The sequence below is a fragment of the Alteromonas sp. ALT199 genome (assembly GCF_018619335.1).
Classification (GTDB): Bacteria; Pseudomonadota; Gammaproteobacteria; order Enterobacterales; family Alteromonadaceae; genus Alteromonas.
In genome coordinates this window covers 1-49,031 of sequence record NZ_JAHHDX010000091.1, presented here as the reverse complement: position 1 = coordinate 49,031, position 49,031 = coordinate 1, and the positions used below count along the sequence as shown (strand labels likewise).

The 49,031-nt window shown below is 44.5% G+C and carries 42 protein-coding genes; 9 read left to right on the top strand and 33 right to left on the bottom strand.

Annotated features, from left to right (window positions below):
• Positions 1–171 precede the first annotated feature (171 nt).
• Both KL866_RS10085 and mutY read right to left on the bottom strand, forming a co-directional pair.
• Positions 172–444 carry an oxidative damage protection protein gene (locus KL866_RS10085; RefSeq protein WP_025256893.1) on the bottom strand — a complete coding sequence of 91 codons (273 nt, stop codon included), beginning with the start codon at positions 442–444 and terminating at the stop codon, positions 172–174.
• A gap of 58 nt (positions 445–502) precedes the next feature.
• Positions 503–1,570: an A/G-specific adenine glycosylase gene (mutY, locus tag KL866_RS10080; protein ID WP_214994892.1), complete on the bottom strand. Its 1,068-nt coding sequence runs from the start codon at positions 1,568–1,570 to the stop codon at positions 503–505.
• A 133-nt stretch (positions 1,571–1,703) separates the two neighbouring features.
• On the opposite strand from mutY, the gene KL866_RS10075 reads away from it, so the two are divergent.
• The 6 genes from KL866_RS10075 to arcA all read left to right on the top strand — a co-directional run bounded on the left by KL866_RS10075 (position 1,704) and on the right by arcA (position 8,604).
• Positions 1,704–2,408 (top strand): alpha/beta fold hydrolase, encoded by a 705-nt coding sequence (locus tag KL866_RS10075; RefSeq protein ID WP_214994890.1) that lies wholly within the window; start codon positions 1,704–1,706, stop codon positions 2,406–2,408.
• A gap of 91 nt (positions 2,409–2,499) precedes the next feature.
• Positions 2,500–3,219, top strand: coding sequence for a tRNA (guanosine(46)-N7)-methyltransferase TrmB (trmB, locus tag KL866_RS10070; protein ID WP_025256896.1), 720 nt, complete (start codon positions 2,500–2,502; stop codon positions 3,217–3,219).
• Complete coding sequence (locus KL866_RS10065) at positions 3,219–4,301, top strand: methyltransferase (protein ID WP_214994888.1); 1,083 nt, start codon at positions 3,219–3,221, stop codon at positions 4,299–4,301. The genes trmB and KL866_RS10065 overlap by 1 nt, the downstream gene beginning before the upstream one ends.
• Before the next feature lie 193 nt (positions 4,302–4,494).
• Positions 4,495–5,919, top strand: a complete 1,425-nt coding sequence (gene glgA, locus KL866_RS10060) for a glycogen synthase GlgA (RefSeq protein WP_214994886.1) — start codon at positions 4,495–4,497, stop codon at positions 5,917–5,919.
• A 176-nt stretch (positions 5,920–6,095) separates the two neighbouring features.
• The gene (locus tag KL866_RS10055; protein ID WP_025256899.1) at positions 6,096–7,742 is read left to right on the top strand and encodes a sensor histidine kinase; all 1,647 of its coding nucleotides are present in this window, start codon (positions 6,096–6,098) and stop codon (positions 7,740–7,742) included.
• 154 nt (positions 7,743–7,896) lie between these two features.
• Positions 7,897–8,604 carry a two-component system response regulator ArcA gene (arcA, locus tag KL866_RS10050; RefSeq protein ID WP_014947922.1) on the top strand — a complete coding sequence of 236 codons (708 nt, stop codon included), beginning with the start codon at positions 7,897–7,899 and terminating at the stop codon, positions 8,602–8,604.
• 81 nt (positions 8,605–8,685) lie between these two features.
• Here arcA and KL866_RS10045 read toward each other — a convergent pair whose 3' ends face one another.
• Positions 8,686–11,838 carry a beta-galactosidase gene (locus KL866_RS10045; protein WP_214994884.1) on the bottom strand — a complete coding sequence of 1,051 codons (3,153 nt, stop codon included), beginning with the start codon at positions 11,836–11,838 and terminating at the stop codon, positions 8,686–8,688.
• 104 nt (positions 11,839–11,942) lie between these two features.
• On the opposite strand from KL866_RS10045, the gene KL866_RS10040 reads away from it, so the two are divergent.
• The gene (locus KL866_RS10040; protein ID WP_214994882.1) at positions 11,943–12,797 is read left to right on the top strand and encodes an AraC family transcriptional regulator; all 855 of its coding nucleotides are present in this window, start codon (positions 11,943–11,945) and stop codon (positions 12,795–12,797) included.
• Here KL866_RS10040 and pmbA read toward each other — a convergent pair.
• A complete protein-coding gene (pmbA, locus tag KL866_RS10035) occupies positions 12,794–14,125 on the bottom strand; it encodes a metalloprotease PmbA (protein WP_214994880.1) in 1,332 nt (443 codons plus the stop codon). The genes KL866_RS10040 and pmbA overlap by 4 nt on opposite strands.
• 72 nt (positions 14,126–14,197) lie before the next feature.
• Here pmbA and yjgA point away from each other — a divergent pair, with 72 nt between their 5' ends.
• Positions 14,198–14,755, top strand: coding sequence for a ribosome biogenesis factor YjgA (gene yjgA, locus KL866_RS10030; protein WP_025256903.1), 558 nt, complete (start codon positions 14,198–14,200; stop codon positions 14,753–14,755).
• Positions 14,756–14,844: 89 nt separating this feature from the next.
• On the opposite strand, the gene tldD is transcribed toward yjgA, so the two are convergent.
• From tldD to KL866_RS09885, 29 genes are all read right to left on the bottom strand, one after another.
• Positions 14,845–16,278: a metalloprotease TldD gene (tldD, locus tag KL866_RS10025; protein ID WP_214994908.1), complete on the bottom strand. Its 1,434-nt coding sequence runs from the start codon at positions 16,276–16,278 to the stop codon at positions 14,845–14,847.
• Positions 16,279–17,097, bottom strand: a complete 819-nt coding sequence (locus KL866_RS10020) for a carbon-nitrogen hydrolase family protein (protein ID WP_214994878.1) — start codon at positions 17,095–17,097, stop codon at positions 16,279–16,281.
• A complete protein-coding gene (locus KL866_RS10015; RefSeq protein ID WP_214994876.1) occupies positions 17,090–21,106 on the bottom strand; it encodes a YhdP family protein in 4,017 nt (1,338 codons plus the stop codon). The genes KL866_RS10020 and KL866_RS10015 overlap by 8 nt, the downstream gene beginning before the upstream one ends.
• Before the next feature lie 26 nt (positions 21,107–21,132).
• Positions 21,133–22,599 (bottom strand): ribonuclease G, encoded by a 1,467-nt coding sequence (gene rng / locus KL866_RS10010; RefSeq protein ID WP_025256907.1) that lies wholly within the window; start codon positions 22,597–22,599, stop codon positions 21,133–21,135.
• Positions 22,596–23,186 (bottom strand): nucleoside triphosphate pyrophosphatase, encoded by a 591-nt coding sequence (locus KL866_RS10005; RefSeq protein WP_214994874.1) that lies wholly within the window; start codon positions 23,184–23,186, stop codon positions 22,596–22,598. The genes rng and KL866_RS10005 overlap by 4 nt, the downstream gene beginning before the upstream one ends.
• 36 nt (positions 23,187–23,222) lie before the next feature.
• Entirely contained in the window at positions 23,223–23,699 is a 477-nt protein-coding gene (mreD, locus tag KL866_RS10000; RefSeq protein ID WP_025256909.1) for a rod shape-determining protein MreD, read from the bottom strand.
• Positions 23,692–24,594, bottom strand: a complete 903-nt coding sequence (gene mreC, locus KL866_RS09995) for a rod shape-determining protein MreC (RefSeq protein ID WP_025256910.1) — start codon at positions 24,592–24,594, stop codon at positions 23,692–23,694. The genes mreD and mreC overlap by 8 nt, the downstream gene beginning before the upstream one ends.
• 37 nt (positions 24,595–24,631) lie before the next feature.
• Positions 24,632–25,675 (bottom strand): rod shape-determining protein, encoded by a 1,044-nt coding sequence (locus KL866_RS09990; protein ID WP_012516782.1) that lies wholly within the window; start codon positions 25,673–25,675, stop codon positions 24,632–24,634.
• A 333-nt stretch (positions 25,676–26,008) separates the two neighbouring features.
• Positions 26,009–29,758: an H-type lectin domain-containing protein gene (locus tag KL866_RS09985; protein WP_214994872.1), complete on the bottom strand. Its 3,750-nt coding sequence runs from the start codon at positions 29,756–29,758 to the stop codon at positions 26,009–26,011.
• The gene (locus tag KL866_RS09980) at positions 29,758–30,099 is read right to left on the bottom strand and encodes an agglutinin biogenesis protein MshP (RefSeq protein WP_251139950.1); all 342 of its coding nucleotides are present in this window, start codon (positions 30,097–30,099) and stop codon (positions 29,758–29,760) included. Before KL866_RS09980 ends, KL866_RS09985 begins: the two co-directional genes overlap by 1 nt.
• Before the next feature lie 136 nt (positions 30,100–30,235).
• Positions 30,236–30,979, bottom strand: a complete 744-nt coding sequence (locus tag KL866_RS09975) for a type II secretion system protein J (RefSeq protein ID WP_214994870.1) — start codon at positions 30,977–30,979, stop codon at positions 30,236–30,238.
• A complete protein-coding gene (locus KL866_RS09970) occupies positions 30,979–31,500 on the bottom strand; it encodes a prepilin-type N-terminal cleavage/methylation domain-containing protein (RefSeq protein WP_025256914.1) in 522 nt (173 codons plus the stop codon). The genes KL866_RS09975 and KL866_RS09970 overlap by 1 nt, the downstream gene beginning before the upstream one ends.
• The gene (locus KL866_RS20475; RefSeq protein WP_214994868.1) at positions 31,490–31,951 is read right to left on the bottom strand and encodes a type II secretion system protein; all 462 of its coding nucleotides are present in this window, start codon (positions 31,949–31,951) and stop codon (positions 31,490–31,492) included. Before KL866_RS20475 ends, KL866_RS09970 begins: the two co-directional genes overlap by 11 nt.
• 1 nt (position 31,952) lies before the next feature.
• Complete coding sequence (locus tag KL866_RS09960; RefSeq protein WP_025256916.1) at positions 31,953–32,450, bottom strand: type II secretion system protein; 498 nt, start codon at positions 32,448–32,450, stop codon at positions 31,953–31,955.
• A gap of 22 nt (positions 32,451–32,472) precedes the next feature.
• A complete protein-coding gene (locus tag KL866_RS09955) occupies positions 32,473–33,060 on the bottom strand; it encodes a prepilin-type N-terminal cleavage/methylation domain-containing protein (RefSeq protein ID WP_025256917.1) in 588 nt (195 codons plus the stop codon).
• 45 nt (positions 33,061–33,105) lie between these two features.
• A complete protein-coding gene (locus KL866_RS09950) occupies positions 33,106–33,606 on the bottom strand; it encodes a hypothetical protein (RefSeq protein ID WP_025256918.1) in 501 nt (166 codons plus the stop codon).
• Positions 33,607–33,634: 28 nt separating this feature from the next.
• Positions 33,635–34,864 carry a type II secretion system F family protein gene (locus KL866_RS09945; RefSeq protein WP_025256919.1) on the bottom strand — a complete coding sequence of 410 codons (1,230 nt, stop codon included), beginning with the start codon at positions 34,862–34,864 and terminating at the stop codon, positions 33,635–33,637.
• A complete protein-coding gene (locus KL866_RS09940; RefSeq protein ID WP_025256920.1) occupies positions 34,864–36,576 on the bottom strand; it encodes a GspE/PulE family protein in 1,713 nt (570 codons plus the stop codon). Before KL866_RS09940 ends, KL866_RS09945 begins: the two co-directional genes overlap by 1 nt.
• The gene (locus KL866_RS09935) at positions 36,576–37,904 is read right to left on the bottom strand and encodes a lipopolysaccharide assembly protein LapB (RefSeq protein ID WP_214994866.1); all 1,329 of its coding nucleotides are present in this window, start codon (positions 37,902–37,904) and stop codon (positions 36,576–36,578) included. The genes KL866_RS09940 and KL866_RS09935 overlap by 1 nt, the downstream gene beginning before the upstream one ends.
• Positions 37,901–38,803, bottom strand: coding sequence for an ExeA family protein (locus tag KL866_RS09930; protein ID WP_025256922.1), 903 nt, complete (start codon positions 38,801–38,803; stop codon positions 37,901–37,903). Before KL866_RS09930 ends, KL866_RS09935 begins: the two co-directional genes overlap by 4 nt.
• Before the next feature lie 2 nt (positions 38,804–38,805).
• A complete protein-coding gene (mshL, locus tag KL866_RS09925) occupies positions 38,806–40,554 on the bottom strand; it encodes a pilus (MSHA type) biogenesis protein MshL (protein ID WP_025256923.1) in 1,749 nt (582 codons plus the stop codon).
• Positions 40,538–40,864 (bottom strand): hypothetical protein, encoded by a 327-nt coding sequence (locus KL866_RS09920; protein ID WP_025256924.1) that lies wholly within the window; start codon positions 40,862–40,864, stop codon positions 40,538–40,540. Before KL866_RS09920 ends, mshL begins: the two co-directional genes overlap by 17 nt.
• Positions 40,865–40,873: 9 nt before the next feature.
• Complete coding sequence (locus KL866_RS09915; RefSeq protein WP_025256925.1) at positions 40,874–41,521, bottom strand: type II secretion system protein M; 648 nt, start codon at positions 41,519–41,521, stop codon at positions 40,874–40,876.
• On the bottom strand, positions 41,496–42,122 hold the full coding sequence (locus KL866_RS20570; RefSeq protein WP_214994864.1) for a PilN domain-containing protein: 627 nt from the start codon (positions 42,120–42,122) through the stop codon (positions 41,496–41,498). The genes KL866_RS09915 and KL866_RS20570 overlap by 26 nt, the downstream gene beginning before the upstream one ends.
• Complete coding sequence (locus tag KL866_RS09905; protein ID WP_214994862.1) at positions 42,119–43,033, bottom strand: agglutinin biogenesis protein MshI; 915 nt, start codon at positions 43,031–43,033, stop codon at positions 42,119–42,121. Before KL866_RS09905 ends, KL866_RS20570 begins: the two co-directional genes overlap by 4 nt.
• Before the next feature lie 166 nt (positions 43,034–43,199).
• Positions 43,200–43,703 (bottom strand): hypothetical protein, encoded by a 504-nt coding sequence (locus tag KL866_RS09900; RefSeq protein WP_214994860.1) that lies wholly within the window; start codon positions 43,701–43,703, stop codon positions 43,200–43,202.
• Between the two features lie 216 nt (positions 43,704–43,919).
• Entirely contained in the window at positions 43,920–44,501 is a 582-nt protein-coding gene (locus KL866_RS09895; protein ID WP_214994858.1) for a phosphoglycerate mutase family protein, read from the bottom strand.
• Positions 44,502–44,643: 142 nt separating this feature from the next.
• Positions 44,644–46,191, bottom strand: coding sequence for a glycerol-3-phosphate dehydrogenase (gene glpD, locus KL866_RS09890; RefSeq protein ID WP_214994856.1), 1,548 nt, complete (start codon positions 46,189–46,191; stop codon positions 44,644–44,646).
• A 317-nt stretch (positions 46,192–46,508) separates the two neighbouring features.
• The gene (locus KL866_RS09885; RefSeq protein ID WP_025256931.1) at positions 46,509–47,267 is read right to left on the bottom strand and encodes a DeoR/GlpR family transcriptional regulator; all 759 of its coding nucleotides are present in this window, start codon (positions 47,265–47,267) and stop codon (positions 46,509–46,511) included.
• Between the two features lie 159 nt (positions 47,268–47,426).
• Here KL866_RS09885 and glpK point away from each other — a divergent pair, with 159 nt between their 5' ends.
• Positions 47,427–48,911, top strand: a complete 1,485-nt coding sequence (glpK, locus tag KL866_RS09880) for a glycerol kinase GlpK (protein ID WP_025256932.1) — start codon at positions 47,427–47,429, stop codon at positions 48,909–48,911.
• Positions 48,912–49,031 lie beyond the last annotated feature (120 nt).

Here is a 49,031-nt window from a genome sequence, read left to right as displayed (position 1 = left end):
ACCAACTGAGCTATCGAGGCTGAAACTTGTTAGCGTTCTAGGCGTTTGCTGCCTGTCCTGCTGTGGGTGCGTATTAAACGGTTTTCGCCTTCACAAGTCAACCGTTTTTCTCGCTTTTTTTGCGCTTTTATTACTGTTTGCGCATTGTTTGCTCAAAAAACGCTTTTTTGCTTATTTTTCAGGCGGAACATAGCCTTCAATCGTAGGCTCTACGTCGTCAAACAAGTAGGCCGACATTTTTTCTTCCAAAAATGAACGGGCATTCGGCTCCATCATATTTAACTTATGTTCGTTAATTAGCATGGTTTGTTTCTTTTGCCATTCGGCCCACGCTTCTTTAGAGATGTTGTCGAAAATACGCTTACCCAGTTCGCCCGGATAAAGTTGGAAATCTAAGCCGTCTGCTTCTTTTTGAAGCTTGCGACAAAATACCGTTCTTGCCATGTTATTTCCTTTCGTTCGCTATCTGCTTAGCAATTAATACAAGGCTATCTTTGCAAGCCTATCGCATTAACTGCTGAATTATCTTGGTTGTAGGTGCCGCTAAACCAACTTCAATAGGCTCGTTCAACGAAAACCAGCGATATGCCGTTTCAGCTACGCGCTTTGTTGGAGCAGAGTTTACCACGGCCACTACCGGGGTGATATCTAAATGAAAATGACTAAAGGTATGGCGGAAGCCTTCAAGCTCTCGGGTCTCTTCAACTGTGGCCCCCCGCTTGTTAAGCTGCTCAATACCCTCGTCTATTGAAGATACCTCAATAAAACCATACAAACCGCCCCACAGTCCTGTAGAGGGTCGCTGCTCTAAATATACTTGACCTTTGAACTGGGCCACCATCATAAAAGTAGATTTCTCGGGCAGCGTCTTTTTCGGCTTTTTGCCCGGGTACTCGGTTTGCGCGCCTTGGGCATAGGCTATACAGTCGGCCTGAAGTGGGCACTCATCACACTTGGGTTTGCTTCGCGTACAGATCATCGCGCCCAAGTCCATCATCACCTGGGTATAGTTGGCACATCGTCCGCCTTCTGGGTTGGTAGGCGTGTTTTTCTCGGCCACTTCCCAAAGTTGGTTTTCTACCTTTTTCTGCCCTGGCCACCCGCCTATTGCATAGTACCGCGCCAACACACGCTTCACATTACCATCTAAAATAGCAAAGCGCATATTGCGAGACAGTGACAAAATGGCACCGGCAGTTGAGCGCCCTATGCCGGGCAAATCCATCACTTCTTCAAGACTATAGGGAAACTCACCGTCATATTTATCTACCAGTGTATTGGCAGCCTTGTGCAAGTTTCTTGCTCTTGCGTAGTAACCAAGCCCTGTCCAATGATGAAGCACGTCGTCTTGAGATGCCTTAGCTAAATCATGCACCGTGGGGAACGACGCCATAAAACGCTCAAAGTAAGGAATTACCGTAGTAACTTGGGTTTGCTGGAGCATAATTTCCGAAACCCATACCTTATAGGGCGTTACCTCTTTCTGCCAAGGCAAATGCTTTCGCCCATGTTTGTCAAACCATGCAAGCACTCGCTCTGCAAAGCTTCCTGAATATTGTTGTTCTGTCATAATTATCTATATGGGTAATTGCTACTGCTTATTCTTTTACCAATAAAGCTTAATGCTTTCTGCCTAGCGACCATTCATTAACATGCGCGCTATGTTAGCATGTAACTAGCTAGTTTAATGTTAAGGAGCACACGTGTCTGTGCAGCACCCTGTTTTGTTTTTTCCCGGTACACTCTGCGACGAGCGCGTATTCCTGCCACTATGGCGCACGTTGAATATTTCACAGCGCAGGTATGTGCCGCTTCAATGGGCAGCATCACAAGAAGAAATGCTGGCATTAAGTGAAGACCGTATCCTCGATGACGAAAAAGTGCACCTTGTAGGTTACTCCATGGGCGGGTTTATTGCGGCACTAGTCGCACAGCGCAATCCTAACAATGTAGCCTCTGTTACGCTGATAGGCTACAACCCAGAAGGTTTGTCAAAAGAAGAAATTGCCAAGCGTAAGCAGCTGACTACTATACTTAAGCAAGGAAACTTTAAACCCGACAATGATGCCTATCTCTCACGATTTATTCACCCCACACGTTTGGACGATGAAAATGTGGCAGGCATTGTAAAATCAATGGCTCAGGATTTAGGTAAAACAACGCTTCTTAACCACACGCTCGCCACAACACCACGAGAGAGTACCGTAAAAGCACTGGCGAAGATCAATGCGCCTGTAACCTTAATAACCGCTCAACAAGACGCGATTGCTCCTGCAGAAGTGATACTGCAACTTAAAAGCGCGTTACCCAAAGCAGCTTTCCACACTGTTAATGATGCGGGGCATATGTTGGTACTTGAGCAAACTGACGCCGTAGCGTCTATTATTGCTAAACAAATTAGCGTATAAAATTACAGCATTTTTACCACTATAGCGTTGCATAAGCCGTGGGTAAGTGGATAATGCGCCACCAGAAAATTGGGTTAGAAAGGCATTGCAAATGAGGCAATTCAAAAGTCAGGCGGAAGCAGAAGCCGCTGGAGTATATGTAAGTAAAGTAAAGAGCTTCGTTAAACGCGAAGGCAGACTTACAAAAGCACAAGAAAAAGCGCTGGCTGATTACTGGCCAACCAAAGGTATCGACTATGTTGACGCGCCCTTGTCGTTGCAAGAGTTGTTTGGCCGAGACGCAGATGTGGTTGTGGAAATTGGCTTTGGCATGGGTAAGTCTCTAGTTGAGATGGCCGCGAACGCGCCTGAAAAGAACTTTATTGGCATTGAAGTACACCGACCTGGAGTAGGCGCATGCTTGGCAGACGCCAGTGAACAAGGCGTTGAGAACTTGCGTGTAATGGAGCATGACGCGGTTGAAGTGCTGAAAAATATGATACCTGACGGTTCATTGTCTCGCCTTCAGTTGTTTTTCCCAGATCCATGGCACAAGAAGCGTCACCACAAGCGTCGTATCGTACAGCCCGAATTTGTTGAATTAGTTCGCACCAAGTTAGCTGTTGGCGGTTGCTTTCATATGGCAACCGACTGGGAGCAATACGCTGAGCATATGTTAGATGTTATGATTAATGCCGACGGTTACACCAATACTGCAACGGATGGCGATTATGTACCTCGTCCCGACTACCGCCCAATCACTAAGTTTGAAACACGCGGTCAAAAACTCGGCCATGGTGTATGGGATCTAATTTTCGAGCGTACTAAGTAATGATTTTATCTCCTCAAAGCCAGCTGTTAGAACGTAATATTGCGCTTTTCGATGAAGGCCAGTGGGCATTTATTAACCCCGCTGACGCATATTTCCTAGACGGCCTCAAGTCGCACAACGTAACGGTTCTTCATCAGTATTTCGATATTTTTTCGGAGTGCGTGCGCGTCATACCCTCTGTATCGTTTGATAGCAGAGATATTACACGCACAGGCTTTGAGGTGACGCAAAAGGTTGGTAATCATACGCATATCTTTGCGCCTTTCTTGGCTTTAGAAAACACCCACACTGACGTAATGGTTTTTTTACCTAAAGCAAAAACCCATTTTCAAATGTTACTTCGAATGGCCGCGAGTATGGTTGGCCAAAATGGCCGTATTCACGTTGTAGGTGAAAACAAAGGCGGTATTAAAAGTGCCGCTAAGTTAATGCAACAATATGGCCCTACGCATAAAGTTGACTCTGCTCGCCACTGCAGCCTTATTACCGTTATTGTTGAAGAGCCTCACTTAGCCTTCGAACCTGACGCATGGATTGATATCAACACGTACGCAGTTGAAGAGACATCTTGGCAAGTAGCCTCTATACCAGGTGTGTTCAGTTATAAAGAACTGGACACTGGCACGGAACTTCTATTAAAAAAGCTCTCTACATCGCTAAGCGGAGATGTTCTTGATTTCGCCTGCGGCTCTGGGGTGATTGCCAGTTATATTATGCTGAAATACCCACATTTGAAGTTGCACCTTACCGATGTCAGCGCACTTGCAGTTTACTGTAGCGCACTAACTCTTGCTGAAAATCGACTATCAGCAACCTTATATGCAGCGGACGGTTTACACGGCTTCACTCAAAAAGTTCAGCATATTGTCACGAACCCGCCGTTTCACACGGGCATTAAAACCGACTACACCATTACAAAGCGCTTTATATCAGATGCAAAAGCGAGCTTGAGCCGAAGCGGTACTATGCAAATGGTAGCAAATCGATTCTTACCTTACCCCGGTTTATTATCTGAACATTTCCAAACGGTATACACCACTGCACAAACTTCACAATTTTCTGTCTACCAAGCTGCTTTATAATTAAAAAAGCAATAAGCTTGTGCTAGGTTAGATTTCTACCAAATGCTTTGGGCATGTATTTTAAGCTGGCAATGCCCCAAAGCATTATTCTTGACTTATTAGGTATATAAAGTGCACCGCATAAAAATATGATGAGTGCACTGCGCACAAGTATAATAAGTGCGCCGCACTTTTCGCATTTTGGGAGACACCTTTGAACATTGTATTTGCTATTTCAGAAGTAGAAGAATTGGTAAAAACCGGCGGTCTTGCAGATGTAGGAAAAGCACTTCCCTTGGCGCTAAGTGCACTAGGGGACGATGTTGCTATTGTAATGCCTTATTATAAGGTGCTTGCTGAAAAGCTTGCTGCTGAAAAAGTAACAGAGCAACAAACCTTGTTTACTGAAGGCCAAGTCTATCATTTTGATATACGCCACATACAATGGCACGGCATTACCGTTTATTTTGTAGATTCACCCGAGTACTTCATGCGCGAGGGGCTTTATGCTTCGGCCTTTGAGGGGTACGAAGACAATGGCGAACGCTTTAGCTTTTTCAGCGGAGCAGTACTTCAAACACTAAAAGCTGTTGATAAAAAGCCCGATGTTATTCACTGTCATGATTGGCATACCGCAATGTTGCCTTTCTTACTGACTCATGAGCAATCTGGATTTTTCGACAACACTAAAACCGTATTCACTATCCATAATGCCGCTTTTCAAGGTGTTAATAAGCTTGAGGCTATACCCTATCTTCGCCATCACCCTAACATTTTAGGACAGGTACATGGCGGCTATATCAACATGCTACAAAGCGGTATCGAGTTTGCCACTAAAGTGACCACAGTAAGTCCCAATTATGCCCAAGAGCTACTCACTGACTTAGGAAGTCATGGGCTTCATGAGCGATTAGTTAAGCGCCACGCAGATTTAAGCGGCATACTTAATGGTTGCGACTACACACAGTGGAACCCAGCAACTGACGCGTTCCTACCAGAAAACTACAGCGTTGATAACCTTCATCCGAAGACTGCGTGCAAGCAAATATTGCAAGAAAAATCAGGGTTACCTGAACACAGTAATATTCCACTTATTGGGATGGTATGTCGCCTTACGGAACAAAAAGGCTTTGGATATATACTGCCAATTTTGGACGAGCTAGTTAAACACAATATTCAAATGGTCATAGTAGGCACTGGCGATCCTAAAGTTTGTATGGACCTTGGCGAGTTTGCGCAACAGCATCCCGAGCAATTTGCATTTATCAATGGATTTAGCTCCGAGCACGCACATTTAGTTGAAGCGGGCGCCGACTTTTTCCTTATGCCTTCTCAATTTGAGCCTTGCGGATTAAATCAAATGTACAGCTTGGCGTACGGCACTATTCCTATTGTGCGCTCAGTAGGCGGGCTCAAAGACACTGTCATCGATTATAGCAATGATAACGAAGGTACAGGGTTTGTGTTTGATGAGCCTACGCCGCATGCGTTGCTTTCATGTATTCGACGGGCATTGCTGGCTTATTATGAAGATACCGGCAAGTTCAGAGCGATGCAGCAAAGGGGAATGTATACCAGATTTACGTGGGAAACCGCCGCGAAAAGTTATCAGCAACTTTATATATCAATAGTTAACTAGCCCATATTTTTAGACGAACTGTGCAGTAATTATGTGTTCAAAGATCTATGCCAAACCTTGAAAGTATCAGCCGCAAGGCGCGCATTAATTATTGTTTATGAACGCCTTTCTTTTTGCCTATTTTTGCGCCACTATTAAAAAACGGAAGAGGTAAATGGACAGTACGCAAGGCGGGTATGACGGATAAGGCAGTTAAGCTTTCTATAAAGAGCCTATTTCTTTGGGTGGTAATGTCTATTGCTACCTTTTCCCTTGCGGTGTTATCTAGTCTTTCCGTTTACACACAAATACAAACCTATCGGCATGAGCTTGAGAATAATGCGCTCATGCTTACCAAACTAGTGGCGAGAAGTTCAGCTAGATACCTTTACGATGAAACACCTGAGCGTATCGAATATGCGTTAAATAACCTTATTGCGGCTGACCAAGTTCTTAATGCCCACGTTTACAAAACCCAAAATAGTTCGCTAAAACCAGAGATTTTCGCTTCGTATAATAAAGAGGGGCAACTTTTATTAGGTGGTAAGGAAAATCAGTTGGCTAATATGGTTATGAACCCACAACTAGCAGATAACGGACAATACCTTGAACTAAGCTCAAAAGTATTCGACTCAGAAGCTAATATACAGTTGGGTTGGGTATATTTAAGAATTTCATCGGAAAACTTTAATCAACTGGTTGGAAGCTCAATTTGGTTAAATTTGGCGGTAGCCTTAGCGCTATTGGTCATTAGCTTTTACTCTGCAATAAGAATGCAGCGCAATGTAACTGGTCCAGTGGAAGACATAGCTAACTTTTTACAACGCACGTCGCGACAGCGTGACTATTCAGCCCGCGCCAGTGGCTCTAGCATTAAAGAACTCGACATTTTAGCTGATGCGGTTAACGTAATGTTGCTGCGCATGCAAGAATACATGCAAAAACAGAGGCAAGCAGAGGAACAACACAGAAAACTAAATGCCAGTCTTGAAGATATGGTAAGCCACAGAACTACTGCCTTAAAAGATGCAAACCAAGAGCTAATTCAAACGCTAGAAAAACTGCATCAATTCCAACGTCAAATAGTACAGAATGAAAAAATGGCGTCACTTGGTGATATGGTTGCTGGCGTAGCCCATGAGGTAAACACCCCGATAGGTTTAGGCGTAACGGCGTCGACTATGATGCTCGACCGTTTAGCCGTGATTCAAAAAGATTTTGAAAATAAAACATTGAAAGCCAGCGCGATGAAGCGCTTTTTAGAAGAAAGTAACGAAAATCTGAACATTATTTACCGCAATTTGAACAGAGCTGCCGAGCTTATTAGCAGCTTTAAGCAGGTTGCTGTAGATCAAACCTCAGAAACTAGTCGAAGTTTTTGCGTTGTACAGCTAGTTAATGAGATACTATTGTCATTGCAGCCTCGACTCAAAAAATTAAAACACAACATCAACGTAAATTGCGACCCTACCCTTAGCGTTGAAACGAAGGCTGGCCCAATAAATCAGATTTTGATTAATTTAATCATGAATTCGATTATTCATGGATTTGAAACCATGGATGAAGGCACAATTGATATTCGTGCCGAGTTGATTAGTAGCAATAAGCTCAAGCTTGTTTATACCGATAATGGAAAAGGTATTTCTCCAGAGATTCGCAAGCGAATATTCGACCCTTTTGTTACCACGAAGCGTGGTCAAGGCGGTTCTGGACTGGGAATGCATTTGGTATACAACTTAGTAACGCAAGCCCTCAATGGTTCCATTTCGATAACTAGTGAGGAAGGCAACGGCGTAGAATTTGTAATTATCTTCCCTGTTGTTAATGCGAAAACATCAGAATAGTTGTATAAAGTATGAACTTTTCTTGATTTTTATTGGCTAATCCCAATACCTTAACAGTAAGAATATTCACAAGTTGCTTGCAATCAAGTGCATGAATATTAAAATTTAACCAGTTAGTTGCTTAAATCGTATTTTAGAAAGAGTGTAAAACACCATGCAGACGCCAAATGTGTTAATTGTTGAAGATGAGGTGGTAACCCGTACCACGCTTAAGAGTCTATTTGAAGCGGAAGGGTATAATGTGTTTGAGGCCGAAAATGGTGATCAAATGCATGATTTCTTCGAGAATCACGCTATCAATTTGGTTATCATGGATATTAATCTACCAGGCAAAAACGGCTTAATTTTGGCGCGTGAAGTACGCGACCGTAAAAACGTTGGTCTTATCTTCCTGACAGGTCGTGACAACGACGTTGATCGCATCCTAGGTCTTGAGATTGGCGCAGATGATTATCTGACTAAACCATTTAACCCTCGCGAATTGACTATTCGCGCGCGCAACTTATTGTCTCGCACAACAAATTCTTCTGAAGATGATGATTTGCCAAGCCGTGTAAGCTTTAACGGTTGGACGCTTGACGGTGATAGCCGCTCACTGATTTCTCCTAGCGGTAAAGAATTCCGTCTACCTCGTAGTGAATTTCGTGCGCTTCACCTTTTCCTTAGCAACCCAGGTAAAATCCTTACCCGTGAACAGCTAATTATGGAAATGACTGGCCGCGAACTTCGTCCGAATGACCGTACGGTAGACGTAACTATTCGTCGTATCCGTAAACACTTCGAATCAGATCCATCAGATGAAGAATTGATTGTAACCATCCATGGTGAAGGTTACCGTTTCTGTGGTCAGGTAGACGGTTAATACGCCGCCTGAACAAGTTTGAATTAAACAAAAGCCGCTAACATGTAGCGGCTTTTTTGTGCATGGTTACTTCATCTACCGCTAGCGCTGATATGAAGCAGTAGTGTTAAAGCATACCGAGTAACGATAATGTTTCTCTTCCAACAAGAACGCTTTGTGTGTGCTTGGGCTCCAAGAGTCATCGCCACCTACCCCCATGTGCGCATGGTCGATGTACACAAATACACAATCCTGAGAGACTAAATCACAGGTGTGTTTTGCCTCATCTAGCTGAGCTTGCCCATATTTACTTACACTGAAGTGAAACTGTCCGTTAGCAGTTAAGCCGCCAAGAGTTAGCTCCTTACAATTACTGCGCAAACCGTTATCGCTAGGAAATATATAGCGCGTTTGCATTTCATTAATGGGTAAGGTGTAGCAACCAAAGCGCGCCGCCGCCTTTCTGTCTGGATAATTCTCAAATGGTCCTAGCCCTTGCCAAGTAACCAGCATTTGCTCTTGGGCTACAGGTTCATCCACCATACGCTTTTGCGTTATAGGCACTGCTGTTTGCATACCAATACGCGGCATTGGCGGTAAACTGTCGTTCAATAGCACTTCTACCTCAACCAAAAGCTCTGATTGTGTACTGATGGTGTAAACCCACTTGGTTGCCGCCACCAGCAATTGGTCATGATGATATTCAAATAACGAGGTTATGCGCACGTCTTGCGCGCCCTGCTCAACAGTTACACCTGTGCAAGTTCGTGCCCACTGACCAATTCCAGCGCGACGCCAACGAGATTCCCATGCGTTCGGGTCTGGATTATCAACTTCACTTACACCGATGTCGTTATCCAGCGGCGCTCGAAAGAAATTATCTTCTAGCGGTGCGCTAAGGGTTTCCTCTGCGTCTTGAAGCCACGAGGTTAGTAGTCCGCTTTCACTATTAAAGCTAAATACGTTGTTTTGCGAATTTACCAGCAACATCCCATCTTGAGCCTCAATTGACAGCTCACTCGCCCCATTCGCTACGTTATTCTCTTTGGATGAAAACGACACAATACCGCGCTTATTGATTAGCTTTAACTGGGCAGTATCCATGGTATGCCCTGCATTAGCCCAAGGGCAGTCGTTCGCTAGCACGATATCAATATTCAAATGATACTCAGCGCCTGCTTTAAACGTAATTTCAGGGTATAACGACACGGTTTGTGTTTGCTGCGGCGCTATGTCGATTTCGTTTTGCCCTTCATTTATCACCTTGCCATTTTCTAACACTTGCCAACGCAGCAACTCATTGTCTGTGTGTCTAAACAGATAATCACTGTTTACTGCAACTTCTAGCTTTTTATCTTTCTCGACCAGTGAAAAACTCAAGTGCTGCTGACAATATTTAGCTTCAAACAAGTGGGGATGTGGCGATCTATCTGGGAACAGCAATCCGTTGATACAGAACTGACGGTCGTTATCGGTATCACCAAAATCCCCACCATAAGCCCAGTAAGCTTCACCACTGTCAGTGTGCTTAGTTAACCCTTGGTCAACCCAGTCCCAAATAAAGCCACCTTGAAGACGCGGGTAGTCTTTAAATGCCTTCCAATATTCGTCAAAGCTTCCCAAACTGTTACCCATTGCGTGAGCATACTCGCATAGAATAACGGGGCGGTTTTCCCCTGGCATCGACAACCACTTTTTGATGGCCCATTTAGGTACTGCGTCGTCTTCCACGTCCGTATCTACCCGCGCATACATAGGCGCGATAATGTCGGTAGCCGTGGTATCAGCGCCGCCGCCTTCGTATTGCACGGGTCGTGATGGGTCAAATGACTTTGCCCAGCCATACATTGCGTCGTGGGTAGGCCCGTGGCCACATTCATTACCTAGCGACCAGATAATAATACAAGGGTGGTTTTTGTCTCGTTCAACCATTTGGGTAAAGCGAGCCATGTAAGCACCTGCCCAAAGCGGGTCGCGAGACAACCTACCCATGGGAAACATACCGTGGGTTTCGATATTCGCTTCATCGACCACATAGAGCCCATATTCATCGCAAAGCTCATACCAGCGAGGGTGATTGGGATAATGTGCAGTACGCACGGCGTTAAAATTGTTCTGCTTTAAAAGCTTTATGTCTTCAAGCATGTCATCTTCATTGATGGCATGACCTTTAAACTGATGGTGCTCATGTCGGTTTACACCGCGAATAAGCACAGCTTTGCCATTAACCAATAGCTGGCCGTTTCTCATTTCAATATTTCTAAAGCCAACGCTGTAGGCTTCACGGTCCACCGTGTTACCGCTCTCATCAATAAGGGATACCACAATGCGGTATAAGCTTGGCGTTTCTGCGGTCCAATGTTTGGGCTCTTTCACGTCTAGCGCTTGGAAAACCACATCATCCCAGCCTCCCTTTTCATCAATACGCTTATTATTGGTGCCGGTAATAGCTTGCTCGGTAACAGCGTTATCACCATCAAAAAGCTGGATGCCCACTTTAAAGGTAGATGGCGCATTGATGGCAGTACGAACTGAAACCGTAGCGTCGCGGTAACACGCATCAAGCTTTGGTGTAACGAACACATCTTGAATGTGATGCTGAGGCTTGGTGACCAAATTAACGTCTCGGAAGATACCGCTGAGCCACCACATATCCTGGTCTTCTAAATAGCTGCCGTCAGACCATCTGATCACCATAACAGCCAAGCGGTTTTCACCCTCTACTAAGAGGCGGGATAAATCGAATTCAGCAGGCAAGCGACTATCTTGAGAATAACCTACATACTCGCCGTTACACCAAAGGTGAAAGGCGCTATTTACGCCTTCAAACACAATGTGGTTACGCTGCTTTAGTTCATCATCGGTAACGTTGAACGTAGTACGATAGCAACCCGTTGGATTGTCGCTAGGTACCACAGGAGGGTTTACTGCAAACGGATACTTAACGTTACAATAAATAGGTTTGTCATGCCCCTGCAGCTGCCAGTTGGACGGCACTGCTATAGGCTGCCAGTTTTCAGATTCATCGTTACTCAACGTTTTAGTAAGTAGGCTGTCAGGTACGCTTTCTGGGGCATCAAACAAACGAAAATCCCATTGACCATTTAAACTGCGCTTTTGCGCATTGGTACTGTGCAGTGCATCTTCTAGCGTTTTGTACCCGTAATGTGGACTGTGGGCACTGATGCGGTTTCTTTGAAACACAACTGGGTTTTGCCAGTCTTTTTGAGCGACTACTTGGGAAACATTAAGCATGTCATATCCTTTACTTTTTCGTTAAGCGAAATATAGCTAACTTTCTACAGATCCTTTATGCTCTAAACTTACATCTATTTATCCAAAACTATCATTTTACATTTATGCAACCTAGCTTCAGAGACATTGTAGATATTGGCCCCAACTGCTTCGAACGCTTTATAGATAGTAGCAACGCGCCAGAAATCAGTGACCTAGGCATCGAACTGGCAGGATGCTCTAACTTATCAGGGAATTATACAGTGGGTCGTGTTTCTCCGCCCAACCATACCTTGTTCTACAGCATAAAGGGGCAAGGAAAGTTTCGCGTTCCTTCAGGTAAAATGCAGCTAAATGAAGGGCAGCTTATTCTTTTACCTGCGGGGCAAAGCTTTGAAGTCTCCATTGTCAGCGAGCAGTGGGACATAATTTGGGTAAATTTAGCTAATGCCGAACGTTGGAGGTCATTTAGAAGTAACGACGCACTGGTTTTAGATAACGCCATGCTAGAGGGGCTGCACCATGCCATGGAACTGTTGTATTTAGAGCGTGCCCCTGAGAACCAGCGCGCTGCAATGCAACTTGTTTCTAGCTATCTATACCGTATTGCTGATAGGCCATTAGGTGAAAAGCCTGCCAGTGACGATAAGGAGCGACGCCAAATAAGCCGGTTGCACGCCGTGTTTTCAGCAGTTGATAAACAGCTTCAGTTTGATTGGGATATGAAAAGTTTAAGTGAGAAGGCGCATTACTCTGCGCCTCACCTTCATAGGCTGTGCTTACAAGTGTTTGGGCGAAGCCCAAAACAGCACGTTATACATTTGCGTATGACAAGGGCCAAAAGTTTATTACTAAGCACGCAGTGGCCCGTTTCCTACATTGCCAGCTACGTGGGCTACACAAATGTTTTCACTTTCTCAAAACGCTTTAAGAAGTCGACAGGTCTTTCTCCTTCAGCGTTTCGAGAAAATGCGAGCTAGCTGCCCGCTATCTTCATTTGGTCAATGAGTACAGAACCAGTCTGTACACTGCCGCGCACATCCTTTTCAGCACCGATTGCCACAATGCCTTTAAACATATCTTTTAGATTACCAGCAATGGTTACTTCGTGGACTGGGTATTGAATGATGCCATTCTCAACCCAATAGCCCGCAGCGCCTCTTGAATAATCACCGGTTACACCATTAACGCCCTGCCCCATAAGTTCGGTCACAAATAGTCCTGTGCCCATTTCTTTTAGAAGCTCAGCATCGCTATGACCTGTATCGCCTACTAGCCAATTGTGGATACCACCAGCATGACCATTAGAACGGGTGCTAAGCTTACGCGAGGAGTAAGTGGTATAAAGGTATGTGGCTAATTTACCGCCATCGACTATTGTCATATCAGAGCAGGCTACACCTTCGTTGTCGAAGCTAGAGCTTGCCAGGCCACCCTTAATAAACGGGCGCTCTTCAACGTTAAGCCATTCTGGAAACACTTGTTTGCCAAGGCTATCAAGTAAGAAGCTAGAACGACGATAAAGGCTGCCACCGCTGATAGCACCGACATAATGACCGAACAAGCTAGATGCAATGTCGCGATGTAAAAGCACAGGCACGTTTGCCGTGTTGATTTTACGGGCGCCTAAGCGGTCTACAGTCGCTTTTGCAGCGTCAATGCCTACAGCACTTGCTGATTGCAACAAATCGGCCTTACGGCTTACCGTGTAGGCATAATCGCGCTGCATGTCGTCATCTTGTGCGCCAATAACCATACAGCTTAAAGAATAGCGGCTACTAGGATAACCTGCGTTTATACCATGAGTATTACCATAAACACGCATTCCTAAATTTGCGTTATACGACGCGCCATCGGAATTAGTAATGCGTGAGTCGTAATCCATTGCCGCTTTTTCAGCTTCAATAGTGGTTTTAATGGCCTTCTCAGTATCTAGTTCTTCGGGGTGATACAGGTCTAAATCTGGGAATTCAGTAGCGATAAGGTCTGCATCGGCCAAACCCGTACAAGGATCTTCACTGGTGTAACGTGCAATATCTACGGCTTTTTCTACCGCCAATGTTAATGCTGCTTTGCTTAAATCAGCAGTAGAAGCACTGCCTTTTCGCTTGCCTACGTATACGCTTATTCCTAAGCCACCGTCGTTGGTAAATTCAACATTTTCAACTTCTTGCATACGTGAAGATACGGCGATGCCCTGCACTTTCGACATGCTGGCTTCGGCTTGCGTAGCGCCTTTTGAAACGGCTAATTTTAGTACATCATCTACGACATTTTGAATGTCGGCTAACTGCTGCTCAATTTGCATAGTAAGTTTCGCTGTCTTAATTCGACTGTGATAGTTACAATTTAGCTAAAGTGTAACACTAATGAGTTTGAAATGAGTGATCAGAAATACAATTCTCCTGAAGATCCTTACTTCGAAGATGCGCAAGCAGATGAGTTCGAAGAAGAAGAATTAATCAGTAAAACTGAACTGAAGCGTCAAGCAAAAGAGCTTCACAAGCTAGGCGAAACCTTGGTTAACTTAACCGATGCAAACATTGCCACGATTCCTATGGATGAAGAGTTGGCCGATGCGGTTGCTATTGCCCGTAAAGTTAACAAGAAAAAAGATGGTTATCGTCGCCAGCTTCAGTTTATTGGTAAAGCACTGCGTAATCGCGATACTGCCGACATAGAAGAAGCGCTAGCAAAGCTTACGCATCAACACCAAGCTGCAAACGCGGCTTTTCATGTGCTAGAGAAAGCCAGAGAAGCGGTAATTGAACAGGGCGACCCAGCTATTCAGAAATTGATTGAAGCGCACCCTGAACTCGATCGCCAAAAGCTACGTCAATTCCATCGCCAAATTAAGAAAGAACGCGAAAAGAATGCACCACCTAAAGCGTTCAGAGAGCTATTTCAGTACTTGAAAGACGTTATTCACGAAGATTAACTTTTCGGCTTTAAGTGGTTTTTAAATACAAAAAAGGTTGGTGCTTATGCCCAACCTTTTTTAGTACTCTTAGTAACGATTTGGCTGAACTAAGCCGTACCGCCCACTGTTAACTCGTCAATCTTCAGCGTAGGCTGACCTACACCTACTGGTACGCTTTGACCGTCTTTACCACATACACCTACGCCTTTATCTAGCGCAGTGTCGTTACCAATCATTGAGATTTTTTGCATAACCTCAGGGCCGTTACCAATTAAGGTTGCCCCTTTAACTGGTGCAGTAATTTTACCGTTTTCGATAAGGTAAGCTTCAGCGCTAGAGAACACGAATTTACCAGAGGTAATATCTACCTGACCGCCAGCGAAGTTAGGCGCGTAAATCCCTTTGTCGATAGAGGCGATAATTTCCTGCGGGTCGTGTTGACCTTCCAGCATGTAAGTATTGGTCATACGTGGCATAGGCAGGTGAGCGTAAGATTCACGACGGCCATTTCCGGTAGGCGCAACACCCATCAGCTTAGCGTTGTGTTTATCCTGCATATAGCCTTTCAAAACACCGTCTTCAATTAACACGTTGTGCGCCGTTGGCGTGCCTTCGTCATCCACTGATAATGAACCGCGACGGTCGCTTAATGTACCGTCATCAACAACCGTTACACCTTTGGCGGCTACGCGCTCGCCAATGCGACCGCTGAAAGTTGATGCACCTTTACGGTTAAAATCACCTTCAAGACCATGCCCTACTGCTTCGTGAAGCAATACGCCAGGCCAACCGTTGCCTAATACCACAGGCATAGCACCTGCTGGTGAAGCCACTGCCTGCATATTAACTCGCGCCATGTGTAGGGCATCATCGGCTAGTTGCTCATAATAGGGTTTGCCATCTTCATCTTGCTTAAAGAATGAGTAAGCATATCGACCACCAGCGCCAGCTGAACCGCGCTCGCGTCTATCACCTTGTTCTAGCAATACTGAGCAGTTTAAACGCACCAACGGACGAATGTCTGTGGCTAGCGTACCGTCACTACCAGCCACTAATATCTCTTCATACACGCCGCTTAGACTTACTACTACTTGGTTAGCCGAAGGTTCTTGCTTACGAATATAGGTATCTACAGCTTTAAGCAAAGCAATTTTTTCAGCGTCTTGCATCGCAAGAATGGGATTATTTTCAGAGTAACGTGCTTCAACGCTCTTGTGACCCAAGCCAGCTACCTGTTGGGTTCCGCCGCTTGGCGCAATACCGCGAGCCGCTTTACATGCTTTAGTTAACGCTTCTTCGCTTATTTCATCAGAATAAGCAAAGCCCGTTTTTTCACCACTAATAGCACGTACACCCACGCCACGCTCAATGTTGTAGCTGCCTTCTTTTATAATGCCATCTTCCAGCACCCAGCTTTCGTGCTGGCTTGACTGAAAATACAAATCGGCATAGTCGGTGTCGTGGCGATGTATAGTCGCCAGCGCACTCTCTAGCTTAGTAATATCTAGGCCTGAGTCAGATAATAAATGACGCTCACAGATTTAGACAAAGTGACTCCTGAATCGGTTATGTTCGGCAACCGGCATATTCTGTTTTATGGTTTCTCTTGCTGCAATATTTACGTTCGCCGATACCAGCCCTGTTTCAGAGGCCCGCTCGGCAATGGTTTCGCCCCAAGGCGATAGTATAATACTATGCCCATAGGTTTCACGACCGTTAGCATGCACGCCGCTTTGATTTGGCGCTACCACATAGCACTGTTTTTCAATGGCTCGGGCTTTAAGTAATGTGTGCCAATGAGCCTCTCCAGTGCGCTGAGTAAAGGCCGCAGGCAACACCAAAATATCGATATCGCCCATTGCAGTAAATAACCCTGGAAAGCGCACATCATAGCACACCGCAAGCCCAATGTTGCCTATTGGCGTGTGAATAGTGACTACCTCACTACCCGCTTGGGTAGTGGCAGACTCTTTGTAACTGCCTGTGTTGTCGTTTACCGATACATCGAACATGTGAATTTTGCGGTAGTCAGCTAAAAGCTCGCCACTTGGCCCAAATAACATGCATGCAGCAGAAAACTTATCAGGGTTTTCCGTTTTGACCGGAAACGTACCTGACACTATGTAGCATTGGTGCTGCTTAGCAAGTGAAATTAAACGTTGCTGTATTGCACCATCACCTTTTACTTCAGCGACTTCAAGTTGACCTTTGTCTTTACTGCCGAAGCAAGCGAAACACTCTGGCAACACGACCAAGCTGCTTTTTTCAATATTGGCCGCCGCCATTTCGCTTGCGACTGTATCGAGATTCTCTTCTACGTTTGGTGTAGAAGTCATTTGTAGTGCAACTAAATTAACCATCGATCACCTCCATTTTCAGCCTGCGTACGTCATCATCCGTTAGTGGCCTGTCTTGGGGATTGGCTGGTACAGGCGCATTTTGCGCAGGCAAACTAATATCTTTACTATTGCGCTCAACTTCGTCGAACTTAGGTTCTTTTATGGTACCCGTTACGCGATAGTTCACATTTGAAATGACTTTCGCAGAGGTTAACACTTGGTCAATGGCAAGGGCGGCTAATGCAGTAGGCGGCGTTGCTAAGAAATATACTAGAAACGGTAGATTCCCGGTTACATTCGGCGCAAACGACACATTGTAGTTTAACCCACCCGTATTCAAGTCAGTGAACCCGGTAATTTCTATTTCTCCCGCGCCGCCGTCAATTTCAGTATCGTCGGTATACGCTTTGCCATCGACAATATTTAACGTACCGCCCATGTCATCATAGAAAAAGCCTTTGGCAAAAACATCTCGGAAATCTAGGCTTAGCTTTCGTACTAACGAGTTTAAACTGAACAAGGTAAAAATACGTGAGCCTTTGTCACTGAGTTCGGTAAGATAACCATCAGATAGAGACCACTCTACGTTACCGTTGAGATGTTCAAAGCCAAAGTCCATAGGTGCGTTTGGCCAATTAATATCAAACGCTACGTTTGCGCTAGAATCTTTTATGCCCGACTCAACATCATACTCTTTAAGCATTTGACCTACATCTGGCGAGGTTAAGGTGCCGTTTAAGGCACTCTGTATCTCGCCATTTACATGCTTCCAAGAACCCGTTGCAGTGATGTTGGTTTCATCAGACCTCACTAAAAGCTGGCGTATTGCTAGTCCATTATCTTCTTTCACAATATCCAATGTAATTTCGCCTAAGTCTATGCCGTGTACACTGCACGATTGGCAGTAAAAATAGATAGGGGGCAGCGTGTTCGGGTCGATATTATACGGTGACTCATCTTCCTCGCTTGGAACACCGCTAGTAGCGGCTAACGAGCCATTACTATCATTATCGGCGCTATTATTATCTGCTGTTGCAGATAATTCAGTTTCATTAGGCTTTTCTAAGGACAAGTAATCGGCGTTTACTTCAATGCCTTGCTCGTTTAAATCGCTATTTATGCGAACAGTCGCCCTTGCTTGTGGTGAGGCTATGTCTAAGATCCAATCCTTATTGCGCTCTGTAGCATTCAGTTCTGCGTTTTTAATGCTATGACCAGCAAAGTTAAGCAAATTGGCTTTGGCGAATATACGAGAGGGTGTTCCAAATAAATTCGCGCGCTTACCGTCGTTAATTGTTGTTTGAATAGTTGGCTGTCCATTGGTTTTCGCATAGGAGTTGCCAGTGTCTTTCCCTTTACCAGAAAGTAGCATATTAATGGTGGTAAACCATTCTTGTGCATCAGCTTTAGCTAAATTTGCACTGATACTAAAACCTGTTCCAATATTGGCAATATCGCTTTTACCCAGGGCCAAATGCGCGCGCGAGAACTGCATTTCTTTGTGAGGAAGCACACCGTCAAAACGGATATTGGTGCCAAGGGTGGCTTTAACGTTCGATGCTTTGCCATCGCCAGTACTTATTATCTGTAACGGTAAACTACTGCCGGGTGAAGTATCGAATGGAGCGGGCAGTACACTTTGCGTTGCTGTTAAATCTGCCGTGAGATTTGCTGAGTATTCAAAGCCACTTTTAGAAAGAGTTAGATCTACTTTGGTGTTCCAATCACTTTCACCGTCAATGTACTCAGTTAGATCAGTATTCACATAATTAGCTAGCGGGTGTACATGCCAACGCCCACCTAATTCTACATGGAGATCGTAAGTGTCGCTCTGCCTACCAGACAGCGACAAATTCACAGGCTGCTTAAGAAATTGTGCATTGAGACCGCTTGCGTCTATATTTCCATTGGTAAACGAAACATCGCCCGACGCGTTATCAAAAAGCATGTTAGTTTTTGTGATATAGACAGGGTTGTTAGATAAATGCGCGGTACCCGATGCCACCACATCTTTGCCTTTAAAAGGTATGTCTAACTTAATATCAGCAGACAGCGGCCCGCTAATTTGCACATCATCGTTCAATACCTTACCCAGCGAATTTTTAAGGGATGAATCCATCATAAGGGCCGTAAGTGCTTCGCCAGAACCTGAACTAGTGGCATGTATAGCCAAGCGGGCACCAGGTTTAAAACTAGGTATAGCAGCCGAAATGTCGCTTATTTTTATATCGGCAAGGGTTGCACTTGGGCTCTCCATCACTAATGCATTGTTCACAAAGTACAAAGACAGATCTAAGTTATTGAGCGCAGGCCAGTTGGGCGCAAAAAGAAAATCCCCCTGCTCTATGTCCACATAGGCTTGGAAAATACCGGTATTGTCTTCAAAGGGGAAGTCACTTGTGCGTCCGTGCCACAATACACGCGCGTTTGTGATTTCGCCTTTGCCAGTAAACGCTCGAGTAAGGTATTTATCGGTATTAACCCCCATCAAAGAAGCCGGAAATAAACTGCTTACCTCATTTAGGCCCAACGGACTTACATCAACATAAAGCGACATATGTCCCGTTGCCGCGTTAAGTTTAAACTGCGGTTTAAGGGTAAGGGCATCGCTGTCCAACAGCATATCGGTGCCTTTTACTATCCACTGCTTCTCTTCGCTATCTACTTGCTCAGGGTAGATATAAAACTGAGATTTAAGCTGGTTTACATTGATGTCTTTTTTGATAACGCCATTAGCGCTTATTACGCTATTCTTGCTTTCTAAGTAAATGGCACCATTATTTTTATACCAAAAGAGGTCTGCATCAAGGGAAGAAAGGCCAGGCACTTTGTCCGTTTTATTCCACTGCAAATCTAGCACTTTAGCGGCCAAAGAAGGATGACCGTTATGCCATTGAATTTGCAATGTTGCTAACTCTCCTTTTGGATTGAGGGCACGAATTTCCTCTTCACTGGTGTCGTCCATGAAAAGTGGCAGCAACAATAAAAAAGGATTTATCTGCACAGGCTTAACGGTGTTTATCAACACATCACTATTTGCGTTTATACTGCCAATAAGGTCTGTGGTAAGCGTTTCATTGCTTGAGTTAAGCACCAGCTGATCAACCCTAACATTCCACCCGCTTTGCTTACTTCCAGTGTTAGGCAACGCCTGAAGACTACCACCGCTGATGCCAGTTACCGTTTTTGCTCGGCCATTGCCCCATTCCAAAAGGCTTTCACTTAGCTCGGCTTGAACGCTAGTCACTTCACTTTGAGAGAAATTAGTCCACACTTCGAAATTCGCGCGACTTTGGGCAAGTGGACGCTTAGTTTTAATAAGATTACTAACCCAAGGAGAAATATCGAGCTCTTCTGCTTTGGCGTAGAACACGCCTTCAAATTTTTCTCGCGTGCCAGTTATATCAATAATGAAAGATGCGGAATTAGCCGCAAGATCGGCAACCTTTAGCTGCCCTAACCCTTGATGTCGTTCTTTACGGTTGTTCCACGATAAACTTTCGATATCAAATGAACTGGTCTCATCAAGATGGGTAACAGATACCACGCCATCTTCCAGCGAGAAGCTTTGAAGCTGCTCTAAGAAAAGGCGCTCTAAAGCATCTACCACAGGAAAATTGTTCTTGCCGCCACTGGAAAGGCGAGCGGCATCAATATCCAGATCAAACCCGCGCAACTCAAAACGGTTGGATGAGATAAGTCGGTGGCGCAGCGATTGCCAAAAGTCTAGCTCAACATAAATTTGCCTGATATCTAAAGCGACCGGGGAAGCATCGTCTTTAGCTAGCGACACGGAGTTAAGCACTATGCTGGGGCCACTGCGCTGCCAAACAGCATGCACACTTTTTATGGATAGATTTACGCCATACTGCTCGTTTATATAATTTTCCAACAGATGTTTGTTGTGCTCAATATGCGGCAGGGCATATCTTGCAGCGCTAAGAACAAGCGCGAAAAGTACAAGCAATACGGCCAGTAGCAGCCAAAACTTCTTAAGTAAATAGGCGGCTACCGACGAAAAATTTGTCACATTTTGCCTTTGTATACGTTAATGCATTACATCATGACGACGTCGTACTTATCCTGATTGTACAATGTTTCTGTTTGGATCTTGATTTGTTTAGACACAAATAGTTCCAATTCTGCCAGCATATGAGACTCTTCACCCATTAAGGCTTCAGCCACTTTCGGTGAAGCATAAACCACAAACTTGTCTGCGTCGTAGGCACGATTCACCCTTACAATTTCACGCATAATTTCAAAGCAAATGGTTTCAATGGTCTTTACTGTGCCTCGGCCTTTGCACACTGGGCATTCACCACACAGTATATGTTCAATGCTTTCACGGGTGCGTTTGCGGGTCATTTCAATAAGCCCAAGCGCAGTGAAACCGTGAATATTGATTTTGGCCCTATCCTTGTTCGTCGCCACCTCTAATGAGTGTAAGACACGTCGTTTGTGGTCTGGTTCAATCATGTCGATGAAGTCGATGAGGATCATGCCGCCTAAGTTACGCAATCTTAGCTGACGGGCGATAGCCTGTGTCGCTTCTGTATTGGTGTTGAAGATAGTTTCTTCTAAGTTACGGTGACCAACAAAAGCCCCCGTATTAATATCTATGGTGGTCATGGCTTCGGTTTGATCGATAATCAGATAGCCGCCAGACTTCAAATCAACACGACGCTCTAACGCACGCTGCGCTTCGTTTTCTACATCGTATAAATCAAAAATAGGTCTATCACCCGGATAGTACTCAAGCTTGCCGTTCATCTCGGGCACGTACTCTTTGGTGAACTGATGAAGCTCATTGAATGATAATTTCGAGTCAATGCGAATTCTGTCTAGCTCTGTACCGACAAAGTCGCGTAGCACACGTCGTGCGAGCGGTAAATCTTCATAAAGCACGTTAGACTTTCGCTTTTTCATACGAGACTGAATTTTATCCCACAGTCTACGCAAAAACGCTGCATCTGACTGCAATTCGTTTTTGCCGACGCCCTCAGCTGCGGTACGCAGAATAAAGCCACCGTTCTCATCGCAAAACTCTTGTACTAGCGATTTCAAACGCTCTCTTTCCGCTTCTTCCTCTATGCGTTGAGATACGCCAACATGGGTTACTGAAGGCATAAATACCAGATATCGACTTGGGATAGTGATATCAGTAGTTAAGCGTGCGCCTTTGGTACCGATGGGATCTTTTACCACCTGTACTACGATGTCTTGACCGTCTCGCACCAATTCACGTATGTCTTGCTTTTGAATTTGGCTTGCAGAGACTTCCTCTGCAATTTCATTGTGAATGACAATGTCAGATGCATGTAAGAAGGCAGCCTTTTCTAAACCAATATCAACAAATGCAGCCTGCATTCCAGGCAATACACGGCTTACTTTACCGCGATAAATATTGCCTACCAAACCGCGTTTGGTATGACGCTCCACGTGTATTTCTTGCAGTATTCCGTTTTCTATAAGCGCCACCCGCGACTCTGACGGGGTAACGTTAATAAGCAGTTCAGCACTCACGACACAACTCCAAATGCATTGAGTAATTGACGGGTTTCATATAGTGGCAATCCGATAACGGCACTTGCACTGCCATTTATAGAAACCACAAACTCACCGCCAATACCTTGAATAGCGTAACTTCCTGCTTTATCAGCAGGTTCTCCTGTATTCCAGTATGCGTCAATTTGCTCATCCGTCAATGCTGCAAAAGTCACAGATGTAGTAATGACTTGGGTCTGTTGCTGAGTATCACTCAAGGCACAGATAGCAGTAAGTACATCGTGAGTGTTATCTGAAAGCATGGTGAGAATGCGTTTAGAGTCAGCCTTATTCTCAGGCTTACCAACACTTTGCCCCTTGAAAGATATAAGCGTGTCGCTGGCCAGAATAACCTTGTCATTCGTCATGGCCCGCTTAGCCACTAACTGTGATTTCACCGCGTGGGCTTTTTCAGTAGCAAGCCTTGCGACAAGTTCCAGAGGTGATTCATTATCACGGGGCGACTCATCAATATCGGCAGGTTGTATTGTATGGGCTATGTTCATTTGCTTGAGCAAAGCTGTCCGTCGTGGTGACGCTGACGCTAACACTACCGATTTTGTCATTGGCTTACCTTTGGATTAATCGTGAAGGTGTTTAATTTAAGAAATTGATAGTTGTCTACGCGTGCGTCTAAGTAGCCAAAATACCCACGGCCAAAGCACCATAGACGTTAAGACTGGCCACAAGTAATCAACCTGGAAATAGATATCTGTTAAAAGGTGCTGAACCCAAAACGTCAATAAATGATATAGCGAAGCAAGTAGACCAATGATAATGGCTTGCTGCCACACAGAGTAATTTCTTAGCCTTTGGTAATTGGCAGCCAATACATAAACACAAATACTTAAGCCGAAGCTGTGAATGCCCAAGGTCGTGCCAACCAGCACATCCATAGCAACACCAGTTAAAAACGCCACACCAACGTTTACTCTATGGGGCAAGGCCATACTCCAGTATGCGAGCACAACCAGTACCCAGTCAGGACGATACAGATCTACCTGAGTGGGCAAAGGAACAATTTGCAGTACCAGCGCCACTAACAAGCTTAACCAAATAACGAGGTTACGTTTACGCATCTGAAGACTCTTCCTGGTTGGTAGCAGGTTTATTTACCTTTTCATCCTTATCTGACTCAGTCTTTTGTGGTGACTCGTCCGCACGCCATAAAAGCAAAAGATGACGAAGTCTGTCTAAATTCGCCATCGGTGAAACAATAACCCGAGCAAAAGGACGACTTTCATCCCTAACTACCTGTTTAACTGTTGCTACGGGGTAACCTTCAGGAAACACCTTACCCAGACCCGACGAAATTAACGTATCGCCTTCTTGAATATCTACGCTGTGCGGTACATGCTCAAGATATAGCTCGTTAAGCGCGCCGCTGCCGGTGGCAATAAAGCGAATATCATTTCTCAAGGAACGTACAGGAATAGCGTGTGTAACATCAGCAATCAGCAACACACGACTGTTGGTTGACCCCACTTCCATGACTTGGCCCACAATGCCTTTTTCATCAAGAACCGGTTGCGATGGATATACCCCATCTATTGCCCCTTTATTGATGACAACCTGCTGACTATAGGGGTTTTTATCTACCGCCATCAACTCGGCAACCATCTTTTCAGAAGATAGGCGCACGGGAGCTTGCAGCAATTCTCGAAGTTGCGCGTTTTCTTTTTCGATTACCTCAAACTGCTGCAGCTTTTCGCTCATCAGCAATAGTTGATTGTTTAGCTTTTGGTTTTCTGCAAGCAATTGTTCTTGAGAGGTAAGGCGCTGCGCGCTCTCGCTGAGCATTAAACCGGGAAGGTTAGCAATGTACTGAAGAGGGCTCATTAGAGAGTTAAGGTAAACCCGCGTAGATTTAAAGCCATCCATTTTATAATCGACAAATATCAACGTCACTGACAGTAGTAGTGCCAACGTAAGCCTAATATTTAAGGAAGGGCCGCGAGTAAAAATAGTATCCATGATACAAATAAGGCAACCTTACGGTTGCCTTTCCTGTTTATTCGTAGCTAAACAGGTCGCCACCGTGAAGGTCAATCATGTCGAAAGCCTTACCACCGCCGCGTGCTACACAGGTTAACGGATCGTCGGCAATAACCACCGGGATCCCCGTTTCTTCCATAAGTAGCCTATCTAGGTCTTTAAGCAGTGCACCACCGCCTGTAAGCACCATACCACGTTCAGAAATATCAGAAGCAAGCTCTGGTGGAGACTGCTCTAGCGCCACCATAACCGCAGAAACAATACCTGTTAACGGCTCTTGCAGCGCTTCAAGTATTTCATTTGAGTTTAGCGTAAATCCGCGAGGTACACCTTCAGCAAGGTTACGACCGCGAACTTCAATTTCGCGAACTTCTTCGCCTGGGTAGGCAGCGCCGATTTCATGCTTGATTCGTTCAGCAGTCGCTTCACCAATTAGTGAACCGAAGTTACGGCGAATATAGTTGATGATAGCTTCATCGAACTTATCACCACCGATACGGACAGAAGATGAATAAACCACGCCGTTTAGTGAGATGATAGCAACTTCAGTAGTACCACCACCGATATCTACCACCATAGAACCTTGCGCTTCAGATACAGGAAGACCTGCACCAATTGCAGCAGCCATAGGTTCATCAATAAGGAACACTTCGCGTGCACCTGCACCAAGCGCTGATTCTTTTATGGCTCGACGCTCTACTTGTGTAGAACCACACGGTACACATACCAATACGCGAGGACTAGGGCGCAAGAAGTTATTGTCATGCACTTGTTTAATAAAGTGCTGAAGCATTTTTTCAGTTACGTAGAAGTCGGCGATAACACCATCTTTCATTGGGCGGATGGCGCGAATGTTACCCGGCGTACGACCAAGCATTCGCTTAGCTTCAGCACCTACTGCTGCAACACTTTTAGGCCCGGCTGCGCGCTCTTGGCGAATAGCTACTACTGAAGGCTCGTTTAGAACAATACCTTGGTCTTTTACATAAATCAGCGTGTTAGCTGTTCCGAGGTCGATGGACAGATCGTTAGAGAACATGCCTCGAAGCTTTTTAAACATGAAGTGTGTATTCCTGTTTCTGTGTTAACGCGTATTTGCAAAGGTGAGATGGCGACGCTTTAACGTGAAGTCGATATTTATTCGCACACTTTAACAATGGGGGCAATTTTGGGCAAGTGATGCTGACACTTAGGGCCAAAATAACTACTTTATTAGCGCCGGCCTCTAAAAGGCATAACATACGCGTCAACTTTTAGATTCCTACATTAGACCCACATAATGACTCTGCAAAAAACAGAAGGTTCAAAAACAATGTGCCAATTATTCACATTCAGGCTAGGACCATGTTTACTCTGCACGCGGCGTCACGACTAAACAAACTAACCCGCTTCGCTAATTATTGATTTGCTCGCGTTTATAAATAATATTGTCGTTACCTCTATAAACACCATAGGTTAGTGTGGCGCTAGGCGGGTCATCTGCTTCGCCATCTCCATCCCAGTCCCACAGCAGCCATGCATCGGGGGTATAAGTTACCGAGTAATTACCCGCCCCATTTGGCGATGATAAACGCATGCCTTCGCCAGTGATATATGCCCCTTCACTAAGCGTTCCGTCTTCAGAAGAAATTAGCTCTCCTGAAGCATCGTTAATATTCGCGTGTGCAAAATCGGTACAGCTATCGTTAGTATTTATACGCCAGGTTTGTCCGTCCCAGTATTGAGTACGAAGGGGAAGCAACAAAGCTTCATCTGCCCCGCCGTAGTTGTTTATTAACGTGGCTCGGCCGTAGGCAAACGTTAAATCGGTATCGATGGTAGCGACACAATCACTATTGCAAGAAACATTATTTACCGTTGCGCCATCAACAAGTGAAGATGCAAAGGTAAGCACTAGCGATGTATCTTCAAAAGGCCCATCCTTGTCTGTTTCAGCACTGCCCAAACGCGTAAACGTCACGTCGTTATCGACAATACTCAATACACCAGTAGCCCCACTTTGCGGCCAGGTGCCAGTATTATCATTAATAAGCCTGTCTAGCCTTATTAGCGGCGAGTCGTAGGCAACCTCTAGCCCCATAACGTTTAACTTATCAAAACCTGCGAAGTAGTTTTGGGTAACCGAGCCCACATGATTTGTGGCAGCAAGGGTATAGGTAACGCTTGAAATTGGTTGGCCAAAATAAGTAAAGTTATCACTTACACTGCAAGCTGGGGTTACTTCGCCAGACAAGGTAAAGTTTGAAGGCGCAAACCTGCCTACGTTCGATGCTAAGCCCGTTACTGTAGTACTAGCAAGGTAGTTACTTGTGGCAGCAATACTTATTATTCCAACTTCACTGTAATTTAATGCTACATTTAACTCGCCTTCATCATCGAAAAGCACGCCACTCTCGGCCCCACCGAGAATACCTGTAGCTCCAGCGGCTGGTAATAAAGTGGTAGGCGAAAGGAAAACACTTCCAGAGAAATGGTCTGCCGTGCGGTTGTTTAGCAGCTGCCCATAATCATCCGGAATACCATCATCATTGGCGTCCTCACCATCAACCCATTGCGCACTTTTTATCCCAAGAATGAAATCTTCACCCGTTAATTTGAGCAGTGAATCGTTGGCGTTGTTAGCATAGCCATTTGGATTCGTTGCATTACCTGCATCGTTTAATACATCCAGTGCAAAACCAAACGGCCTGATTATGAAAGTATTGGATGACCCAGAAATAGGACTTCTATCAGCAATTTCCGCACTAAGAGATAGCTCGCCAGCGTCAGGATACTGAATAGAAAAAATAGCCTGCGAATTATCGTCAAACTGTAGCGAAAATGTATCTGAACTTGTTCCTAGTTCATATTCATTGTCATTATTTTCAAAGACCAGTTTATTAGAACAGGTAGACGCGCTACCACAGTTGTAATTCAATTCAACATCTACAAGCTTGTTTCTTAGTAAATCTGTATCTCCGCAAGCCTCAATAGCGTATTGCTTCCCGTTAAAGCCCACATCCGATGGCTTACCTGATAGCTGAGTAACCAAGGTATTACTGTTATCTGTAAGGTTTTTAAAGGTAAGGCCTTCAGCTTCAAAATTTACTTTACAGCTGTTAAGGTTTACTTCAGAGCCACCAATAAAGCATCGAAGCTGTGATGAAGGCGTCTCACCTGAAGTGGCAAGCGTGGGGTCGTTTCCATTTAAGCTCTCTATTGTAAGTGATGTTTGCCCGATAAAAGTAACACTGTCGCTTGGTGTCCATGTGTAATTATTGGAACTTGGCAACAACCCAACTGTTGCGCTTTGAGAATACAACAAATCACAATTCACATCGGCACACGCTTTTAATGTCACTTCTTTTGCTGCACAGCTACTGCCCTTTTTGTCAGCTAACTCAAATCGATAGTGATTCAATACCTCGATAACTTCTCGCCCACAAATGCCTGGTATATTGCTTGGAACAGTTGTTTCTTGAATGCTTAAAGCCGCTCGAGATTCTATGCCTCCACCGGCTGTGAAAGAACCCACAATAGTTTCGCCTGATACATTTACAAACGTTATACTGCCTGTTGCAAGTACTACCGCGTGTGGGTTAGAACCATCAATAACTACATCACCGTTTACATAGATAGCGAGGTATGCGCCATCAGCAATGTTTACGCTTGCATCTACCATCGAGAAAATTGTAGATACCCCTAGAGGGTTATCTCCTGGGTTATCAATATAAATTCGAGTTGGTGCAATAACGTTATAAACACCCAGCCCCATATTAACGGTAGCTCGACTGAAGTAATAATCCCCCGCCAAATCACCAGGAGTAATCTCTGGGCCATTGTCGTCAATAGTAATGGAAGGTATAGCACGCGCTTGAGATTCACTTAGCGCGTTCGTATTTGAAGGAAAACACGCAACAGCATTTTCACCACACTTTGGAAAAGTTGCAGCAGAATCTGAATCACTAGTAATACCCAGAGTAGTTAATACCCCACCGTTGTCATCAAAGACTCGACTATTAGCCCCTAAGTAAATTTCAGTGCCACCGAAGGTAGCCAGAGCACCGGGAAAAGCAACTTCACAGCTAGGAAATTCGCCACTAAAAACAAATTCTGAGGTCATCGCAATGATACTGGCATCTTCTGGGTCGTGGTTTCGCTCATTGTCACGGCTTCTATCCTCGTCCACACGAAGACCTAAGCGAGTGCTATTTACGCCACAGCTTCTCAACCACCCCCCGTCGCCACCATTGCGACTAATTTTACTGGCAGCAACAAGAGGCGTTTGAGCATAATTATTTCTATAAAAATTATACGTACACCTGTCGCTCCACCCCACTATTTGGTTATCGGCAAAGAACGCTTCCCAATCAACTTGCACCCCGTTGTCGTCAAAAAACACGCGGCCATCGCCTTCTGTGGTAGCCATATACGCCAGAGTCTCTGTGCGCGTGACAGGTTCATAAAGCGTTTCCGATGCTTCTAATGCAACAAAGTAAGCCTGGCTTAGCTGAGGAATTGGTGGTTGAGCATTGCTGCCAATAGCGTCATATTTTGCAGCCACTGTTAAATAAGGAAGAAGGTAAGTGTCTGGTGGAGCCTCCCCTCGTACATCAACTTGGTTATTAACCGTTTGAAGCGAATGGAAAAATACCGGCTTTTCGCCAAAATCAGTTTCTAGGGGAACTTGTACGTATCGCGCGTCTTCTTCTCCAACCCTCAATGGCCCATTGGGTTCATACCAAGGTGAGCTGGTAGAAGCTTGTATGGTAGTAGCATCTAGCTCCATTTTTCCTACCTCAACAATGTCTCCATCGGGAAACTCGTGAACGCCGTAGGCAATAGCTAAATAGTGTGCTCCCATGGTGATATGAGGACCGTCTTCACCAGAGGGCTCAAGCGGTAATGCTTCAAAACCAGTTCTGGTCACATTGCGAATTTTAACAATAGCAGGGTTACCCCCCTGATTTGTTGAAAGCATAAATATTGCCGGCGGTTCATCGTACACCTGCGAGAAACTAATGGTTGTCCACTCTGCTTTATTGTAGGTATTTTGAAGTTCAATGAACCTGCCTTCGATTTGAGGGACGGCCAACACGGGCAGTGCAAAAGCAACGAAAAACCCAACAAATAGGGCTCGAACAAGAGATATACGGTATGACATTATTCTTCCTGCCTTACTTCAACAAGAACGCGTTTTGAGGTTTCAAGTTGGCCTGAGCTGCACTGCGCTTCGGCCCCTAACGCATACACCCTAATTTCACCAGCGGCTACTTCTGGCTCTTCGACCTCGGCTTCAACCTCACAAGAGAGTGTAATCGAACAATTCTGTACGTTAGCTGCATTTATAGTTACTGGCTGAGTAATAGCGGTACACGCGGGGTTATTACCATTAATTAGTCTCGAAATAGCGACTTCCATTCCGCTTTGTGCGGCCAAATAAGCACGCGCTCCATAATATTCAATGGATTGCTGCCGTATATTGGAAGAGATTTGATTAGACAAGGCAATACCAAGCCCTAAAAGAACAATGCTTATAATGATCGCAACAATTGTTGTAGAGCCTTTTTGCCGAGCAGGCGAACTACATGGGACGACTTGGCGTCGGCTTTTGCTATGACAGAAGTTTGGTCGCGTTTTTTTATGGCACATTAGGGAAGTGAACCTCGTGTACAACGGATATCTGTTCATCATCACTGCTTTCTAAGGTCATTTGCAGCTCTATAAGACCATTTTGTCGTAGCCCCGCGGTTACTACGTTCGCGCTCCACGACGCTACATTAGTACCAATAACGCCGGAAGTAGCTCCTTGCGTTCTTATTAAACGCTCTCCTTGAGCGGTAGATGTTCTGCATACTGTCACTTGTGCTTCAGGAACAAAAAAACGTTTCCCCGGGGAGGATTGTGTATTGGCGGCGCTGAGCGTGAGATCATACTGATTATCGCTAGTCGGTTCAGAAGCAGCATCAGCAATCGCATCAATTGTTCGTCCGTTGTCATTCACGCTCTGCGGATTTGTGGGGTATATCACAAGTGTGTCACTCACACTCAACTGGCTATTGAAAACGACTACATGCATAGGGTTATTAAACGCATCACCTACGTAGGTGCCACTTTCTTTAATCGGGTAATAAGAAAGGCACCCTAAACTTGCATCATATGACACCGAGTTCGGCACCACGTTGCGTAACTCTTTTTCCAGTCGCAAAATAATAAAGCGCGCGTCTGAAACAAGGCGAGTGCGCTCTGCGCCTGTTATATAAATTTGCGCACTTAAAGAAATCACCTGCGCCACAGATACGCTGATCACCCCTAAAATAGTGATCACTAAAATAAGCTCTATAAGCGTAAAACCGCGCTGGCGCTGTGCTTTTGGTAGGGACATTAATAGCTCCCTCGATAAGCGCTGAAGTTGTAAACTTGGCCGTCTGGTGCAGTCACTGCTATATCTATGCGCTTGAACGTTTGACCGTCTGTGGGCGTACTGTCATCTAAGTCGCTGTCGTAGTCTACCGTTACCGAAAAACCAAAATTGTTATAGTTTCCGCCCACATTACTCACTACGTAGCCGTTGTAATCGTCAACATCGTCATAGTCGTCTTCACTGGCTTCTTCAGGGCCAAGTGTTGTTGAACAACTTCCTTTAGCATTGCAGGTTTCAAAAGGCGGGCTTCGGTCGCTGTTTTCATCATAGGAACGGCTTAGAATGTCGTTCATTAACGACTGACCTAACTTCGCTGCTTTTACTTGGCGAAATGGCTCAGCCGTTTGTTCAGCTTGCGGTACTATAAGTGATAGCACTATTGTTAAGCTGATAGTGAATACAACAATACCAATTACTAGCTCTAACAAAGTAAAGCCTTTCATGTGCTTTCCGCGCGCAGGAAACATTGCGCTAGCACGCATAAATGGCTCCTTCACTTTGCAAACACATGGTAAAGGTACTTATTTGAATTTTGCAGTTAGTTGAGCAGGCAATATTGCTTGGTCGGCCGAATCCGTCAAACTGAATTTGCGAAAAACTATCGCCGTTTTCATCTGCAGTTTGAAAAGTGAAATCAGTATTAGAAGCATTGATAACTTGGTCGTCATCAAAGGCGGTGGATAGGGAGTTCGCACAGTCGTGACCAGCGGGAGGAGCAATCATGGTTGATGTGACCTTCACGCAGCTACTGTCTTGTATGTTTTGCATAGCACGAAGCTGCATATTGCGCACTAGCTGAAGGGTCCTATCGCGAAGCGCAATGGCTTCTTCGGTATCGCTACCAAGAAAACGAGGTGCGGCGGTAACCGCCAGCACCCCAATAACCAATATGGTTATAATAAGTTCTACGAGTGTAAAACCGTTTCTCTTCACATTACTGAACGCAAGTGTTTACTGTGATTTCAGGACGTTCGCCTTCAGCCGTTGAATTTGTGTACTCTACAGTACATGCAGAGTCTGCAGCTGTCGGTGCTGTATCTGAGTACGTACCAAATCCAGTATAGTAGATTAGGGCGAAACCTGTATTAACAGCAGAGACTGCATATTCATCAGGGAGATCAAGCAACGCAGTAATGTTTGCGGCTGTTTGGCCCGCCGGATATCCGTATACCAAAGAAACGGTTGATGAACCTACATCTACATTTTGCGATGCATCATTGCTTCCAGCTACATCATTAATTAACGCTTTACCGTAAACAACAGATGATGCTGACTCTAAAGAGCCGGCAATACCCTGTAATACAGAATCTCGCGCATCGTCTTGCAGGTTCAAAAACTTAGGTGCTGCGGTTACCGCCAAAATACCCAGCAATACAATAACTATGATTAACTCGATTAGGGTAAAACCCTGTTGTCTTGATACTTTTTGCATATTCAAACTTCCTGAGTATTAATTAAAAAACAGTAACCTGGCCAGTGGCTGGGTTGTAAGTGAAACCGTCAAACGTGGTACCGTCAGGCGTGCCATCTGCTGGTGCTGAACTATTAGGTAAGCCCATAGACTCAACTAAGTAATAAACACAAAGCGTGTTTGCGCCAGAGTCATCTGAACGAACCGCGTACCTGAAGTCAGCAACAACTGTATCGTTCGTTGATGTCGTGTTGGTAGGCGCCGACTGAAGGATTAAGTCAAATGTGTTTTTGCACTCGGTATTGTTAACCGTAGAAATAAGTGTGTTACCGGTAGAGCTGCCGGTAGGGTAACCAATGGTGCCATCTACACCCACAGGCGTTTGGTCATAAGTGACCACTGTGCCATTGCCGTTGCCATTATTGCCACTTGGGCGCCCTTCCACTTCCCACTGCGCTCTTACAAGACCAACAGCGGCAGCAAAACCACCTGCAACACCTTCCACACTGGCTTCTCGCGCTTCGTCAGTAACGTCAATAAAACGCGGCAGCGCCGTAGCCGCTAGCAAGCCTAAAATTATTACAACAATGATGAGCTCTATAAGGGTAAAGCCTTGCTGTCTCGTGTTCATACTATCTCCTAGATTACAAAATAAGCGCATAACTCCGACGCTTAGTTACGTTTTTCTTTCTTTGACAACACCGCTACCAGCGTTGTACTCAAACCAAACCTTGTCATGAATAAAAAATACACATTGCAAATAACCGTTAACGTATTCATCGCTTACAGATATTTCAGACGACACATCGAATTCTCTTAATGTCGCCAGCGTGAACATGTATTCACAAGCATTTCCGACCCCTGCTTCAAACCCTTCAGGCCAACCTTTTGTATTTACAAAAAGCTCTGCCGCTACTTCTTTTTCATGTTTCTGCATTGTGCCGCCACTGGCATCAAAATCAGTTTCGTAAATCAACACTTTAGGTTGCTTGGTTTTTATCCATTGCGCTCTCGCTAACAGAACAATCCGTTGAAACTGAGCCAGTGCGTTTTCTTTATTTACTTTTTCGGCTTCTACCATAACTGGTGTTGCGTGATACACATACGACGCAGCCAAAACAGCAAGTACCAACCCAATCACGATAAAGTTAAATAGCCCTGCTTTCGTGCTAGCCACGTTTTACCCCATTGAAATAGCGAACCTATTACCCGCCTTTCACCGCCGACATCATGTTCCACATTGGTGTAAATATGCCTAGTGCCAGTATTAACACCATGACTGCAACGAAACCTATCAATATCGGCTCAATCTTGGCGGTTAAGCTTTTAAGGTCAAAATCAACTTCACGCTCGTAATAATCAGCGCTTTCTTCTAAAAGTGGCTCAAGTCGCCCAGTTTCCTCACCTACAGCAATCATCTGTAATACAAGTGTAGAAAACAGTTCGCTATTTTTCGAAACTCTCAACAAACTTTCGCCCTTTTCTATGCCTTGACGCATCTCTTTAATGCGCATTTGCATATGAGCGTTATCTACAGCATCCGCCGTTAGTGACAGGCCCGCAGTTAACGGCACGCCTGCACGCAGAATCATAGAAAAGCTACGGCTATATCTTGAAAGTAATGATCGCTCAATAATGCTGCCTACGACAGGCAACTTTAGTTTAAATTTGTCCCATTTAAGTCGTCCAATAGTCGAATTAACATATTGTTTAGCTGAGATAATTATGCAAATCGATACGATTAAGATAAGCCACCAATAGTTTACAAAGAAGTTTGAAGTGCCTATTAAAACGCGAGTCATTATGGGTAGCTCGGTGTCGAACCGCTCAAACATTTGTGTGAAAACAGGAACAACGAAAAGATTTAATATAAACATGGCAATAGCGAGTGCTATCAGTACAAAAGTGGGGTATCTCAATGCGGATTTGATGCGCTTTCGGGTTTCCTGTTCTCGTTCAAAATAGAGCGCTAACTGCAGGAAAACATCGTCTAGCTTACCGGTATTTTCACCTACTACGACAACAGAAATCGTTAACCGCGTGAAAACTTTTTCATACTTCGTCATAGCCGAAGATAAGCTTCTGCCTTGCTCAAGCTGATCGGCAATATCCTTTAAAATCTCTTGGAAACGCTTATGTGAGGCGTTTTCACTTAGCCCTTTAATTGCCCTAATAATCGGAATACCGGCTTTTAGAAGCGAGTACATTTGGCGAGAAAAGATTATCATCTCATCCAGTCCCACCTTAGGTTCGAACAGGCGCCCGATGTCTAAACCTCCGCCCGCTTTTGCTGCCTTTTTAGTTTCTTCTATCGAAATAGGAACTATGTTTTTAGACAACAAAGCCTGCGCCGCTGCCTGCGCAGACGCAGCCTCAATAATGCCTTTTTGAGGGCCACCTTGAGCCGATTTACCCGCATAACTAAACTGAGGCATTAGTGGTTCACCACCTCAGGCACAAATTCAGCCACCTTAAAGACCTCATCTAACGAAGTTTTACCTTTGGCGGCATAATCAAGGGCCATATGAGAAAGGGGCACAAAGTCTTTATTCGCCTTTGTTGCATCAACAAAACCCTGAGTATTATCGTCTCGCAGGGCCTCCATCATATCTTCGTTCATTTCTAAAAACTCGAAAACACCAATACGACCTTTGTAGCCTGTATGGTTGCAGCTATTACAGCCTCTACCTTTGCAAAATGTCGCGTTTGCTAGCTCTGGCTTTAAGAAGCCTACCCAAGCTTGCTCTTGCGCACTCGGTGGTCGCTCCACTTTACAGTTTTCACATAAACGGCGTACCAGGCGCTGCGCCAACACTCCACGTAGTGAAGTAGCTACTAGATAGGGCGCTGCGCCCATATCGATAAGACGTATAGCGCTAGTTACAGAGTCATTGGTGTGGAGCGTACTTAATACCAAATGGCCAGTTAGCGCGCCTCTAAGTCCTATTTCTACGGTTTCTTGATCGCGCATTTCCCCCACCATAATAATGTCGGGATCTTGGCGAAGGGTGGTACGCAAAATTGATGCGAAGTCGAGGCCAATTTTTGAGTTCACTTGCACCTGATTGATACGAGGCAAACGATATTCAATGGGGTCTTCAGCGGTAATAATTTTTAAATCGGGCTTATTGAGCTCACTTAGTGCGCCATACAAGGTGGTAGTTTTACCCGAACCCGTTGGCCCAGTGACCAAAATCATACCGTGGGGACGGTTAATGGCGGCACGAAACTTTTCAGCCATCGCATCAGGCATACCCGTTTGATTCAAGGTTAAAAGGCCTGCGGATTGATCTAGCAATCGCATTACCACCGCTTCACCATTAGCAACGGGCATGGTAGAAACACGCACATCAAGAGTATGGCCTTTCACTTTTATATTAAAACGCCCGTCTTGAGGAATTCGCTTTTCTGATATGTCGAGACCAGACATTAGCTTTAGCCTGAGCACCAATGCCGAGGCAATTTTTACTTGGTCTAGCGTATTTTCTTGCAATACACCGTCTACACGCTGCCTGATGCGCAGAATATTTTCATCCGGCTCGATATGAATATCAGACGCGCGCACTTGAACCGCATCTTCAAAAATAGAGTGAAGTAGCTTTACTACTGTGGCATCTGATGTTGTATCGTCGAGGGCAGACAGTTCAAAGTCTGTTTCATCGGCGTATTCCTCGCCTAACTTTTCAGCAAATGACGCAATGTCTTGGGTACGACGATAAACCGAATCAAACGCTTCTAACATCTGATTCTCTTGTACTATCGCCAGCTCAATAGAACGAGGTGCCACAAGCGGCCCTAACTGATCAAGACCACCTAAGTCAGTGGGGTCGCTCATTCCCACCAGCACTTCATCGTCGTCAGCTTCTAGCACTAGCGCGCGATAACGCCTTGCGTAAGTTTCTGGAATTAATTGCGCTTGCTCAGGATCAATTCGACGCTGCGTAATATCTAGAAAAGGAATATTGAGCTGCTGAGCGAGAAAGCGAAGGAGTTGAGGCTCACTGATAAACCCCAGATCAATAAGCGAATCACCAAGTTTACGCCCAGATGAACGCTGTGCTGATAGCGCGTTATCGAGCTGTTCGCTGGTGATAATATTTTCGTGAACTAATAAATCGCCAAGGCGCATCTTTAATCGAGGACGCATTAAGGTTGCTCCTGTAAATCAGTTAAGCGGGCACTAGCATATTGCGATGACGTAGAAGAGAGGCCACCAATTGCAAGGGCTCTAGAATATGAAGAAATGGCCAAGCGCTTGTCTAACAGTGCATCGTAATTAACCCCCAGTGCCAGCCACCATTTTGCGTTATCCGGTTGTAGCGAGGTCATAGCGCTAAACGCCGAGATAGCTTGTTCTGGTTTATTGATAGTTTGTGCAGAGGTGCCCTTTAGTATCAGATAATCAATACGTTTTTCAGCCAGTGCTTTAGCATCTAAGCTGTCAGGCATAAGGTTCAGTGCTTCTTCAAAACGGCTTTCCTGAACCAAAATCTTAGCCATGAGTTCTCGCCACACTAACGATTCTGGCGACATCACAACGCCTTCTGAAAGTACCTGTAACGCTTGTAAGTTGTTATTTTGACCAAAATAAAGCGCGGCCAATTGTTTACGAGCCTCGGTGTTTTGCGGGTAGGTAGACAGTGCAAGAGTAAAGCTTTTTTGGGCTTCATCGAAAATGCCAAAATTGTAAGCTTTAAGCCCTGCTTCTAAATGAACGGCGCTTTGTTGCTCCGGGGATTTAGGCGTAACGTCAATTGCAGGCTCTCGCGAAATAATGCTATTTGGCGTAGGCGCCCTTAATTCACCGCTTGTTTTAACGTTTGTTCCAAGGTTTGTCTTGTTGGCCGTTTGTATATTGGCGTTTTCTTGGGTTAAGCCTGAGGCTTTCACTACTGCCGAGCCAGTTTCTTCTGTCTCGGTGGATATGGTTTCGGCTGCAGCTGCTATTGCCGCTTCATCTGACTTAGTTTTCGAGTTTGAGTTTGAGTTTGCGTTTGAAGAATTAGTAGCTTTCGTACGCTGCCTATATTCGGCCTCGTCATCGACTATTGTCTCGTCAACACTATTAAAAACAAGCTCGGCCACATCTGACGGCGTATTTTGATATGCCATATCTTGCTCAGATAACGGCGTAGACTTCATGCCTTCTAATCCTTTCTCGGCACTATTGTCGGCTTGCTCAGCCGTACTTTCATCACCCGTTTTAATGGGCTCATTTTGCATTGAGTCTGCTGTATTCGGTACATCAACTTTTGCAACAGTATTAGCACTACCTGCATTACCAGCACTATTACTATCCACAGACTCAGTCATACTGCTCAACACCAACCATATAACCAGTGCTAGTCCAATGAGCGAAATGAGTGCTTTTGGCCATAGCGAGCGATTTGCAACGTGAACCGTAGGCGGTAACCCAAAATCTTCGCTTTTATTTCGCTCATCTAGCGATTTTAGCGTATCGTTTAAAATGCTCACAAACCCGCTGCCCTGTAAAGGTGAAGCACACTTGCAACGGCAATCACAGCAACTGATGCTATGACAATGCTTTGTCTGGGTATCAGCTGGCGTTTACAGTCGTCAGTATCAAACACCGCGTTTATCGTATGTTGCCAATTCGCAGAACTCTTCCCCTGACCGTAAGCGCGAAGAAGTATTTTGTGACAAACAATATTGACCAACCTTGGTGTCCCTCGGGTGACTAATGCGATAAAAGCGCGTAAACCTTTAGAAATTAATTGCTCGCTGCCTCCAGCCGTTGTCAGTCTGTGTCCTATGTAATAATCCACTTCTGCCGACGTCATGGTGCGCAGCGTGTAAGAGAAGCTGATGCGCTGACGGATTTGCCTAACCTTGGGGTTTGACAGGTTAACGTCAAGCTCTGGCTGGCCGAATAAAACAATTTGAAGCAGCTTACTTTTCTCTGTTTCTAAATTGCTAAACAAGCGCAGCATCTCAAGTGCATCCCAGCTTAACGATTGCGCTTCATCGATAATCAGTACCGCTTGCCGCCCCTCTTGTTTAAGTGCTAAAAGCCTTGACTCTATGGCACTGTGTAACCCCTGAGAAGCTTCATTTTTACTTACATCAATACCTAATTCATTGGCGAAGGCTATACGCAACTCGTCAGGGCTTAGATATGGATTCGGCAAGTAGCAGGCTACGAATTTATCCGAAAGGTGGTTTATCAGTTTGCGGCACAACAAAGTTTTGCCTGTACCTACTTCACCGGTCACTTTAATAAAGCCTTCAGACATACTTAACGCAGACAAAATGACTTTTAGCGCTTCGTTGTGCGGCGCCAGCGCACAAAAGAAATCCGTGTTCGGCGTAAGCGAAAACGGCATCTCTGTGAAGTGATAAAAGCCTTGATACATAACTAGTTTCTATACCACTGATCAAGCAATGATTGAGTACGAAGGCGCTGCTTTTCCCATGTATCTGGCTGAACGACAGAAGGGCGAATAAGTATTACCAACTCGCGTTTACTCTGGGTTTTCGCTTTATTTTTAAACGCATTCCCAATAAAGGGAATATCGCCTAATAGCGGGGTCTTAGACTCTTGCTCGCTGGTAACGGTTTCCATCAAACCACCTATCACCACTATTTCGCCGTCGCGGGCACGGATCACAGTGTCAGACTCACGAATATTACTTTGTGCAAGTGGTAGCAAGATTTGCTGGTCGCCCACTTGGATGACTTTTGTTTGTTCCGCCGTTTCTGTTACCGAGGGGTGAACATGCAGTATCACAGAACCGCTTTTATCTATTTGCGGGGTTACATCCAAAGCAATACCAGAGAAGAAAGGCGTAAGCTCGATATCATTTTCGTTTTCAGTACTTGTTGTGCTTTGATCTTCACTGGTCGACACATCGGTAACAAAGTACTCATCTTGCCCTACTTTAATTACGGCCTTCTGGTTGTTAGTTACCGTAACACGGGGATTACTTAGCATTTGCACATCACCCTGAGTTTGAAGCATATTGATAACGCCATCAAAATCACCGCGGGAAATACGCAACGTTGATACTCCACCGATATCGGTAGAAATAGTATTGCCGATGGCATTTACTGCGTTAATAGCAGGGTCGATGCCCGCAGCTGTGTTTGCTGCAAAATTCGAAGCGAGAGCTCCGCCACTGAAACCAAAGTTCAAGCTGCCGGTTAAACCGCTTGCGATGCGGTCCCATCGAACACCTTGTTGATAACCATCGTTAAGGGTGACCTCAATGATCCGTGCTTCTAGCACTACCTGTCTCTGTAGGCTTTCTTGGCTTTGATTTAAGAAGTCTCTCACTACTGCAATTTCACTTGGCAGCGCCCGAACTGTGACCAAGCCCGCTTGGGGTGAAACCACAACCTGGCGACCTTCTGTAGGAGACACCAGTACTTTTAATGCCTCTTTCAAGTCACTCCAAAAATCGTTTTCGCTGGTGGTTTGAATGTTTGATCCGTTGAGCTGCTGTATATTGTTGCCGCCAAGGCCTCCTTGACCACCAAAGCCACCTTGACCGCCCAGTGCGTTACCGCTCACATTGTTGTTGCCGTTAATACCGCCGTTGTTACCACCGTTATTCTGGTCCTGCTCACTAACGCCGCCTGCTATCACGCTTACGTTCGAAACGCCAAAACGCTTGATCATTAAGAAGTTAACCGGGATAGATTCAGTCTTTAATTGCGACGGCATGACCTGGATGACCTTACCTTCTAAAAATACATCCAACGGATACATTCTAGAAATAATCTTAATTACATCGTCAAGGGCAACGTCTTTAAGTGTTAAGCTTATTTGACCAGACACAGCTGGATGCACGGCTACACTGTATGGCGTATCTTCCACCAGAGCATCAAAGAAAGGGCGAACATCCACATTATTAGCCGAGACTGCAAACATCTTCTGAGAGGTAGGCGCAGGCAATGATTGATAACGCGCCACTTCTGACAGCAATTCTTGGTTCAACTGCGGTGGAGGCGCAGGCTTGCTGACAGGTGTATTCTGAGAACGATTGAGTTCATCGCGAATATGCGGTTTAACTTCTTCACCAACACCGTAGGTTTGACATCCAGTTATAACCAACGCCGCAGCTAGCACAAGTGCGTTAGAAATAAGGCTATTTTTTAATTTCATATGCATACATTCTTAGTATTTTCTGCTGACGTCCGTCAGTGATCACCACGTTTTTAGAATTAATTTTAGACACCGTATACTCGTTGAGTGTGTCACCCTCTCGATAAGATTTACCCGAGATAATAGCGCTGTACCCTGAACTGCGTTTAAAAATTGATTGTAGTGCCAATTCACCATCCTCAGCAGAACTCTCGCTGGTGCTTACCCCTTTAAACAAAGCAGGTTTGGTTGGGTCGACTTCAGCAGTAACAGGCGAGAAAACACCACCTATCATGACCAAACTAAACACGACGAAACTTATAGACTTCACCTGAACTCCTTAAAGCGAAATGAAGGTTGCATTGTTGCTTACTGTCGCTAACCCCAATGTAAGTGATGCACTGGGGTACTCGTCGACGTTATAAGCAAAGTCAGTCACAATGACCTTTTCCGGAGCAGCTTGAAGACGTGCGAGATAACTGCGTAAATCGAAATAACTTCCTTCAATAATTAGGCGCATATTGTGTCGATAAAGCGATGCACTTTGAGGCTCTTTATCGCCAAACCGAATGGTTTGTGAGGGCTCTACCTTAAAGTTAACTAAACGCACGTTGTTTTCTTCGTTTAACAGCGTCATCAGCAACTCAGGCATTCTGTCGGCAGCCACGAAGCCTTCGTTCATCGAAAGCAATGTCTCGTCAACTTTTAGCAATGCTTTTTTAGCGTTATCCAGCTCCTGCTGCATACGTTTTGTGTAGTCGACAGACAGGGCTTGTTGAATAGCATCTCGCTGAATAACTAGTGCTTTATATTCACTTTCTTTTCGAGTAGCGGTTTTGTCCGCAGCAGACATATCATCCAACGCTGGTGATACGCCGAACCAAAAAAACAGATAAACAATAAGGCCAAAGCTCACCCACAAAATAAGCTGTTTTTCTCTGCTCTCAAGTGCAGAAAATTTATCAGAGAGCTGTTGGTACTGGCTCATCAGCGTCTCCTTCAAAATCGGTTGATATTAAAAATTGCTTTACGTTTTCAGCTCCATCCACTTCGTCAAACTTCACTGACGAAAATGACTTGCCTTGGAAGAAAGGTGACTGCTGTAACTTCTTTAACCAGACAGGGATAGACGACGGTGCCACCGTTTGCCCTGACAAACGAATTTTCTGGGTATCTATATTTATGCTGGTCAGCCAAAGGTTTTGGTTGTGATAGTTAGCTAAATCGTCCATCACTTCACCATACTTGGTTGCATCAAAAGACAGCTCTCCACTTTCTAGATAGGCAAGCAGTCGCTTTCTGTTTTCTATCTTGGCATTCACTTGCTCAAGCTGTTGCTGAAGGGTTTTGGTATCACGCTTTTTACCTAGCGCATCATTCAGCACTTTAATTTCGTTGTTGATTTGGCCGGTTGACGTTGATTGCTGTGCTATTTTTTCTTGTTTAACGTTTAGCAAAAAATTTAAAGCCACAACGGTAATTAGCATTATTCCAAATGCTACGCCATTTACCCAAAGTACCTTTGATAGGGGTAAGCGCTCTTTTTTAGGCTTAAGCGAGGGGTGATATAGATTTATAGTGCGTTTCACTGTACATCCCTCGCGGCAACAAGCGCACTAGCTAAAGCAAAGTGACAAGTGGGGTCAACAACATCGGCTAAATCGAACTGTGGAACAAGCTTATTCATAGCCGCAGGCTGAAACGGCTTTAAGCGCTCTATAACGGGCTCACAATCAAATTGTGTTCTAAATAAGATTTCTTTTAGCGGCGGCTGTTTTAGCTGTGACTCATAGAAATCCATTGAACGCTGAATTTCTAATCCAAGCATATCGCTTAACTGCGTTAAATCATCTTGCGCGCTCGCTTTATTAACAAAGCCTCTTAAGCGGCGCGATAGCCAAATAGCTCGAGAACGCACAATCAGCAGAAAGGGTTCGCTATTGGGTTCTTGAATAATGAGTAATCGCGCATAATCATCATCAGGCACCATTTCTGTCGCCAACACTTCTTTGGCATGGATATGGGTGAGTTTAACGTCTTTATTTTTCGAAAGACCTTGAACCAATGAGGAAAGCGAGGATTTATCGGCGGCAAACACATCAATTTTTTTGCCGCCAGTTCTTGATTGAACCGGGTAATCGATGTAGTCCAATACAATATTGTTAGAATCGAACGGAACCAGCTCGCCAAGCGTCCAAGGTAGTGCAGTTGTAATGTCCTCTTCTGGCACATCAGGCTTTTCCACTTGAACCATGTGATAGATTTCTTGAGGGAGCACGACAGATACTCGACATGCTTCTTTTTCAAAATCACGCAATACGTCGCTTAATTGCTTTTCGAGAGGTTGCCGATTATCAAAGGGAACAGACGCAACAGAGCTGAGTACATAACCACCTTCGCCAATATTGACAGCGGCGATATGTAATTCAGTAGCACTCACAGACACACCTACCGTGAGCGTTACATTTTTCTTTTGCGAAGAGAATAAGCCAGATAGCATTTGTCTACTTAATTCGTTAGTGTCGAGTATTGTCTTGTTATCAACAATACCTTATGCCGCCAGTTTGTGACATGGCGCTAACTCAAAAGTAGACTAATTATGTAAATAAACCAAATACCTACATAGGTAATGACTAATATGAGAAAGTATATATTTTTAAACTCTATTAGTTTTCTAGTACAGTTACCGAGCCACTTGCTGGATAGTAGTCAAAGTACGTCCCCTTACTTAGGCTATAGCGACACCAATAATTGTCTTCATTTACATTAAGCTCGGCATAGTATCTAGCATGAATTTTAAATCCATCTACGCGAAGTGGAGTTGCCACTAATGATGACCAAATCGTTTCACAGCCCACATCGGACAGGTCTGCAGTTGGCCATCCATTGTGATTAATACGTACTGGCTTTCTGTTCACTTCGTTACCTGAGTCATCATAGTGAATGAGCATTATCATAGTGGCAGGTTGACGTACTCTCCATTGCCAATGTGAGGAAATCACATGACGTTTGAAAGTTTCTAACTGATCCGCAAAAACTTCAGTTGTCGTATCTTTTTCATCAATGTGAAAGAAGTTAATTGATACACCTAATGCTAGTGCGAAGACAACGGCAATCGATGCTTTAATTACATTTTTAGTAGTATCTGAGTCTTTTTTATTGTTATTCATTCGTGCTTTCACAGCCTAAACTGAAGTAATAAAAGTTTGACTAGAGTCGGCGTACTTTACTGCATAAGAAACATGAAATTGGCATGTCAAACCTGAGCCGCTCTTGCTTTATTTTTATCTTATCGGCATTTTGAATGAAATATAAAGCGACTTTAAAATAAACGCGGTATCTATTGGATGGTCGGGCGCTAATAGTTGTTGATAGGTGGCTTTGTGTTAAACCACTTTCTGTAGAATAGTTACTCCCCAAAAATCGTTGTTTTTTTGCTTTAGTTGCCAGCCATTCTTCATCAATGCTTTTCGCGTATAAAGATTTGTCATGCCATGGCCAAATAGGACCACCCTAGGGTGTTTTTCACTTAATTTGTTAATATGTAGAGAAAGTTTTTGAACCCGTTGTTTTGCAAGTTTGAAACTTTCAAAGCGACCTTTAATACCCATAAACCAAAGCGCTCGGCTCAGCAAAACCCAGTGCCAACTACGCAAAGTAAACGGCAACTTGTAATAGGGAATATCCATTTCTTTTAGATACGGAAGCTCTTCATCAATTGAGAGCGCGCCATAGTGAGCCGCTGTTAGTTTTGCCCTTAAAAGCGGGCTCACTGCAATGTAGCTATTATTTAGGTGTGTTATTTGCTTCGGTTTGCTGGTGGGGTCTAAGGGAGATTTATTGTAGTTACGTACCCAATTTGCATACTCGGCTGCATTCACTTTTTCATTGTGAGCCGAAAGCGGTTTCCCATGGCGAATGAAAACCACTTCTTTTAGCATAGTAATGTTCGAAACTTCCTTATTCATTGTTAACCCAATATATTTAAACGCGGAATCCCTCCCGCGCAACGTGTACAATAAGACGCTATTACAACTATTATTAACTACCCGTAAATAGGCATAGTAATAAACTAAACGCCCTTAGAGAAGACGCTCAGAACAATCATATTTACGCACTAGCTAATACTTGATCTTTGGCTTGCTGTTCGTTATCACGCAAGTCAGCTTTCTGTTCAATGTATTGCGATAGCACACCTTGTTGCTCTTCGTTTAAGCGCAAACCATGCTTAGTCCTACGCCATATAACGTCTTCCAATGTACACGCCCACTCATATTCAATTAAATAGTCTACTTCTGCACGATACATACCTGCGCCAAAGTCTTCGCCCATTTCCTCAAGTGACATCTTTCCTTTTAAGAATTTGTAGCTTAACAGGCCGTATTGGCGTGCGTAACGTTCAGCAATGTCTTTTTTCAACCATACAAATTCACTAGTTAGCTTTCCGACTAGTTCTCCTTGGCTTTCAAAAGCACCGCCTGGTAGGGGTACTTCTTTTGTCCATGCGCTTTTGGCTTTAGGGAAGCAAGTAACTAGTTTGTCTACTGCATGCTCAGCTAATTTTCTGTAGGTTGTGATTTTCCCGCCGAAAATATTGAGCAGCACAGGTTTATCTGTCTCTCCCTTCAACTCAACTTTATAATCGCGCGTTAATTCTTGTGCCGACGCATTTTTCTCTTCTAATAAAGGTCTAACGCCGCTGTAAGAGTGAACGATATCGCTTAGGGTAATTTTTGATTTAAAGTATGTGTTTACCACATCTATCAAGTATTCGGTTTCCTCATCCGAGATAGCAGCATCTGATGGGTTGCCTTTGAAGTCTTCATCAGTAGTGCCTACCAGAGAGAAATCCCCTTCATATGGGATAACGAAAACAATTCGCCCGTCTTTGTTTTGCAGTATGTAAGCTTCATCAGTATCATAAAGTTTAGGCACAATGAAGTGGCTTCCTTTCACCATGCGCATAGCATTCGGGTTGTTAACATTAACTAAACGATCGAGGAAAGACGCCGCCCATGGCCCTGCAGCGTTTACAATTGACTTAGCTTTAATTGTAAACGTTTTCCCTTTTGCTGTTTTAAGTTCGACACTCCACAGGTTATCTTTCTTTTCAGCTTTCACGCACTCAGTGCGGGTATAAATCTGTGCTCCCTGATCTTGTGCAGCTAAAGCGTTGAGAACAACCAGGCGCGCATCATCTACCCACCCATCAGAATATTCAAAACAAGTAGTAATGTCGCTAACTAGTGGACTTTCACTCGTTGTAAAAAGCTTGCGTGAGCGAGGCAACATGTTGCGTTTGGCCAGTGAGTCGTAAAGGAACAAACCAATTCGAATCATCCACGCCGGGCGTAAATGCTTTTGATGTGGTAAGCGAAAACGTAGAGGCCACATGATGTGGGGCGCTTTTTTCAGTAACACTTCTCGTTCTGCTAGTGCTTCTTTGACTAAACGGAATTCGTAATGCTCTAGATATCTAAGGCCGCCATGAATAAGCTTACTACTTGATGAAGATGTAGCGCCGGCAAGGTCACCTTTCTCGCACAATGCAACTGAAAGTCCACGCCCCGCAGCATCGAGCGCCACACCAACACCATTAACGCCACCGCCAACGACTAAAACGTCAACTGTCTTTTCAGTTACATTGCTGTGACTCATAGTTTGCCCCTACTTATACTTGTATTTACATTTTGCTTCACTTAATTGTTGACTATTTGACAACCAAAAAGAAAACATGTCAACACAAAACGAACATTAACGAACATTAAAGAAAGTTAAGTAAACGTATCAATGCACAGTTTTTATGTTCAATAACGGAAATAAAGAAGATATGGCGAAGCTCATATAGCTGAAAACTAAACAATTCGCCATAAACTTAGCAGCAATGCATAAGCGAACTGATAATATAAAAGAAGACTAGTTTAGAATTATGACCGGCCTATGATTAGGGCGGTAAAAAAATGCGGGGGTTTAAATTAGGCTTTCACAAAGGTGATATTATTCTCTTTTATAATTTTGCCTATGCTAGGCGGCGGTGCTTGGTCACAAACTAAACAGTCGACCTGTGATATATGACCCTGCTCAACCATAGCGCGGCGTTCAAATTTACTGTAGTCGGCCGCTAGGATCACATGTTGAGTGTGCTCTAGAATAGCTTGTGAAACTTTCACTTCTCTGAAGTCAAAGTCTAGTAGCGCGCCGTCGGCGCTTATACCACTTATACCGATAATACCGTAGTCCATACGAAATTGACTGATAAAATCACAGGTTGCTTCACCAATTATTCCGCCGTCACGATATCGTACTTCACCAGCGGCGATAATCACCGAGAAGTCCTCTTTAGCTGATAATATAGTTGCAACGTGAATGTTGTTCGTTACAACATGTAGATTTTTGTGCTTGAGAAGTTTAGTAGCGATGAGCTCTGTTGTGGTGCCGATATTGATAAACAAAGACGCGCCATCGGGTATCATTGCAGCAACAGCTTCAGCTATTTTTTCTTTTACTTCACTGTTTTGCGTTTTGCGCTCTTGGTAAGGGGTATTTTCCCAGCTTTTGTTTAATCCTGCCCCACCGTGATAGCGACTTACTATACCGTTTTCAGCCAGCTGATTTAAGTCTCTTCGGATGGTCTGTGGCGTCACTTCACAAGCACTAACCAAATCATCAATAGACATAAAACCATGTTGCTTTATTAGCCCGACAATTTTTTCGTGTCTTTGCGTTTGGTTCATTACACATCCTTAAAAATAAAATCGATAGTAATTATACGTGCTTAAAGACAAAGTTCACACGATAAAACGAAAATCAAATGTTCGTTTTCGAAAATATAGCATTGTTAATCCTGTGTAAATGATGCAAACTCTACGAAAACTATCTTCAGGAGTGACCTTATGGGACAACATATTCTTGCCATCGACCAAGGCACAACGAGCTCTCGCAGCATTATTTTTTCTCCAAAGGGCAGTATAGAAGCCATTGCTCAACAGGAGTTTTCTCAGAAGTACCCTAAAGATGGCTGGGTTGAACACGACCCAGAAGAAATTTGGGAAAGCGTTGTTGCTACCCTGAAGGAAGTTTTTAACAAATGTAATGTAGCGCCAAATGATATTGCCGCTGTTGGAATAACAAACCAGCGCGAAACAACTTTAGTATGGGATAAACAATCAGGAAAGCCTGTTTATCCGGCTATTGTTTGGCAGGACAGACGTACTGCGCAATACTGCCGCGATTTTAGCGAAGACGAAGCGTTCGTTTCCTACATAACAGAGTCGACAGGGCTTTTACTCGACCCTTACTTCTCAGCTACGAAAGTTGCATGGATACTAGATAACGTCGAAGGCGCTCGCGAGAAAGCAGAAAATGGCGAACTTCTGTTTGGTACTGTGGATACCTATTTGATTTGGCGCCTGACGGGCGGTGAGTCACATAAAACTGATGCCACGAATGCTTCTCGAACTATGTTGTTTGATATACACAATCAATGTTGGGATGAAAAGCTACTTAACAAATTCGATATTCCAGCCTCTATGCTTCCAGAGGTTATGGATTGCGCAGCCGACTTTGGCGTGATTAATGAAGATATTATAGGTAAAGCTATTCCTATTCAGGGTGTGGCAGGTGATCAGCAAGCAGCGCTTGTGGGCCAAGCATGTTTTGAAAAAGGCATGGCAAAAAGCACTTACGGTACGGGGTGCTTTATGATCCTTAACACCGGCGACGCACCGCTTCAGTCTAAAAACCGATTGCTCACTACAGTAGGTTATCGCCTAAATGGTAAAACTACGTATGCTTTAGAAGGCAGTATTTTTATGGCTGGCGCTACCGTACAGTGGCTTCGAGATGGTTTAAAACTCATTGACGATGCTGCTGAATCTGAAGCTTTAGCACAGCGCGCCAGAGAAGATAATGGTGTGTTTTTAGTTCCTGCATTTACCGGCTTAGGTGCGCCTTACTGGGACCCTGACGCCCGTGGAGCCATTTTAGGGCTTACCCGCGATACTGGTATAAGCGAGATTGTTGCGGCAGGGCTGCAATCAGTTTGTTATCAAACTAAAGATCTTCAAAAAGCCATGGAAAGCGACGGAGCACGTCCTACGAACATACGTGTAGATGGCGGCATGTCGCGAAATGACTGGGTAATGGGCTTTTTGTCAGACATCTTAGGTGCTGAAGTTGAGCGACCTGAAATCACTGAAACTACCGCGTTAGGCGCTGCCTTCCTTGCCGGTTTACAAGCAGGCGTGTTTAGCAGCATCGATGATTTAACGCAGTGCTGGAAGAGTGATAGCGTTTTCACCCCAAGACTATCGAAACAAGAACGCGATCATGCCTATGATGGTTGGAAAGCCGCTGTAGATCGTATCCGTTGTAGCTAATTTTTTCTTATTTTTCTTATTGTTAAAAAAGTGTGTGCATTTGCCGCACTTTTTTTATACAAAAAAACTTTTATAACATTGTCATTACATTGTCATTTTGTGCTAGTATTAGATTTAAGG

Bases quoted from the DNA above. Each gene is read 5' to 3' on its own strand.
- KL866_RS10085 (WP_025256893.1), bottom strand. From the start codon at position 444: ATGGCAAGAACGGTATTTTGTCGCAAGCTTCAAAAAGAAGCAGACGGC.
- mutY (WP_214994892.1), bottom strand. From the start codon at position 1,570: ATGACAGAACAACAATATTCAGGAAGCTTTGCAGAGCGAGTGCTTGCA.
- trmB (WP_025256896.1), top strand. From the start codon at position 2,500: ATGAGGCAATTCAAAAGTCAGGCGGAAGCAGAAGCCGCTGGAGTATAT.
- KL866_RS10065 (WP_214994888.1), top strand. From the start codon at position 3,219: ATGATTTTATCTCCTCAAAGCCAGCTGTTAGAACGTAATATTGCGCTT.
- KL866_RS10055 (WP_025256899.1), top strand. From the start codon at position 6,096: ATGACGGATAAGGCAGTTAAGCTTTCTATAAAGAGCCTATTTCTTTGG.
- arcA (WP_014947922.1), top strand. From the start codon at position 7,897: ATGCAGACGCCAAATGTGTTAATTGTTGAAGATGAGGTGGTAACCCGT.
- KL866_RS10045 (WP_214994884.1), bottom strand. From the start codon at position 11,838: ATGCTTAATGTTTCCCAAGTAGTCGCTCAAAAAGACTGGCAAAACCCA.
- KL866_RS10040 (WP_214994882.1), top strand. From the start codon at position 11,943: ATGCAACCTAGCTTCAGAGACATTGTAGATATTGGCCCCAACTGCTTC.
- pmbA (WP_214994880.1), bottom strand. From the start codon at position 14,125: ATGCAAATTGAGCAGCAGTTAGCCGACATTCAAAATGTCGTAGATGAT.
- yjgA (WP_025256903.1), top strand. From the start codon at position 14,198: ATGAGTGATCAGAAATACAATTCTCCTGAAGATCCTTACTTCGAAGAT.
- KL866_RS10020 (WP_214994878.1), bottom strand. From the start codon at position 17,097: ATGGTTAATTTAGTTGCACTACAAATGACTTCTACACCAAACGTAGAA.
- KL866_RS10005 (WP_214994874.1), bottom strand. From the start codon at position 23,186: ATGACAAAATCGGTAGTGTTAGCGTCAGCGTCACCACGACGGACAGCT.
- mreD (WP_025256909.1), bottom strand. From the start codon at position 23,699: ATGCGTAAACGTAACCTCGTTATTTGGTTAAGCTTGTTAGTGGCGCTG.
- mreC (WP_025256910.1), bottom strand. From the start codon at position 24,594: ATGGATACTATTTTTACTCGCGGCCCTTCCTTAAATATTAGGCTTACG.
- KL866_RS09990 (WP_012516782.1), bottom strand. From the start codon at position 25,675: ATGTTTAAAAAGCTTCGAGGCATGTTCTCTAACGATCTGTCCATCGAC.
- KL866_RS09985 (WP_214994872.1), bottom strand. From the start codon at position 29,758: ATGTCATACCGTATATCTCTTGTTCGAGCCCTATTTGTTGGGTTTTTC.
- KL866_RS09975 (WP_214994870.1), bottom strand. From the start codon at position 30,979: ATGTCCCTACCAAAAGCACAGCGCCAGCGCGGTTTTACGCTTATAGAG.
- KL866_RS09970 (WP_025256914.1), bottom strand. From the start codon at position 31,500: ATGCGTGCTAGCGCAATGTTTCCTGCGCGCGGAAAGCACATGAAAGGC.
- KL866_RS09960 (WP_025256916.1), bottom strand. From the start codon at position 32,450: ATGCAAAAAGTATCAAGACAACAGGGTTTTACCCTAATCGAGTTAATC.
- KL866_RS09955 (WP_025256917.1), bottom strand. From the start codon at position 33,060: ATGAACACGAGACAGCAAGGCTTTACCCTTATAGAGCTCATCATTGTT.
- KL866_RS09945 (WP_025256919.1), bottom strand. From the start codon at position 34,864: ATGCCTCAGTTTAGTTATGCGGGTAAATCGGCTCAAGGTGGCCCTCAA.
- KL866_RS09940 (WP_025256920.1), bottom strand. From the start codon at position 36,576: ATGCGTCCTCGATTAAAGATGCGCCTTGGCGATTTATTAGTTCACGAA.
- KL866_RS09930 (WP_025256922.1), bottom strand. From the start codon at position 38,803: ATGTATCAAGGCTTTTATCACTTCACAGAGATGCCGTTTTCGCTTACG.
- mshL (WP_025256923.1), bottom strand. From the start codon at position 40,554: ATGAAATTAAAAAATAGCCTTATTTCTAACGCACTTGTGCTAGCTGCG.
- KL866_RS09915 (WP_025256925.1), bottom strand. From the start codon at position 41,521: ATGAGCCAGTACCAACAGCTCTCTGATAAATTTTCTGCACTTGAGAGC.
- KL866_RS09905 (WP_214994862.1), bottom strand. From the start codon at position 43,033: ATGCTATCTGGCTTATTCTCTTCGCAAAAGAAAAATGTAACGCTCACG.
- KL866_RS09900 (WP_214994860.1), bottom strand. From the start codon at position 43,703: ATGAATAACAATAAAAAAGACTCAGATACTACTAAAAATGTAATTAAA.
- KL866_RS09895 (WP_214994858.1), bottom strand. From the start codon at position 44,501: ATGAATAAGGAAGTTTCGAACATTACTATGCTAAAAGAAGTGGTTTTC.
- glpD (WP_214994856.1), bottom strand. From the start codon at position 46,191: ATGAGTCACAGCAATGTAACTGAAAAGACAGTTGACGTTTTAGTCGTT.
- KL866_RS09885 (WP_025256931.1), bottom strand. From the start codon at position 47,267: ATGAACCAAACGCAAAGACACGAAAAAATTGTCGGGCTAATAAAGCAA.
- glpK (WP_025256932.1), top strand. From the start codon at position 47,427: ATGGGACAACATATTCTTGCCATCGACCAAGGCACAACGAGCTCTCGC.